This window comes from Microbacterium sp. A93 (genome assembly GCF_051842835.1).
In genome coordinates this window covers 173,014-229,482 of the sequence record NZ_JBPXMT010000010.1, presented here as the reverse complement: position 1 = coordinate 229,482, position 56,469 = coordinate 173,014, and the positions used below count along the sequence as shown (strand labels likewise).

The following is a 56,469-nucleotide window of genomic DNA, read 5'->3' as shown; positions in this document are numbered from 1 at the left end:
TGGCAGCCACGCCGATCCCCGACCCCGCCTTCCGTGACTGCCTCACCACCGCCGCAGCCTCCGCCGGCGTGACCCTCGCGAACCTGGAAGGCGCCAGCTGCGATGCTGCCGACGGCACCATCCGCGACCTGACCGGCGCCGAGCAGCTGACCAGCCTCGAAGCGCTGTTCCTGGACGGCCACCAGGTCAGCGACCTCTCCCCACTCTCGGGACTGCCGCAGCTGCACCGCCTGGAGGTGCCGGACAACTCCGTGCGGGACCTGGCGCCCCTGGCCGGCATGACGCAGTTGACCAACCTCAACCTGTCCGGCAACGACATCCGAGACGTCGGGCCGCTGGAGGATCTGACGGACCTCGTCTTCTTGACACTCGACGGCAATGCGATCGAGGACGTGGAGCCGCTGGCCGGATTGTCCAAGCTCAGCTTTCTCGGTCTGGCTCAGAACCAGATCACCTATGCGGGCTACCTGTCCTCACTGTCCCAGGCCAACCTCGCCCTCAACCTCGAAGGCCAGCACACGCAAGTGGACATCGACCACGCCGGAGTGACCCACCTTCCCCAGGTCCGGGACAGCGCAAGGGTGCCGGTCTACCCGGTCACCTGTGGCGGCCCCGCCGGAGACTGCTTACACGCTGTGGAACGGAACGGGGCCGCCGGTGGGGCCTCCCTCGACGTGGATCAGCCGGGCACCTACGTGCTCACCTATCAGGGCGATGACTACGACCACTACTCCCTGACCCTCACCGTCCAGGACCAGGAGGGAGAGGAATTCCCGGACGTACCGTCCACGCACCCGTTCCACGGGGAGATCAGCTGGCTCGCGGCCGAGGGCATCAGCATCGGGTACGCCGATGGCACGTTCCGCCCCAACCGGGACGTCACCCGCGGCGAGATGGTGACCTTCCTCTACCGGTTGGCCGGCAGCCCCGCGCACGTCCCCCCGGTGGAATCCCCCTTCACGGATGTGAGCACCACCAGCCCGGACTACACGGCGATCACCTGGGCGGCGCAGCAGGAGATCACCACCGGCTTCACGGACGGGACCTTCGGCCGGAGCGCCCACACCACGAGGGGGCAGATGGCGGCGTTCATCTACCGTTTCGACGGCAGCCCGGCGTTCACGCCACCGGCCACCTCCCCATTCGAGGACGTGGGCGTGAGCGCGACCTTCTACCGGCCCATCACCTGGCTGGTCTCCGAGGGCATCACCCGCGGTTACGCCAACGGCCTGTACGGCATGAACGACCAGGTCACCCGCGGACAGATGGCGGCGTTCCTCTACCGGCTGTGCCACTGACCGCCCATCGGTGCCAGACTGGGGGCATGGACGCCTCCCTGCCCCCAGTCTCCGAACGGATCGTGACCGCCGAGCGCACCGTGCGCGCGCCGGCGTCGGAGATCTTCGCCTTGATCGCGGACCCGGCCCGCCAACCCGAGTGGGACGGCAATGACAACCTGGCCGAGGCCGCCGCCGGACAGCGCGTCACCGCCGTGGGGGACGTGTTCACCATGGCTCTGACCAATGGTCAGGCCCGGGAGAACCGGGTCGTGGAGTTCGAGGCGGACCGGCTCATCGCCTGGCTGCCGGCACCGGTGGGGGAGGAGCCGCGCGGCCACCTCTGGCGCTGGGAGCTGGTGCCGGGTCCGCAGGGCACCACCCTGGTCCGCCACACCTATGACTGGACCCGGCTCACGGACGAGTCCCGCTTCGCCCGGGCCGGCTGGAACACCCCGGAGCGCCTGATGGGCTCGATCGACCGCCTCGCGGTGCTCGCCGAGTCCGGGCGGTAGTCGCGGTGGCCGGTGCCGGGGACGAAGGCCTGCGCGCCCTGCTGGCGGACCTGGAATCAGACACCTCGATCATCGAGGACACGGTGGCCGAGCTGCGGGCCACCATCCCGGGCTACGAGGACATCCCCGCCGACTCCGTGCGCGCCTCGGCCCGGCGCAACCTGGCCCTGAGCATCCGGACCCTCCGGGACGGCCGGGCGCCGGACCCCGAACAGATCGAGGAGCCCGGCACCCTGATGGAGGAGCGGATGAGCCAGGGCGTGTCCATCGTCAGCGTGCTCGCCGGCTTCCGGCTGTCCATGTCCGTGATCCTGCGCCACCTGCTGGACCTGGCCCCACGCCATGGCCTGCCCCCGGAACGGGCCCTGGACTTCAGCACCCTGCTGTGGGCCCTCGGTGATGCCTTCACCACGCAGTCCGTGGTGGTCCACCGGGACCGTTCGATCTCCCAGGCCGTGGCCGATTCCGCCCGGCGCACCCACTGGATCCGGGACGCCGTGATCGGCGGGCTGGACCGCACCGCCCTGCTGGCGGGGGCGGGGACGTATGACCTCCCCCTGGACCGGCCGGTCCGCGCCGTGCGCGCCACGGTGGCCCCGGACGCCGCGGGAGAAGCGGCAGACACGGGCGGTTCGGGCGATCCTGCGGAACGGCTGCAGCAGTGGGCCGAGCAGGCCGGGGTCAGGCTGCTGACCGCGCCGCGCGGTGAGGGCGCCGTGGGGATCCTGATGGACGACGTCGGCCCGGCGGCCCCCGCGCCCGGGCTCACCATCGCGCTGGGCTCGGCGGTCCGCCTGACGGAGGTGGGGGAGTCCTTCACGGTGTCCACCCGCGTCCTGGAGGCCGCCCACCGGGTGGGCTGGACCGGTGTGGTGGACGTGGACGCGCTGTCCTGGCGGATGGGCATCCAGTCCAGCCCGGAGACCACCCGGCTGCTGCTGGACAAGCACGTGGCCCCCGTGTTGGAGGAGGGCCCCTTCGGCGAGCTGGTGCTCGAGGCCCTCGGGGCCTATCTGGGCCACGGGCTGAACATCCCGAACGCCGCTGCCTCGATCCCCGTGCACGTGAACACCCTGCGCTACCGCCTGAAGCGGTACCGCGAACTCACCGGGGGCAACGTCCATGACCTCGAGACGCTCATCGAGGCCTCGTGGGCTCTGACCGCGCACCGGGCTTCGTCGCCAGCTACGAAAGAGCCGCCCCGGCGTTGAAGGCGTGGACGTAGCCTGAATCACTTTTCAGGTCCATGCTGGTAGAAGTCGCCTCGGCGTGGTCGTGATGTACGTCACGTGCCACCTGACATCCTGGGGCGGGCCCGCACCCTGCGGGCCACGGTCCCGCACCGGCCGTTCCACCCACACATCCGAGAGGTACCACCCATGCTTCTGGGGATCATCGGGATCATCCTGTCCCTCACTCTGCTGATCACGCTGGCCTACCGCGGTATGCCCGTGATCATCGCGGCCCCCATCGCCGCCGTCGTCGCCGTGCTCTTCTCCGGAGCGCCCATCCTGGCGTCCTACACGGAGATCTTCATGCCGGCCATGGCCGGCTACGTCGGCAGCTACTTCCCCATCTTCCTGCTGGGGGCGATCTTCGGGCTGTTGATGACCGTCACCGGTTATGCCGAGTCCATCGCCCGCACCGTGACCGGTTGGATCGGAGCCCGCAACGCCATCCTGGCCACCGTGTTGACCTCGGCTCTGATGACCTACGGCGGCATCAGCCTCTTCGTGGTCGCCTTCGTCATGTTCCCGCTGGCCCGGGAGCTGTTCCGGGTGGCCGACATCCCGAAGCGCCTGATCCCCGGCACCATCGCGCTGGGCATCTTCACCTTCACGATGACCGCCCTGCCGGGTACGCCTCAGGTGCAGAACCTCATCCCCGGACAGTTCTTCGGCACCGGGCCGTTTGCGGCCCCACTGCTGGGCATCATCGGTGCGCTGATGATCTTCGGCGGCGGCTGGGCCTGGCTCGAGCACCGCCGGCGTGCGCTCCACGCCAAGGGCGAGACCTTCGAGGGCCACCCCGGCACCCCGGCCGATGGCCGCTCCGGCATCCGTGCCGCCTCGTACACCGGGACCCGTTCGGCCGCCAAGCGCGGCACCGGCCCCGGCGCCGTACTGCGCGAGGAGGACCGCACCGAGGAGGACTTCACCCAGGACCAGGCGCCGGTCGAGACCGAGGACAACGCCCACTCCGTCAACGCCATGCTGGCCCCGCGCAACTCGGTGGAGCCCTTCATCCCGCTGCTGATGGTGTTCGCCGTCAACTTCGTCTGCACCCTGCTGATCTTCCCCGCCCTGAACTGGTCCTACCTCTCGGAGGAGAAGTTCGGCGGGATCGACATGGACACCAGGTCGGGCGTCTGGGCCGTGATCCTGGGCCTGCTGGTGGCCGTCCTGGTGATCGTCGCCTTCAACATCCGCGAGTTCGCCGCCCTGCGGAAGGGCTTCGCTGAAGGCGTCAGGGGCTCCATGCTGCCGATCTTCTCGGTCGGTTCCGAGGTCGGCTACGGCGCGGTGGTGGCCTCCGTGGCGGCCTTCGCGGTCATCCGCGATTCCGTGTTCAACCTGGGCGGCGGGGCGCTGGTCACCTCCGTGCTCTCCACCTCCGTCACCGCCGCCATCACGGGGTCCTCCTCCGGCGGCATGACCATCGCCCTGAACGCCTTCGGCAGCGAGCTGAACCAGATGGCGATGGACGAGGGACAGAGCCTGGAGATCATGCACCGGCTGACCGCCATGGCGGCCGGCGGCCTGGACACCCTGCCGCACTCGGGCGCCGTGGTCACCCTGCTGATCGTCTGTGGCCTGACCCACCGCCAGTCCTACAAGGACATCGGCATGGTCACCCTGGTGGTCCCCGTGATCACCGTCGCGGTCCTCGTCGCCGCCGTGTCCCTGTTCGGAGCCTTCTGAACCTTCTGAACCTTCTAAACCTTCTGAACCTTCGGGCCGAGGCGGATGCCTCACCTAGGCTGAAGAACCCACATAACCTACTGAGGAGTATCCACAGTGACCCACCCCGCAACCACCCCCGCAGGCTCCGCAGCGTCCGCCGGTAGCACCGGCTCCGCCCAGGACGCCGTCATCGTCGGCGGAGCGCGGACACCCTTCACCCGGCTGCTGTCCCAGCAGGCCTCCCTGACCGCCATGGACCTGGGGGCGCACGCCATCCGGCACGCCCTGGAGCGCTCCGGGGTGGACGCCGGTGACGTCGACTCGGTCATCATGGGCCAGGTGGTCCAGGCCGGCCAGGGACAGAACCCCGCCCGGCAGTCTGCCCTGGCGGCCGGCATCGGCTGGGACGTCCCGGCGGTGACCGTCAACAAGGTCTGCCTGTCCGGCCTGACCGCCGTGATCGATGCCGCGCGGCTGATCCGCCTGGGTGAGGCCACCGTGGTGGTGGCCGGCGGCCAGGAGTCCATGACGAACGCACCGCACCTGCTGCCGGACTCGCGCAAAGGCCACAAGTACGGACCGGTCACGATGATCGACTCGGTCGCCTATGACGGACTCACGGACGCCCTGAGCAAGGAGTCCATGGGGGACCTGACCGAGGACGGCAATACCGAGCGGCAGATCGACCGCGCCGCCCAGGACACCCCCGCCGCCGCATCCCACCAGCGGGCCGCCGCGGCGCAGGCCGCCGGGGTGTTCGAGGCGGAGATCGCCCCGATCTCGATCCCGCAGCGCAAGGGCGAGCCGATCGTCCTCTCTGCCGATGAGGGGGTCCGCCCGGACACCACCGTGGAATCCCTCGGGACGCTGCGCCCGGCCTTCAGCAAGGACGGCACCATCACCGCCGGCAACTCCTCGCCCATCTCCGATGGCGGTGCGGCGCTCGTGGTGACGTCGCGGGCCTTCGCCGAGGAGCGGGGCCTGAACATCCTGGCCACCGTGGGCGCGGCCGGTCAGGTCGCCGGTCCGGACGACTCCTCGCTGCACTCCAAGCCCGCCAACGCCATCAAGGCGGCGGTGGCCAAGGGCGGCTGGACCGTGCAGGAGCTGGACTTCATCGAGATCAACGAGGCCTTCGGCGCCGTTCTGGTCCAGTCCCTCAAGGACCTGGACTACCCCGCCGAGAAGACCAACATCCACGGCGGCGCCATCGCCCTGGGACATCCGATCGGGGCCTCCGGCGCGCGGCTCGCCCTGACGGCCGCGTTGGAGCTGTCCCGGCGGGGTGGCGGCAAGGCCGCCGTCAGCCTCTGCGGCGGGGGTGGCCAGGGCGAGGCCCTGCTGCTGAGCCTCTAGTACCGTCCGAAGAGTATCCGCTCCACCTCACCCCTGAAAGGCAGGCACCGTCGTGACTGACGCACCCTCTGAGCAGGACCGGCCCCAGCAGGCGGCCTCGATCTTCCGGGATGGCCATCTGGCCGGCCGCACCGCCGTGGTGACCGGTGGGGCCTCCGGCATCGGCGCGGCCTGCGTGCGCGCCCTGGCCGGCGCCGGTGCCACGGTGACCGTGGCGGATCTCAACGCCGAGGCCGCCGAGGCCCTGGCCACCGAGGTGGGGGGCACCGCCTGGGTCGCGGACCTGGCGGACACCCAGGCCCTGGAGGATCTGACGCTGGATGCGGACATCCTGGTGAACAACGCCGGGATCCAGCGGGTGACACCCATCCACGAGTTCGACCCGCAGGCGTGGCGCTTCATCCACCGGCTGATGCTCGAATCCCCGTTCCTGCTGACCCGGGCCGTGCTGCCGGGCATGTACGAGCGGGGCTTCGGCCGGATCATCAACCTCTCCTCCGCGCACGGACTGCGGGCCTCGGCCTTCAAGAGCGCCTACGTCTCCGCCAAGCACGGTCTCGAGGGGCTGTCCAAGGTGACCGCACTGGAGGGTGGGGCCCACGGGGTCACCTCCAACTGCATCAATCCCGGGTACGTGAGGACCGCCCTCGTGGAGAAGCAGATCGCGGACCAGGCCACCACGCACGGGATCTCGGAGGACGAGGTGCTGGAGAAGATCATGCTCACGCATTCGGCGGTCAAGCGCCTGGCCGAGCCGGAGGAGGTCGCCGCGCTGGTGCTGTGGCTGGCCTCGGACGTCTCCGGCATGGTCACCGGCGCCTCCTACACGATGGATGGCGGCTGGACCGCCCAGTGATCGTCCCCTGACCAGTGGAACACCCCAGGAAGAGAGTAGGTACACCATGAGTTTGGACAAAACGGTGGCATCGGTGGCGCAGGCCGTCGAGGACATCCCGGACGGCGCCTCGCTGGCGGTGGGCGGCTTCGGCCTGTCCGGCAACCCCATCCAGCTGATCGAGGCACTGAAGGAGCAGGGCGCGAAGGATCTGTCCATCGTGTCCAACAACTGTGGCGTGGACGGCTGGGGTCTGGGCATCCTGCTCGGCGCCGGCCGCATCTCCAAGATGACCTCGTCCTACGTGGGGGAGAACAAGGAGTTCGCCCGGCAGTACCTCGAGGGCGAGCTGGAGGTCGAGCTGGTGCCGCAGGGCACCCTGGCGGAGAAGCTGCGGGCCGGGGGCGCCGGCATCCCCGCGTTCTACACGCGTTCCGGCGTCGGCACGCAGGTGGCGGACGGCGGGCTGCCGATGAGGTACAACGCGGACGGCACGGTGGCCAAGGCCTCCGAGCCCAAGGACGTCCGGTCCTTCACCCTGGGCCACGCCGGCCAGAAGGACTATGCGCTGGAGGAGTCCATCGTGACGGACTACGCCCTGGTGCATGCGGCCATGGGGGACCGGCACGGCAACCTCGTCTTCAACAAGGCCACCCGCCAGTTCGCCCCGCCGGCGGCCATGTCCGCCACCGTGTGCATCGCCCAGGTGGAGAAGCTCGTGGAACCGGGGGAGATCGACCCGGACCACGTGCACCTGCCGGGGGTCTACGTGCACCGGATCGTCGAGGTCGGACCGGACATCGAGAAGCCGATCGAGAAGCGCACCGTGCGCGCCGCAGCCGAAGGCGAGGAGACCCGATGAGCTGGACCCGTGATGAGATGGCGGCCCGTGCCGCCCAGGAGTTGCCGGACGGGGCCTACGTCAACCTGGGGATCGGGATGCCCACGCTGATCCCGAACCACATCCCCGAGTCCCGCACCGTGGTGCTGCAGTCGGAGAACGGCATCCTCGGGGTGGGGCCCTACCCGCTGGACGCGGACGTGGACCCGGACCTGATCAACGCCGGCAAGGAGACCGTGACGGTCCGCCCGGGCGCCTCCTTCTTCGACTCGGCCTCCTCCTTCGGGATGATCCGGGGCGGCAAGATCGATGTGGCGGTCCTGGGTGGGATGCAGGTGGCCGAGAACGGTGACCTCGCCAACTGGATGGTCCCCGGCAAGATGGTCAAGGGCATGGGTGGTGCCATGGATCTGGTCCACGGCGCCGGCGTGGTGATCGTGCTCATGGACCACAACGCCAAGGACGGCTCGCCGAAGATCCTCACCGAATGCGACCTGCCGCTCACCGGCCAGGGCGTGGTGGACCGGATCATCACGGACAAGGCCGTCATCAACGTGGACAAGCCCGCCGACGGCTCCGCCCCGCGGCTGGTGCTCGTGGAGACCGCTCCCGGCCTCAGCGAGGACGAGGTCCGCGCCGCGACGGGTGCCACCCTGCACTAGGGTCACCGCTTCACCGCCATACCTTCCGGACCGGTACGACGCCGGCCGGTGGGCTTCCGAGGCCCGATCACCGCAGCGCGGTGGTCGGGCCTCGCTGCGTCTCTGACCTCGGGCGATGCACAGAAGTGGCACAGACATGAAAGGTGATTCAGGAATTTTCCGGGAAACACTTGACGGTGGTGTGATCCGTCACACATACTCGATCCAGAACCTGAATCGCCTTTCAGATCACCCCCGAGACACCGCACCCGACGTCGCAACTTCGCAACAGACTTCGCAACAGACTTCGTAACAGTCTTCGTAACAGTCTTCGTAACAGTCTTCGTCACAAGCACCGCACCATTGGTCCCATGGAAAGGCCCACCGTCGTGAAAAACCACGCCAAGATCCTCACCGCAGGCCTGCTGGCCACCGGCTTGACCCTCACCGCCTGCGCCCCCACCGAGGGCACCTCCACCGGCGACGGTGAGGACGGCGGGGCGGCCCCCGAGTCCGTCAACGTCGGCATCGTGTACTCCAAGACCGGCCCCCTGGCCGCCTACGGCGAGGAGTACTACGCCGGGCTGCAGGCCGGCGTCGCCTACGCCACGGACGGCACCGGCGCCGTCGGCGAGACCGAGATCAACCTGACCTATCATGACGACGGCGGCGATCCGGACAAGGGCGTCTCCATCGCCAAGGAGCTAATCGGCAAGGAGTACTCCATCCTCGCCGGCACCACCGTCTCCGGCATCGCCCTGAAGCTCGCCGAGCAGGCCGAGCAGAACCAGGTGCTGTACATCTCCGGCCCTGCCGCCACGGATGCGGTCACCGGCATCAACGACTACACCTTCCGCTCCGGGCGCCAGTCCGTGCAGGACGTGGCCACGGCCGGCCAGTTCGTGGAGGACCTCGACGGCGCCGACGTCATGGTCTTCGGCCAGGACAACGCCTTCGGCCAGGGCAATGTCGCGGCCGTGGACGCCGTCCTGGGCGCCGAGGGAGCCGAGGTGGATCAGATCCTGGTCCCCGAGGACGTCACCGAGTTCACCCCGTTCGCCCGCCAGATCGTCGAGGCGGACCCGGACCTGGTCTTCGTGGCCTGGGCCGGAGCCAACGCCGGGTCCATGTGGCAGGCGCTCGACCAGCAGGGCGCCTTCGACGCCGCCCCGATCGTGACCGGCCTGGCCAACAAGGCCACCTACAGCGCCTACGGTGCCGCCGGCGAGAAGATCTCCTTCCTCTCCCACTACTTCCCGGGGGCCGGACAGAACGATGTCGAGGACTTCATGATCGAGCACGTCGAGGAGGCCGGTGCCGAGCCCGATCTCTTCACCCCGGACGGCTTCGTGGCCGGGCAGATGATCGTCCGCGCCATTGAGGAGGGCGGCGGCACCGACGTGGACTCCATGATCGCCTCCCTCGAGGGCTGGGAGTTCGAAGGCCCCAAGGGCACCACCACGGTGCGCGCCGAGGACCACGCCCTGATCCAGGACATGTACCAGGCGGAACTGGTCCAGGACGGCTCCGAGTGGACCGCCGAGCTGATCGACACCGTCCCGGCCGAGGACGCCGCTCCTCCCGTAGCCGAGCAGTGATGCCGGTGGCCAGCACTCCAGCGACCGTGACGGGTACGGCCCTGAGCTTCCAGGGCATCGGCCTGCAGATCGGCGGAGCCCGGATCCTGGAGGACATCGATCTCGAGGTGGCCTCGGGCGAGATGATCGGGGTGATCGGCCCCAACGGTGCCGGCAAGACCACGCTGTTCAACCTGGTCTCCGGACTGATGCGCCCCACCGAGGGGCGGATCTGGATGAACGGAAAGGACATCACCGACCTCGCCGTCGACCGCCGGGCCAAGGCCGGGCTGGGTCGCACGTTCCAGACGTCCTCGCTGTTCCCGGGCTTGAGCGTGAAGGAGAACGTCCGGCTGGCGGCCCAGGCCGCCATGGGGGGCTCGCTGTCCCTGTTCCGCTTCCCGCGGGCCACGGACGCGGCCACCGGGCGCGCCATGGAATGCCTGGAGCAGGTGGGGCTGACCCACCGGCTGGAGGCCGCTGCCGGGGGGCTGTCCCACGGGGACAAGCGCAAGGTCGAGATCGCCATGATCCTGGCCACCGATCCCGAGGTCGTGCTGCTGGACGAGCCGATGGCCGGGGTCGGCTCCGGGGACGTGCCCGGACTGGTGGAGATCATCCGGCGCATCCACCTCGAGTCCGGACGCACCCTGATGATGGTGGAACACCACATGGAGGTGGTCCTCGGGCTCGTGGACCGGGTGGCCGTGATGCATCGCGGCACCCTGCTGGCGGTGGACGAGCCCGCGGCCATCATGGCCAACAGCGAGGTCCAGTCCGCCTACCTCGGACAGACTGACCCGGCTGAACAGACTGACCGGGCTGAACAGACTGAACAGACGGGACAGGTGGCATGAGCTCCATACTCTCCGTGCGCAACCTGCAGGCCTCGATCAACGGCCAGCAGGTGGTGGAGGACGTCACGTTCGACGTCCCGGCCCAGGGCATCACCGCCCTGCTGGGCCGCAACGGCGTCGGCAAGACCTCCTCGATCAAGGCCATTCTCGGGCTGATCCACCGTGATGCCGGCACCGTGAGCCTCGAGGGACAGGACATCACCGCCCTGGCCACCCACCGGATCGTCCAGCGCGGGGTCGGTTACGTGCCGGAGGACCGGGAGGTCTTCGCCGGGTTGTCCGTGGCGGAGAACCTCCGGCTGTCCGAACGGGACGAGAACCCGCGGCGCGAGCTCGTGGAATCCCTGTTCCCGGACCTGGTCAAGCGGGCGCAGCAGCCGGCGGGCACCCTCTCCGGAGGCCAGCAGCAGATGGTGTCCCTGGCCCGCGCCCTGATGAATCAGAACCGCGTGCTGCTGGTGGATGAACCCACCAAAGGCCTGGCGCCCAAGATCGTCGGCGAGGTGGCCGAGGCGCTGGCCGAGGCCGCCCGCACCGTCCCCATCCTGCTCGTGGAGCAGAACCTCGCGGTGGTCCGCCAGCTGGCCGCCGGGGCCATCGTCCTCTCGGACGGGCACGTGGTGCACACCACGGAGTCCGCCACCGCGTTCCTGGACGATGAGGCACTGGTCACCCAGTACCTCGGCGTGGGAACCAGCACCGAGACCAGGACCGAGACCAGTACCCAGACCAGTACCCAGACCACCGCAGAGGGGGCCCACCCATGAGCACCATCGTGTTGCTGCTGATCACCGGACTCGGCCTCGGCGCCGTGTACTTCCTCGTGGCCTCCGGGCTGTCCCTGATCTACGGGCTGATGGGGGTGCTGAACTTCGCCCACGGTGCCTTCCTCACCCTGGGCGCACTCATCGGCTGGGAGACCGCCCGCCTGATGGGGGCCGGCTCCTGGGGCGGCTTCGCGCTCTCCCTGCTCGTCGGCTGCCTCGTGGGCGCGCTGCTCGCGGCGGCCACGGAGTTCATCCTCATCAGACCGCTGTATGAACGGCACATCGAGCAGGTCCTGGTGACGGTGGGGCTCAACCTCGCGGCCATCGCCCTGTTCGAGGGCATCTGGGGCACGGACCCCGTGTTCATCCAGGGGCCCACGTGGATGGGCATGACCACGGAGATCCTCGGGGCCCAGATCTCCAACCACCTGTTCATCACGATCCCGATCGCGGGCCTCGTGCTGCTCGGGCTGGTGATGTTCCTGAAGAAGACCCGCTACGGCATGATCATCCGGGCCGGCGTGGAGAACCGTTCCATGGTCACCGCCCTGGGCATCGACGTCCGCCGGGCTTTCACCCTGGTGTTCACCATCGGTGGCGCGGTGGCCGGACTGGGTGGCGTGCTCGCCAGCCACTTCTTCGGCTACGTCTCCCCGATGCTCGGCGGCTCCCTGCTGATCTTCGCGTTCATCGTCACGGTGATCGGCGGGCTGGGTTCCCTGGCCGGCGCAGCCGTGGCGGCCGTGGTGGTCGGCGTGCTGCAGCAGTTCGCCAACTTCTACTGGGGCGTCGGCGACTTCGTGGTCGTCATCCTCCTGGCCGTGGTCCTGCTGACCCGGCCCTCCGGACTGATGGGACGAAAGGTGGCCACGGCATGAGCGCGTCCACGGAAGAATCGACCAGCACCGGCTCCACCGGCACCGGATCGACCAGCACCTCCCTGAAGGACCGGCTGCAGGCCTCCCTGACCCCGCCGCCCCGGGACGGCGGCTCGCAGCCCGGGGCCGGCGGCCAGCGGCCGGGGCGCCGATTCCTGAAACCGGCCCTGGCCGTCGTCGGGCTGGTGTTCCTGGCCGTGCTGCCGTTGTTGAACATCCAGGTGCCCGGCATCCTGCCCACCGCCACCTACCAGCCCGGCGCCCTGCAGCTGATGGCCGTGTGCCTGCTGATGGGCGCGGCCGCGCTGACCTACCACATGCTGATCGGGGTGGCCGGGCTGCTGTCCTTCGGCCATGCCCTCTATGTGGGGGCCGGGGCGTACCTGCTGGGCATCCTGCTCGAACGCACCGGGATGGGCCTGATCCCCGCCATGATCCTCACCGTGGTGCTCGTGGTGCTGCTGGCCGGGCTCACCGGCTCGGTGGCCCTGCGGGTCTCCGGCATCCCCTTCGCCATGGTCACCCTCGCGTTCGCCCAGGCCGGCTCCGTGCTGGTCCGCCGCAACCCGGGCAGTGCCACCGGCGGCGAGGAGGGACTGAGCCTGAACACGGAGCACGTCCCGGCGTTCCTGGTGGGTGTCTCCAACACCCGGAACCTGTACTGGCTGGCGCTGCTGGTGCTCGTGCTCGTCTTCGCGGTGGTCGCCTGGATCCAGAACTCCCGCGCCGGGCGGCTCGCCGAGGCCGTCCGGGAGAACGAGAACCGCGTGCGGGTGCTGGGCCTGAAGCCCTATGTGGCCAAGCTGCTGGTCTTCGTGGTCGGCGGCACCCTGGCCGCCTGCGTGGGCATGGTGCACCTGCTGCTGCAGTCCGGGGCCGTGCCCAAGACCGTCTCCGCGGACTTCACCATCTCCCTGCTGGTCATGGTGGTGCTGGGCGGCGTGGGCTCGCGCTGGGGCGCGGTGCTGGGCGGGGTGCTCTACACCCTGCTGGACCAACGGCTGAGCGTGCTGGCCCAGTCCGAGGCGATCCAGGCGCTGCCCGGGATCCTGCGCGTGCCGCTGTCCGAGCCGCTGTTCCTGCTCGGCACGCTCTTCGTGCTCGTGGTGTTGTTCATGCCCGGAGGTCTCGCCGGCTTCGTGCGGCGGGTGGGTGCCCGCTACGGTGGACGCACCAACCGGAAGAAGGACCCCGTGGACCTGCTGGAGCAGTCGGGATGAGCGCCGCGCAGACCATGAGTGCCCCGAGGAGCGGCGGGCTGCACACCTTGGGCCGGTGGACCGCCGACCGCGCGGTGGCCACCCCGTACCGCACGGCCATCCTGGATGCGGGGGTCGCGATGACCTACCGCGAGCTGGAGACCCGGGCGGCCCGGCTGGCCGAGCGGTTCGTGGCCGCCGGCTACCGGCCGGGGGAGCGGATCGCCACGCTGAGCGGCAACAGCGCCGACCACGTGGTGCTGTTCTTCGCCTGCGCGAAGTCCGGGCTCGTGCTGACACCCCTGTCCTGGCGGCTGCGTCCGGCGGAGGTGGCCACCCAGCTGAGCACCGCGGATCCCGTCCTGTTGATGGTCGAGGAGGACTTCGGGTCCCTGGCGGCGGAGGCCTGCGCCCTGATGCCGTTGCCCCCGCCCCGGGCCCTGCCCGGTGTGGACGGGATCGAGACCGAGGTCCCGACGCCGGCCCGCCTGCCCTCCGCCGCCGCGCCCGGTCCCAGCCGCGAGACCCTTCACCCCGCCTCGCGCGACTCCGGCCCGCAACAGCCCGGCCCGCAACAGCCCGGCCCGCGGCGGGAGCCGGGCAGCCCCGTCCGGGACGATGACCCCGTCCTGATGCCGTTCACCTCCGGCACGGAGGGGCGGTCCAAGGCCGCGGTCCTCACCCATGCGAATTGCTTCTGGAACAACCTGGCGCTGTCCCGCACCCTCGAGATCACCTCGTCCGACGTGGTGCTGGCCGTGTTGCCCCAATTCCATACCGGGGGCTGGAACATCCAGCCGCTGCTGGCCTGGTGGACCGGTGCCACCGTGGTGATGGAACGGACCTTCGACGCGGGCCGGGTGCTCGCGTTGATCGCGGACCGACGGATCACCACCCTGATGGCCGTGCCCGCCCAGTACCTGATGCTGGCCGAACACCCGCAGTTCGCCGCCACGGATCTGTCCAGCCTCCGCCTGGCCGTGGTCGGAGGGGCCTCCATGCCGCCGGCACTGTTGCGCGTCTGGCACGCCCGCGGGGTGGCCCTGGTCCAGGGCTACGGCCTGACCGAGGCCGGTCCCAACGTGCTGTCCCTGCCCGCCGAGGACGCCACCGAGCGGGTCGGCTGGATGGGCCGGCCCTACCCGCACGTGGAGGTGGCGGTGGCGGACCCGGTCACCGGGGCCCTACTGGACGGCCCCGCCACGGGGGAACTGCTGGTCGCCGGACCCAGCGTCTTCGCCGGATACTTCCGGGACCCGGTGTCCACGGACCGGGCGCTGGCCGGTGGCTGGCTGCACACGGGCGACCTGGTCGAACGGGATGCCGAGGGGTACTTCCGGATCGTCGACCGGCTGAAGGACATCTTCGTCTCGGGCGGGGAGAACGTGGTCCCCGCCGAGGTGGAGGACGTCCTGGTGAGCCATCCCGCGGTGGCCGCGGCCGCCGTCGTGGGGGTGGCGGATGAACGCTGGGGGGAGAGCGGTCATGCCTACGTGGTGTTGCGCCGTGGCGTCCCCGTGGACGAGACCACACTGCGCGAACACTGTGCCGAGCGGCTGGCCGGCTTCAAGCGGCCCGCCCACTACACCTTCGTGACCGAGCTGCCCCGGACCGGTCTCGAGAAGATCGCGCGCTCCCGGCTGCGGACCACCCGTCCCGTGCCGAGCCGGGCCGCCACCCCCACCACCGCAGTTGCGGCCCCTGAGAGGACCCATCATGGCCATTGAGCCGCTCCACCCGGACACGGACATCGACGCGGCGGACGTCAGCGCCCCGACGACCACGCGGGGCACGGTGCTGACCGCCCGCGGACTGCGCACGCGGCGCCGGCTGCTGGACGCCGCCGAGAAGATCTTCGCGGAGCTGGGTTACCCGGCCGCCTCGATCGTCAAGATCACCGAGCAGGCCGGTTGCGGGCTCGGGACCTTCTACCTCTACTTCGAGGGCAAGCAGGAGATCTTCAACGAGGTCGTGGTGGATCTCAACCGCCGGGTCCGCCGCGCCATGACCGACGCCTCCCGGGCCGAGACCGGCCGGATCGCCTCGGAGCGCGCCGGCTTCCGGGCCTTCTTCCGCTTCACCGCGGAGCACCCGGCGTTGTACCGGATCGTCCGCCAGGCCGAGTTCGCCTCCCCGGACGCGCTGCGGCTGCACTATGCCAAGATCGTGGACGGTTACGCGCAGGGGCTCGAACAGGGGCAGGAGACCGGTGAGGTGCACCGGATGGATCCCGAGGTGGTGGCCTGGGCCCTGATGGGAATCGGTGAGATCATCGGGATGCGCTGGGTGCTCTGGCCCCAGGAGGAGGACTCCGCGGGGCAGCCCGGACAGGCCGGATCTGACGGGCAGACCGGACCTGACGGGCAGACTGGACAGCCCGCTGCGGACATCCCGGACCACGTCTTCGACACCATGATGGAGTTCATCGAGCGGGCCCTGGCCCCCGTGGACAGAACAGGATGCGACCATGACCACCGCTGAACTGGCTGCGCTGAAGGAACTGCACCGGCACACCACGGTGGGCTCCGGGTACCGGCAGGAGAGCGTGGCCGTGCCGGGCGGCCGCATGACGGTCGGGGTGTGGGGCCCCACGGACCCCGCGGCGCCCACCGTCCTGGCCGTGCACGGGGTCTCGGCCTCCCACCGCAGCTTCGGCCTGCTGGCCGAACAGCTGCCAGAGGTCCGCATCCTGGCTCCGGACCTGCGCGGTCGCGGCCGTTCCAACCACCTCCCGGGACCGTTCGGGATGAGATCCCATGCGGCCGACATGGCTGCGGTGATCGGCGAACTGGCCGCCGGACCCGTCACCGTCATCGGCCATTCGATGGGCGCGTTCGTGACCTTGGTGCTCGCCCACCTGCACCCGGATCAGGTCTCTTCCGTGGTCCTGGTGGACGGCGGCATCCCCCTGAAGGTCCCGGCCGGGCTGGGAGCGGACGAGATCGTCCAGGCGGTGCTCGGGCCGGTGGCCGAACGGCTGGCCATGCGCTTCGGCTCCGTGGACGAGTACCGGGGTTTCTGGCAGGTCCACCCCGCCCTCGGCATGGCCTGGGAACAGGGCCCGGGCGCAGATCCGGGCATGCGTCCGCTGTTGGAGGACTACATCGCCTATGACTTGGAGCCGGGCGGCCCGGAGGATCCGCCGGGCACCCTACGCGCGGCGACCCGGTATGAGGCGATGGCCCAGGACACCCAGGAGTTGCAGGCGGACGGCTCCCTGCTGGCGGCCCTCGAGGCCTTGGCGGTACCCGCCACCCTGCTGTGGTCCGCCCGAGGGCTCTTCAACGAACAGCCGGGGCTGTACACGGCCGAATACCTGACCGCCTGGCGCCAGCGGGTACCGGCCCTCGCGGCCCAGCTGAGAAGCGTGCAGATCCCGCGGACGAACCACTACACGATCGTCATGTCCGCGGCAGGGGCCGCGGCCGTGGCGGAGGTGGTCCGGGGGGACCGGGACTGAACCGCCGGCGGGGGCAGGGGTGCCGGCGGTGACACACCGGCGCCCTCCGGCCCGAGGTCCCACCGCTGTTATCTCATCGTGACTACGGTGGACTCCGCGAGCACCGAGTCTTCCCCCTACCATCCCCCTGGTGCCGCAGGACGAGCCTGTCCGGGGGCGAGTATGGAACATGATCCGGTTCGAGCAGGTCACCAAGGTCTATGACCGCCGTTCCCGTCCTGCGTTGCAGGACGTCACGGTGGAGTTCGAGCGTGGAGAATTCGTCTTCCTGGTGGGGGCATCCGGTTCCGGGAAGTCCACCTTCATCCGCCTCATGCTGCGGGAGGAACGCGCCAGTCAGGGTGCGGTCTACGTGGTGGGCCGGAACGTGGCCCGGCTACCCGCCTGGCGGGTTCCGAGGTTGCGCCGGGGGATCGGCGTGGTCTTCCAGGACTTCCGCCTGCTGCCCAACAAGACCGTCTACGCCAACGTGGCCTTCGCCATGCAGGTCCTCGGCAAGGGCAGGGCACAGATCCGCAAGGACGTTCCCGAGGTCCTGGAGACCGTAGGCCTTCAGGGCAAGGAGAAACGCCTGCCGCACGAGCTCTCCGGTGGCGAGCAGCAGCGCGTGGCGATCGCCCGCGCCATCGTGAACCGGCCGGACATCCTGCTGGCGGACGAGCCGACCGGAAACCTCGATCCGGAGACCTCGTTGGGCATCATGTCCGTGCTGGACAAGATCAACCAGAACGGCACCACCGTGGTCATGGCCACGCATGACGACGACATCGTCAACCAGATGCGCCGACGCGTGGTGGAGCTGAGCGACGGCGCGATCATCCGCGACGAGACCGAGGGCGGGTACCGCACCGATCCCTCCCGTACCGAAGCTGCTGGGACCGAAGCAGTCGGAACCGATGCTCCCGGTACTGACGCTCCCGGTACCGAAACAGTCGGGACCGACGCTCCCGGCGCCGAGGAGGCCTCGGCATGAGATTCGCCTTCGTCCTCGGGGAGACGTTCTCCGGCATCCGCCGCAACCTGTCCATGGTGGTCTCGGTGATCCTGGTGACCTTCATCTCCCTGACCTTCGTGGGCACCGCCGGGCTGCTCCAGCTGCAGATCAACCAGATGAAGGGGTACTGGTATGACCGGGTGGAGGTGGCGATCTTCCTGTGCACGGACACCTCGACCACCACCTCCTGCGCCTCCGGCCCTGTCACGGACGGGCAGCGGGAATCCATCCAGGGCCTGCTGGACTCCTCCACGGCCGCGCCCTACATCAAGAGCTACGAGCACGAGTCCCAGGAACAGGCCCTGGAGATCTTCCAGGAGCAGTTCAAGAACTCCGCCATGTCGGGAACCGTCACGGCGGAGCAGCTGCCGGAGTCCTTCCGGGTGGCCCTCGTGGATCCCGAGCAGTACGAGGTCGTCAACGAGCTGTTCTCGGCGATGCCGGGGGTGGAGGTCGTGTCTGACCAGCGCGAACTGCTCGAACAGATCTTCTCGCTGATGAACATGGCCTCCGTCATCGCCTTCTCCGTGGCCGTGGTGATGCTGGTCTGCGCGGTGCTACTGATCGCCACCACCATCCGGCTCTCGGCCTTCTCCCGGCGCCGCGAGACCGGGATCATGCGGTTGGTCGGCGCCTCGAAGACCATGATCCAGCTGCCCTTCCTGCTGGAGGGCGTCATCGCGGCCCTGATCGGTGCCGTGCTGGCGAGCCTGACCACCTGGGCGATCGCCGAGTTCTTCATCGGTGACTGGCTCACGGGACAGTACCCGGGGACCGGGTTCATCGCCGGTCCGGACGCCCTCATCCTGATCCCGCTCCTGCTGGGAGTGGCGGTCCTGCTGGCCGCGCTTTCGTCGATCCTCACCCTGAGGCGTTATCTTAAGGTGTGATACCCATGGGACACGTGTGACAATTGTGACCTAAAGTTTGCTGTATTGAGACCTGACTATTCGCCCTGACCACTCGCATCGCTCCCAGCCCCGGAGGCCCATCGTGACCCGACGCCGACTCTCTCGCGCCATCCTCGGCGCCGGCCTGGTGACACTGATGACCCTGTCCATGGGCGGCACCGCCGTGGCACAGGACTCGGTCGACGACCTGCAACGGCAGATCGAGCAGGCCGAGCGCAACCAGTCGGAGATCGACCGGGAGATCGGGAACCTCGGGGGAGAGCAGTCTGAGTTGAAGGGCCGCCAGGGCGATCTGGACGCGTCCCTCGAGGGACTCGACGAGGGCATCGCCGAGAAGGTCCGGGAGCTGAATGGGCTGCAGGACCAGATGCCGGGGGCGCAGGCGGCGCTCTCCGCCGCGGAGGGACGCGTCTCGGCGGCCACCGCCGAGGTGGCATCCCTGAATGAGCGGGTCCGCCAGGCGGAGTCGAGCCGCTCGGAGATCGTGGCCGAGATCGCCGCGAGCGAGCAGGAACTGGACACCGCCGCCACCGAGATCGGGCAGATCGCCAACCAGGCCTACAAGCAGGGCGGGGTCTCCTCGGACCTGGCCTTCATCCTGGGGCTGAGCGATTCGTCGTTGCCGGATGCCATGGGACTGGCCAACCAGGCCCTGCGCATCCAGGACAGCCGCATCTCCTCGGTCTCCCAGTCGAAGTCCACCGACGTCAATGCCGAGGTGCGTCTGGCCGCCGTCGAGGAGGAGATCCGGGACCTGCGGGCCCAGGCCGAACAGGCCCTTCAGCGGGAGGAGCAGGCCCGCAACGAGGCGGCCGATGCCAAGCAGGAGCTGGACGAGATGGTCTCCACGACCTCCCGGCTGACGGACGAGCTGAAGGCCGAACGCCCCAAGATCCAGGCCCAGATCGACGCCAACCGGGCGGCGCAGGACCAGGTCAACGAACAGATCGCCGAACGCCAGCGGGCGCTGACGGCTGAGGCCTCGAAGACCTCGGACCTGCAGGAGCAGCACCGCGAGGCCGTCGCCGAGGCCGAGCGCAAGCGGCGCGCCGCCGAGGAGGCGGCCCGCAAGGCCCGTCAGGCTGCAGCGCAGGCCGACCGGGAGGCTGCCCGCAAGGCCCAGGAGGCTTCCGAGAAGGCGAATCGGGAGGCGGAGGTCGCGGAGGAACGGGCCGACACGGCCCAGAAGGCCGCCAGCCCGTCCAACAGCTCCGGCGGCTGGGGGCTTCAGTGGCCTCTGAACACCTACATCACCTCCGGGTTCGGATGGCGCCCGACCCCGTCCGGCACCTTCGACTACGGCGGTGCTGGCGGGTACGTGCACACCGGGATGGATTTCGGCGGCGGCTGCGGCCTGCCGGTCCGGGCGGCGGCGGACGGCGAGGTCTGGAACGCCGACTGGGCCGTGTGGACCTCCGGCAACCGCGTGGTCGTCTCCCATGGGGTCGTCAAGGGCCGTGCCCTGGCCACCAAGTACCACCATCTGACCCGGTCCATCGTCTCGCCGGGGCAGGACGTGCAGCGCGGCCAGGTCATCGGGTACACGGGCACCACCGGCAACTCCACGGGCTGTCACCTGCACTTCGAGACCATCCTGGACGGCCGCGCGGTCAATCCGGCCGGTCTCCTCTAGGGGCGTCGGCAGGGGTCGTCGACCCGGGCTCCGGCCGCGGCCCGGAGGAGGTCGCAGCGCCGACCGGACGGCGCGGGTAGACTAGTCAGTCCGTGTCATGGGACAGGAGAGGAGTGATCGTGGCCAAGAAATCAGCCGGCAAGACCGGTAGCAAGAAGACGCCGGACGGCCGGCAGGTCATCGCGACCAATCGCAAGGCCCGGCACAATTACCTCATCCTGGACACCTATGAGGCCGGGATCTCCCTGATGGGCACCGAGGTCAAGTCCCTGCGGGAGGGACACGCCTCCCTGGTGGAGGGCTTCGCCGTGTTCTACGGTGACGAGCTCTTCCTGGAGCAGGTCTACATCCCGGAGTACCTCAACGGTTCCTGGACCAACCACTCGGCGCGGCGCCGACGGAAGCTGTTGCTACACCGCCAGGAGCTGACGAAGATCTCGCGCCAGATCTCGGAGGCCGGGCACACGATCGTCCCGTTGCAGCTGTATTTCCGGGATGGCCGTGTCAAGGTGGAGATCGCGGTGGCCCAGGGCAAGCGGGACTATGACAAGCGCCATGCGCTGCGGGAGAAGCAGGACAACCGCGAGGCCCAGCGGGCCATGCGGCTCCGCAACCGCGGTGCGGCCTGACCGGACGGCGGGGCAGTGCCTGACGGCCGAGCCAGGCGGCTTGGCCGGACCGGCGGACCCGCTGGAATACCCGGGGCAGTGGATGCGTTACACTGGACAGTCCGGGTCAGGTGGAGATCTCAGAGACGTTCCGCAGGAACCGGATGATGGACGGTTGTTTGTCAACTGAATACGGGGATGATCGGTTTCGACGATGTGAGTCGCGACAGGGGAAGCGGGCCGAGGATGCAGAGTCATCTCGTCAACGCTCTCTGCAAACCAACAAGTGCCGAATCTAAGCGCACTGACTTCGCTCTCGCTGCCTGAGCAGTGAACAAGTCCGTCAACCCGGGGATGCTATCGCCCCGGACCTTGACGTCAACTAGATAGCCACTGTTCACCACCCTCGCCGGGGGTCGTGGTGGAGACTTTAATCCGGCTGGGCCCGGGTTGGCTGCCTGTGTGTAGGACAGTCAGGGCCGAGTAACACCCAGTGCACACTGCGCCCGGAGAAGACCTGGCAACACTGCATCGGACGCGGGTTCAATTCCCGCCATCTCCACCATCCCACGGCGAAGGCCCCGGGACACCAGCCATGGTGTCCCGGGGCCTTCGCCGTGTCCGGGGTCATTTAGCCGGGACTTCCCTAGGCTCAAGTCCAGGTAGTTGAGGTTCGGGATCGGCCAAGGTACCGAGGCCGCCGGCGATTCTCATCCGGCTCTAAGATGGCCGCACCTCGTGTTCGGCCACGTTATTCGTGTGGGCAATGCGCAGGTCCTCGGCGAATCGCAGCACCTCGTGCTGCCGGGTATCTAGCCAGGCCATCAGTTTCATCTGTTGAGGTTTTGCTGGCATCTTCTGCTGCGCTGACCATCAGATCCTCCAGATTCCGTACCGCCGGATGGGTGGCTGGGCGGCTTGAGGCCATGGTGCGTGATGCGCAGACTCGGTTGGCTCCGCCGCATGCGTTGGTGTTGGAGCACGTGGAATACCCTGATCCCGGCGCTGATCCTGAGGCACTGGGTGCCCGCGCGGCGGGCACGCGTGCCAGGCGGGTTCGACTGTAGTCGGGCACTCGGGCACTCGGGCACTCGGACACCCGGGTGCTCGGTCACCGGGACACTCGGGTGTCCGGAGCGGGGCTGGCGGGATTCCTGCGAGGTGCTCATCGTTGGCGCCAATAGTGGTTGCGTTGTGGTTGTCTTCGTGGGTCTAGGTAGGGCGCGGGGATGAACCACGGGCTGCCGGTTCTCATGTCGATGTCCCAGGCGCCTGAATGCACGGCGTGATGGTGGTGGACACAGAGCAGTACTCCGTTCTCGACGGAGGTGGGCCCTCCGTGTTCCCAGTGCTCTACGTGGTGGGCTTCGCACCACGGGGCGGGGATCCAGCAGCCGGGGGCGGTGCAGCCGCCGTCGCGTGTGGCGATCGCCTGGCGTAGCCGGGTGGGGAAGAGTCGTTGGGCCCGTCCGATGTCGAGGACCTGGCCCTCAGCGCCGAGGACCACTGGAAGGATCTCTGAGTCGCAGGCCAGGGTCCGGATGATGTTCGGGTGGATCGTGCCGGTGAAGGCAGCCGAGGATTCGAATTGGCTGAGGTCCTCTGCCGTGAGGGCGCCGGTCTTTTCCAGATCGCCGAGCAGGGTGTGGAAGTCGATGGTCACGGCGACTTGGGGGCGTTGACCGCCGGTGGAGGGCAACTGGTCTGACTCGATCAGGGCCAGGCCTCCGGCGATGCACGCGATCAGGCCGTCCAACTGCTGTTGATTCCGTGAGCGGGGGTCAAGGGCCGGCACGACGGTGAACTCGCCACAGTCGTCGGAGAGCACTTCTGCCATCAGCTGCCCCTCGATTCCCTCGGTTCCCTGGGCGGGCCTACGGTGCTGGGCTCGGGGGTTCGTGGCGGCTCCGGCAATGGTCTCGAGGTATTCGTTCTGGGCGTCGTCGACGGCCAGTAGCCAGTGGTGCAGGCCGTTGCGTTTGCCCTTGCGGATCATTCCCTGGATCTGCGGGAGGTCGGCGTCGTGTGGTTCGGCGCCGTCTGGGTCCACGGTGGCTTCGAACCATTTGAGCCAGTGGTTGCTCACCTTGCGCAGGGTGCCCGGGTCCACGGAGAGGGCTTGTGAGACCAGTCGTTGCTCGCCGTCGTCCAGTAGGGTGCCGGCGGCTTGCGGGTCAGCGCCGATCCGGCGGGCCATCTGGCGGGCTGTGTCGATGGCTTGGGTGATGACGTCCACGGCAGCGCGGTCTACCGCGCCTTGCTGGACTGATTCGGACAGCAGGGGAAGCAGGGGAGGGAGGGTGTCTCCGGATAGGGTTTGGGTTGGGCGGAGTGTGGAGGCCCAGCGGATGCGTCGGCGGGCTTCGGTGGCGTCGATGCGCAGGGCGAGTTTGAGGTAGTCGGTGGCGTCACGGAAGGCGGTCTTGCCCGCGGGCAGGCCCAGGAGTCGTTGGCGTTCTGAGGGGTTCTCGTAGGCTTCCACGGCGTGGCCGGTCAGGGACGTCTGGGCTGCCGTGATGCAGCGTCCGACGTTCTCGAGGACCTGTTGCAGCGTGGGCAGGGTGAAATCGGCGGCGTCAGTGGAGTCCACGGCATCTGCAGCGTCTATGGCACCAGCAGCGTCCTGAGTTTCTGTCTCGTCCGGTCGGGTGGCGAGCATGGCGCCCCAGTCCTTGGACGGGTCCGCGAGGTCGCAGGGGGAGGGGGAGAAGTCCAGGGGAACCACCTCGCGCAGTGCATCCGGGGCCGCGAGGCGATCCGTCACGGCCCGGGTGGTCGCGTGTAGCAGTGTCATGAGCTGCTCGAGCGGGAGTTCCCCCAGGGGCAGTCTGGCGTCATGGGGCTGGTCTGATGCTTCGCCGAGATCCATGCCGCCCTCCTCCACCTATCTTCACCAATGGGAACAAGTGTTCGAATACCTCCATTCGATCACGGGGCTCGGGTAGAAGGAAGGGCCTGCGGAGATCTGTGGATGACACGCCAGGGATTGGTCACCTGTGGAGGAATGGACCGGCCGTATGAGGATCCTTGGGGCGATTCGTGGGGCAGACCTCGTACAGCGGAGAGACCGACCTTCAGGGCCAATGCGGGTAGTTAATAGTTAAGGGCTCGGTCCCGGGGTCAAAGACCTGCGTCGGCGTATTGTCGGCGGATGTGCGAGCGGAGGGCTGGTAAAGCGGTATCGACCAGGATCACCATCAGAACCCGGCCGGGCCGGCCCAGGATATGTGGGCGGTGCTGGTTCTATACCAAGCGCTGAGTGTGCACGACCGACACCGTGTCCACCGTGTCCGGCACTGATCCGGAGCGGGGCAACGACACCTACGCCGCCATGACCGCCAGGGATCTACTCATCAGCTCCCGGAGCGCCCGCAGCGCCCGGAGCGCCCGGAGCGCCCGCAGCGCCCGGCGCGTCCGGCGCGTCACAGACGACACCGGTGACCTCGTCGGCGAGATCGGCCGAGATGTGCTCGGCGGACTCAACCCGCCCGCAGGCCCAGAGTGCCTCCCTGCCAGGTGACATCCCCGCCGGGTGACATCCCTGCCGGGGTGACATCACTGCTGTCCCGGTGGAGCAGACACCCATCCGATCCGACCCGCCACAGCCCAGACGATCACCGCGATCGCCACCACCGGACCGGAAGCGACGACACGCCGACGATTGACCAATTAATCCGAACCTGGCCTGACGGGCCGTTCCCCAGCACGAAAGTCAGGCCGCCGAACGGACTCCCACGACCAGTGGTAGGCCACCCGGTCTGTCCTTTCGACGCTCCCCGGCGCGCAGAGGCACCGGATCGCTAGACTATGGGATCATGCCTGCAACCACCGGCCCCGCCCTGACCGCCGTCCTGATGTTCCTGCTCGAACTGGGCCTGCTCGGCGCCGCGGGGTTCTGGGGGCTGACGGCGTTCTCCAGCCCGTGGGCGGCCGTGGTGGCCGTGGTGTTGGTCGCCGCCGTGTGGGGTCTCGTGCTCTCCCCGAAGGCCCCGGCCCGCCCACGCTGGCCGTGGCATGCCGTGGCCGGGCACGTGCTGTTCCTACTCGGCGCGGTGGTGCTGTTCGCAGTGGGCCAGCCGCTGCTCGGGGGGATCTACCTCGTCCTCATCGCGGTGTCGGTCGTCCTGACGGTGCTGTACCGGGACCGACTGGAGTCCGAGTCGAACAAGGCGCAGGATGAACGTCGCCAGGCCCGGGACGGGGCAGTGCGCCCTTCCGGTCGGCGGGCCGCCGGACGCTGAGCCCGGCTCAGGACCAGCCGGCCCCCACGGCGAGTCCCAGGCTCACGGCCAGCAGGCCGGCTGCCAGATGGGCGGCCCAGGAGCCGGCGGCGGCCGCGAACCGGCCGGACAGTGCATCCCGTGCCGTGGACACGGACACCGTGGAGAACGTGGTGAGTGCACCGGCCACGCCGGTCAGCCAGATCTCCCGGGCCACCGCGGAGTCCGGCCCGGACAACAACCCCGCGGCCAGACCGGCCACGAGGGAACCCAGGGCGTTGGCCAGCAGGATCCCCCGTGACGGCAGATAGTGGTCCGCCAGCAGCCGCAGGACCGCCCCGGTGGCCCCTGCCAGGGCCAGATACACGATGATCATGGGGCGTTCCCCTCCGTGCGGGGCGCAGTACGGAATCCGCCCAGATGGAGGCCCGCCGCGGCGGCCATGGTACCCAGGGCTGCGCCCGCCGCCAGGGCCAGTAGGGTGCCGGCCAGTCCCGCCACCAGCAGCCAGCCACCGGGGGAGCCGGTCTGGATGAAATCCCCCAACCCCATGGCCGGTGCCGCGGAGGCGGCCAGGACCACCGCGGAGAGTGAGGTGTAGGCGCCCAGCACGCCGGTGGAGAGCCCTGCCGTGAGCCAGCGTGGGAGTCGGCTCCGTGAGCCGGCTCCGGTGAGTACCCCGAGCAGGAAGGACCCGCTGAGGTTCACGAGTCCCAGGGTGATCCACTGGGCCACTGGGGTAGCGGATTCCGGTGCCGGGGCCACCAGGGCCCAGCGCAACAGGGTGCCGATGGCCCCTCCGGCTGCCACGGCGCCCACCACGGCCCAGCCGGGATGCCCACGGTGCCGCAGGGCCGGACCGGGCGGCAGGGGGTCAGACGGGTCGGGCATCAGGCCTGCTGCTGGCCGATCAGGTCTGGGTTGAGGGACTCCAAGGCCTCCGGATGCAGCAGCCCGTTGGTGGCCAGTGCATTACCGCCGAACGGCCCGTCCTCGCCCTCCAGGGAGGTGAAGCGCCCGCCGGCCTCCATGACGATCGGCACCAGCGCCGCCATGTCATAGAGCTCCAGCTCGGGTTCACAGGCGAGGTCCACGGCGCCCTCGGCCACCATCATGTAGGACCAGAAGTCACCGTAGGCCCGGGTGCGCCACACGGTGGAGGTCAGTTCCAGGAACTCGCGGATGTTGCCGCGCTCCCGCCACCCCTCCAGAGAGGAGTAGGAGAGCGAGGCGTCCTCGATCCGGGAGACGTTGGAGACGTGGATGCGGGTGGCCGAGGCCAGGGACTTGCCCATGTAGGCGCCCGTGCCCTTGGCGGCCCACCACCGGCGGTTCAGGGCTGGGGCGGAGACGACGCCGACCACCGGCTCGCCGTCGTCGATCAGGGCGATGAGGGTGGCCCACACCGGCACGCCGCGGACGAAGTTCTTGGTCCCGTCGATCGGGTCCACCACCCACCGCCGGGGACCGTGGCCGGATTCGCCGAACTCCTCGCCCAGGACGGCATCCCGTGGACGGGCCCGGGACAGGTTGCCGCGGATGAGCTCCTCGGCGCCGCGGTCCACGTCCGTCACGGGGCTCAGGTCTGGCTTCGTGTCGACCGTGAAGTCCTGCGCCTTGAAGCGGGCCATGGTCTGGGAGTCCACCGAGTCGGCCATGATGTGGGCGAGTCGAAGGTCATCCGTGTAGTTCTTGGGCGCATCGGTCATGGAGGCCACGCTACCTTCCACCGGTCAGCAGGCGACGCAATGACGCCAGCCGCTCGGCACCGGACGGTCCGGCCCGCCCCGTGGCCACCCAGCCGTCCAGGGCACACCCCGGCTCGTCCTGCGCATGGGAGCATCCCCGGGGGCAGTCGGCCAGTGCGGGGGCGAGGTCTTCGAACGCCTCCACCACCCGGTTCCGGTCCACCAGGCCCAGGCCGAAGGAGCGGATCCCGGGGGTGTCCACGAGCCAGGAACCCGGGCTGCCCGGCAGTGGGATGGCCAGCGCGGAGGAGGAGGTGTGCCGTCCGCGGCCGGTGACGGCGTTGACGTGGCCGGTGGCCCGCGCCGTGCCGGCCAGGGCGTTGAGCAGCGTGGACTTCCCGACGCCGGACGGGCCCACGAGCACGGAGATGTGGCCTTCCAGCCGGGTCCGGAGGCCGGCCAGCAGGGCGGGGTCAAGTTCGGCGTCGGGCTCAGCAGGATCAGCCTCAGCGGAGTCGGGACCCGCAGCACCGGACTCATCGGCTGCGTCAGCTGCGTCAGCTGCGTCAGCCGCACGAGCCGCACCAGTGGGGGCTTCTCGCGCCGAGCGCGAGGTGAGCACCTCCAGGTCGAGGTGCCGGTAGTGGGCCAGGAGTCCCGACGGGTCCCGCAGGTCCGTCTTGGTGATGCACAGCACTGGTTCGATGCCGGCGTCGTAGGAGGCCACCAGGGCCCGGTCGATGAAGCCGGTGCGGGGCTCGGGGTTGGCGGCGGCCACCATGATGACCAGGGTGTCCACGTTGGCGACCACCACGCGTTCGTAGGCGTCCGAATCGTCGGCGGAGCGCCGGAGCACGGTGGAACGCTCCTCGATCCGCACGATCCGGGCCAGCGTGCCCTCCCGGCCGGACAGGTCCCCGACCACGCCCACCAGATCCCCCGTCACCACCGGGTTGCGGCGCAGCTCCCTGGCGCGCATGGCGGTGATGTCCCGGTCCTCGTGCTCGGCGCTGTCCCCGGAACCCGCCGACGAGGCGCTGCCGTCGAGATGGACGGTGTACCGCCCCCGGTCCACGGTCACCACCCGGCCGATCACCGCGTCATCATGTTCGGGTCGTTCCTTGGTGCGCGGGCGTGAGCCCCCCTTGGTGGGCCGTGACCGGATGTCGGACTCGTCCCATCGTTTCGGGTCGAACCGGCGGCCGGGGCGGCTCATGTACCCGAACCGTTGACCAGCTCGGTCCACATCTGCGGGAAGTCCGGCATGGTCTTGGCCGTGGTGGCGATGTCCCGCACCGACACGTCCGGGATGGTCAGGCCCACCACGGCGGCGAAGGTCGCCATCCGGTGGTCCTCGTAGGTCTCCAGGGTGGCGCCGTGCAGGGGACCGGAGCCGTCCGGAGCGCCCGCGGTGCCGGGGAACGCGAGGAAGTCGGGACCCTCCTCGACCGTCCCCCCGAGGCGTCCGGTCTCGGTCGTCAGGGCCGTCAGCCGGTCTGTCTCATGACCGCGGAGGTGCCCGATCCCGGTCAGTTGTCCCGGACCGTCGGCCAGCAGGCACAGGGCCGCCGCGGTGGGCGCCAGCTCGGCGGTGCCGTGGATCTCGCCGGGCCCCGTGATCCGGGGGCGGCCGTCCTCACCGAGAGACCCGGTGACCGTCAGGGTGCCGGTGGATCCGCCGTCCGCCGCGGCGGGGGAGAAGTCCACGGTGGCGCCGAACGCCGGCAGGATGGTCCGCCACCGGTCGCCGATCTGGGTGGTCTGAGCCGGCCAGTCCGGGACGGACACCGTGCCTCCGGTGGCGACGGCAACCGCCAGGAACGGCCCGGCGTTGGACAGGTCCGGCTCCACCGCTGTGTCCAGGGCGCGGATCGGGCCGGGCGCGACCCTCCACTGACCGGGTACGGAGTCATCCACCTCCACACCGCAGCGGCGCAGCACCGCGACCGTCATCCCGATGTGCTCGGGGCTGGGCACCGAGGCCCCGGTGTGGACCAGGTGCAGTCCCCGGTGGAAGCGGGGGGCCACCAGCAACAGGGCGGAGACGAACTGGCTGGAGCCCGAGGCGTCGACCTCGATCCGGCCTCCCTCGACACCTCCCTCGACACCACCCTCGACACCGCCCTCGGCACCGCCCGCCATGCCGCTGGCCACGCGGCCCGGGGTGCCCGCCCCGTGGACGGTGAAGGGCAGGGTGCCGGCGCCGGTCCCCGGCCCGTCCACCCGGACACCGAGCGCGGCCAGGCCGTCCAGGATGGGGCCCATGGGGCGGACGAGGGCGGCCTCGTCGCCGGTGAAGTGCACGGGCCCGGAGGCCAGCGCGGCCAGCGGCGGGACGAAGCGCATGACGGTGCCGGCCAGCCCGCAGTCGATGGTGAGGCCGCCTGCGGGGGTCCGGGGGCCGTCGTCGGGCACGGGGACGACCTCCACCGTGCCCGGGGCGACCTCGGTGATCGAGGCGCCGAGCGCGGTGAGTGCCTGGATCATCAGACGGGAGTCGCGGCTGTCCAGGACGCCGCGCAGGCGGCTGGGACCATCGGCCAGGGCGGCGAGCACGAGGTAGCGGTTGGTGAGCGATTTGGATCCGGGGACGCGCACGGTGCCGTGGACGGGACCGGTCGGCCGGGGCGCGGGCCAGGGATCTGCAGGGTGGGTCATCACCCTGCCCAGATTACCGGGCCGTGGAATAACGACGCGGAACGGGTTGCTATACCCGGCACAGCAGTCCAGCGACACCCGGGATACGACGGGCGAGAGGAAGGTCCCCATGGCCCCGACCGGCGTGGCCCTGGCCGAGCGGCCGCGTGTGAGGCAACGGGCCGTAGACTGGTGGGCGATGGATACCAACGACACCGCCCCGGGCCCCGCGGCGCATGACACGCCGGACGTGGATCTGGCCACGGAGTCGGAAAGCGCCCGGCGCGAGCGCTTCGAGCGTGACGCGCTGGAGTACGTGGACCAGCTGTACTCCGCGGCCATGCGCATGACCCGCAATCCGCAGGATGCCGAAGACCTCGTCCAAGAGGCCTACACCAAGGCGTACTCGTCCTTCCACCAGTACCGGCCCGGGACCAACCTGAAGGCCTGGCTGTACCGGATCCTGACGAACACGTACATCAACCTGTACCGGAAGCGCCAGCGCCAGCCCCTCCAGGCCGCCACGGACACGGTGGAGGACTGGCAGATGTTCAAGGCCGCCGAACACACCTCGTCCGGCCTGCGCTCGGCGGAGACCGAGGCGCTGGACCATCTCCCGGACTCGGACGTCAAGAACGCCCTGCAGGCCATCCCGGAGGAGTTCCGGCTGGCCGTGTACTTCGCGGACGTGGAGGGCTTCGCCTACAAGGAGATCGCCGGGATCCTCGAGATCCCGATCGGCACGGTGATGAGCCGGCTGCACCGCGGCCGCAAGCTGTTGCGCGGGTTGCTGACCGACTATGCACGCGAACGCGGCATCGGCCCGAAACAGACCACCGGCCAGGCCGGCACCAAGCAGGAAGACCAGGAGGCGGGGAACAGATGAGTGAGGACTGCCAGAAGATCGGCGACTGCGCGGACACCCGTATCCAGCGCCTGTACGAGTACCTGGACGGCGCCCTGACGCATGGTGACCTCGAGGAGGTCAAGGGCCACCTCGAGGAGTGCACCGAGTGTGCCGGCGAGTACGACCTCGAGTGCATCATCCGCTCCGTGGTCAAGCGCAGCTGCACCGAGAAGGCCCCGAGCACCCTCAAGGTCAGCATCATGGCGCGCATCAGCCAGATCAAGATGGAGGCCGGCCACTAGTCCGGCCGGTCGGCCCGGAGTGCGGGCCAGAACGCAACAGACCCCGCCGGGGCGGACGGTTCAACCGTCCCGATCGGCGGGGTCTGGTGGTTTTGCTGCTCCCGGTGCGCATCAGGGGAGCCGATAGGGCCTTAGGAGTTGGGCCGCTTACCGTGGTTGGCACTGCCCTTGCGGCGGTCCTTACGCTTGCGTCCACGCTTGCTCATCGCGGTTCCTTCCGGTGATTCGACGCCGTCACTGATCCGTGACAGCACCATCCAGTTTCTCACACGTGGGTGGGGTGTTCCCAACCGGTGCCGGTGTCGGTGCCGGTGTCTGCCCGTCCCGTCCGGATCAGGGACGGGTCAGAGATGGGTCAGGCCGTGGGCTCCGGCAGGTTCAGCCACTGATACCAGCCGCGGTGCAGGACGAGCCAGGCCATCAGTCCGTACCCGGCCTGGCCGGGCAGGCCCTGACCCGCCGCCAGGTCGTTGCGCCACTGTTCGTGGTTGACCAGCGGGGTGAAGGTGTCCACGTAGTAGTGGTGGCGGCGGTCCGCCACGTCCATGTACGCGGTGTTCAACTCCTGCAGGCGGGCATTGCGTTCCCCGTCCAGGGAGGGCACCGGGCCCACCACGAGGGTGGCGATGTCCAGCTGGGCCGCGCGGTCCAGGACGTTGGCCAGGTTCAGCCGGGCCCGGGCGGTGGAGGCCTCACGGTCCAGATCGGTGTCCGAGAGCCCGATCACCAGCCGGTTCTCCGTCGTCTCGCCGTACCGCAGCGCCGTCTCGGCCTGCCAGCGCTGGGACAGCGCCTCCGTGCCCTCACCCGGACGGGCCAGGACGTAGCTCTCCAGCTGGACCCCGGGGGCCGAGGTCTTGGCCAGCACTCGGCCGAGCCAGCCCAGCGCGCGGGGGTCGCCCACGCCGGCCAGGAGCTCATTGCCGACGGAGGCGATGCGGATCCGACGAATCTCCACTGTGTACCTTTCGATGGGGTGCCCGTCACTGTAGCAACGCGGCGGGAGCACCCGGCCCGGCCACCAAGGGGCGGCCGGGCCGGGTGCCGGACTGCGATCAGGGTGCTCTCAGCGGCCGAAGGCCTCATCGAACAGGATGGACGCCTCGTGGTCGTGGCGGACCTTGGAGCCGGCCGAGGTGGAGGCGGAGGCCGGGCGTGAGACCAGGTTCACGCTGCGGTCCAGGACCGGCAGCAGGTTCAGGGCCATGAACGGCCACGGCCCCTGGTTTGCCGGCTCGTCCTGCACCCAGGACACCGAGGCGTTGGGGTACTTGGCCAGCTCCGCGGCGATCTCCTCCGCGGGCAGCGGGTACAGCTGCTCCACGCGGATGATCGCGGTCTTGGTGTCCCCGTCCTTCTGCCGACGCGCCACCAGGTCGTAGTACAGCCGGCCGGAGACCAGCAGCACCTTGTCCACGGACTGGCCGATCTCCTGGTCCGGGATGACCGCCTGGAAGCGGCCCTGGGTGAAGTCCTCCACCGGAGAGGCCGCCGCCTTCAGGCGCAGCAGCTGCTTCGGGGTGAAGATGATCAACGGGCGGCGTGGGCGGGCATAGGCCTGCTCCCGCAGCAGGTGGAAGTGGTTCGCACCGTTCGAGGGGTTGGCCACCCGCATGTTGTCCTGCGCACACATCTGCAGGAACCGCTCGATCCGGGCGGAGGAGTGGTCCGGGCCCTGACCCTCGTAACCGTGCGGCAGCAGCAGCACGAGGGAGGAGCTCTGGCCCCACTTCTGCTCGGAGGAGGAGAGGAACTCGTCGATCACGGTCTGCGCGCCGTTGACGAAGTCACCGAACTGGGCCTCCCAGAGCACCAGGGCGTCCGAGCGCTCCACGGAGTATCCGTAGTCGAAGCCCATGGCCGCGTACTCGCTGAGCAGCGAGTCGTACACCCAGAACTTGGCCTGGTCGGAGGAGAGGTTCCTGATCGGCGTCCACTCATCGTCCGTGACCCGGTCATGGAAGACGGCATGGCGCTGGACGAAGGTGCCGCGGCGGGAGTCCTGACCGGAGAGCCGGACCGGGACACCCTCCATCAACAGCGAGCCGAAGGCGGCCAGCTCGGCAAAGCCCCAGTCGATGTCCCCGTTGACGGCCATCTTGGCGCGCCGCTCCAGCAGGGCCTTCAGCTTCGGATGGACGGTGAAGTCCTCCGGGATCTCCAGGTGGGCCTGGCCGATCCGCTGTAGCGTCTCCTCCGAGATCCGGGTGCCGTCCGGGGCCTGCGGGGTGGGATCCTCGCTGTCCGTGGTCCTCTCCAGGCCGGAGCCGATCACGGGAATCGGCGAGGTCTGCGCGTCGTGGGTCTCCGCGAACACCCGCTCCAGGCGCTGCTGGTAGTCCTTCAGCGCCGAATCGGCCTCGTCCTGGGTGATGTCACCACGGCCGACGAGGTTCTCGACGTACAGTTTGCGCACCGAGCGCTTCTGCTCGATCAGGTTGTACATGCGCGGCTGCGTCATCGAGGGATCGTCACCCTCGTTGTGCCCGCGGCGGCGGTAGCAGATCATGTCGATGACGACGTCCTTGTTGAACCGCTGCCGGTACTGGTAGGCCAGCTGGGCCACCCGGACCACGGACTCGGGATCGTCCCCGTTGACATGGAAGACGGGGGCCTGGATGGTCTTGGCCACGTCCGTGGCGTAGACGGAGGACCGGGCAGAGGACGGCGGGGTGGTGAACCCGACCTGGTTGTTGACCACCACGTGGATGGTGCCACCCGTGCGGTAGCCGCGCAGCTGGGACAGGTTCAGGGTCTCCGCGACCACGCCCTGACCCGCGAAGGCCGCGTCGCCGTGCACCAGGATGGGCAGCACGGAGTAGGAGTTCACGGAGTCCCCACCCCGGTCCAGCCGGTCCTGCTTGGCGCGGACCACGCCCTCCAGGACCGGATCGACGGCCTCCAGGTGGGAGGGGTTGGCGGCGAGGTAGACCTTGGTGCGGTTGCCCCGGTCGGAGATGAAGGTGCCCTCGGTGCCGAGGTGGTACTTCACGTCACCGGAGCCCTCCACGGAGCCTGGGATCGCGGTGCCCTCGAACTCGCGGAACACCTGGGCATAGGTCTTCCCCGCGATGTTGGTCAGGACATTCAGGCGACCGCGGTGGGCCATGCCGATCGCGACCTCGTCCATGCCGTCGTCCGCAGCCCCGGAGAGCACGCCGTCCAGCAGGGCGATCAGCGATTCGCCGCCCTCGAGGGAGAACCGCTTCTGGCCGACGAACTTGGTCTGCAGGAAGGTCTCGAACGCCTCAGCCGCGTTGAGGCGGCCCAGGATGCGCAGCTGCTCCTCGCGGTTCGGCTTGGCGTAGGGGTGCTCCAGCTCGTCCTGGAACCACTTGCGCTCCGCCGGATCCTGGATGTGCATGTACTCCACGCCGGTGTTGCGGCAGTACGCGTCCCGCAGGACCCCGAGGATGTTGCGCAGCGGCAGCATCGGCTGACCGCCGAATCCCCCCGTGGGCCACTCGCGGTCCAGGTCCCAGAGCGTCAGCCCGTGCTCCAGGATGTCCAGGTCCGGGTGCTTGCGCATGGTGTATTCGAGCGGATCCACGTCCGCGATCAGGTGTCCGCGGACGCGGAAGGCGTGGATCATCTGCTGGATGCGGGCGACCTTGTTGATCTGGTCTTCCGGATTGACCTGCACGTCCGGGCGCCACTGCACCGGCTCATAGGGGATACGCAGGGACTCGAAGATCTCCTCGTAGAAGCCCTGCTCGCCTAGCAGCAGGCCGTGGATGATCTTGAGGAACTCGCCGGAGGCGGCGCCCTGGATCACGCGGTGGTCATACGTGGAGGTCAGCGTGATCGTCTTCGAGACGGCCAGGCGGTTGAGCGTCTTCTCGGACGCACCCTGGAACTCGGCCGGGTAGTTCAGGGCGCCGACGCCGACGATGGCGGCCTGTCCCTCGGACAGCCGGGGCACCGAGTGCACGGTGCCGATGCCGCCCGGGTTGGTCAGGGAGACCGTGGTGTTCGCGTAGTCGTCCAGACCCAGCTTGTTGTCCCGGGCGCGGGCGACGAGGTCCTCGTAGGCGCGCCAGAACTCGATGAAGTTCAGGGACTCGGCGGCCTTGACGTTCGGGACCACGAGCGTGCGCGAACCGTCCTTCTGCGGCAGGTCGATGGCCAGGCCGAAGTTCACGTGTGGCGGCTGGACCACGGAGGGCTTGCCGTCCACCTCGCGGTACAGCACGTTCATGGCCGGATACTGGGCCAGGGCTCGGATCAGGGCGTAGCCGATGATGTGGGTGAAGGAGACCTTGCCGCCGCGGCTGCGCTTGAGGTGGTTGTTGATGACCACGCGGTTGTCGATGAGCAGCTTGGCCGGCACGTCACGCACCGTGGTGGCGGTGGGCATGGACAGGGAGGCGTCCATGTTCTTGGCCACCGCGCGCGCCATGCCGCGCAACGGCGTGACCTTGTCCTCGAGGGGCTCGGTGGCCCCCTTCTTCTTGGACTTCTCCGGTTCGGAGGGCACCGGGGACGTGGCCGGGGCGCCGGACTTCTTCACGGCGGGGGATGCGGAGGCGGCGGAGGGTGCCGCGCCCTGCGCCTGTTCCGCCTGCTGTGCCGGCTTGGCCGGCTGGGCCTGCGGTGTGGACTTCCGAGCTGGCTGGGCGGCGGGGCGCTTGCCGGCGTCCTCAGGTGCGGCCTTCACGGCCGGGGCGGCACCGGGCCGGGATGCGCCGGCTGCTGCTGACGCGGGAGTTGCTTCCAGCCGTTCGAAGATCTGGACCCACTTGGAATCCACGGAAGACTTGTCCGCCTTGTACTTGTCGTAGATTTCCGCGACGAGCCATTCGTTTCCGGGGAATTCCGCGGAAAGCCGGTCGGACGTGAGTTCTGGCACGGTGGTAACGCCTCTTCCGTAGTCTGTGTAGTTCACCGGCGAATGCATCCCTGCTGCGCGCCCCGCTCCGGTCCGGTCTCTCGGCGCGCCTCGCCCAAGCATAGTGATACTTCGCCGCCAGGTTCCAACGCCCACGCGGATTTTCCGCCAGGGGCACAGGCCGGAGGCCGGGGAGCACCCTGGGAGGCAGCGACGTGTCCGGGCCGTGGGACGATGAGGACATGGATTTCCTCACGGCGCCCACCACCGACCTGACCTATGCGGATGTCTTCCTGGTCCCGGCGAAGTCGGAGGTCATCAGCCGGATGGACGTGGACATCTCGGCCGATGACGCCACCGGGGCCACCATCCCGCTGGTGGCCGCCAACATGACCGCCGTCACCGGACGCCGCATGGTCGAGACCATGGCTCGGCGCGGCGGGCTGGGCATCCTGCCCCAGGACGTCCCCCTGGAGGTCATCGAGCAGGTGGCGCGCTGGGTCAAGGAGCGGCACCCGGTGTTCGAGACCCCGCTGAAGGTGCAGCCCACGGACACCGTCCTGGACGTGCTGCACCTGCTGGGCAAGCGCAACCACCCGGCGGCGTCCGTGGTGGCGCCGGATGGGACGTTCGCGGGGATCGTGCGCGCCCAGGACTGCGAGGGTGTTGACCGCTTCTCCGCCGTGGCCTCTGTGCTGCGTCAGCCCGCGCTGACCTTCCAGGCCGATCGGTTCCCCTCGCTGCAGGAGGCCTTCGTGCAGATGGACTCCGCCGGGGTGTCCTATGCCCCCGTGCTCTCCGGGACCGAGCTGGTGGGCGTGCTGACGCCCACGGGGGCGCTGCGCTCCGGGATGTCCGCCCCCGCGCTGGATGGTGCGGGCCGGCTCCGGCTGGGGGCCGCCGTCGGGATCAACGGAGACGTGGCCGGCCGGGCCGCCGCCCTGGTGGAGTACGGGGCGGACGTGCTCGTGGTGGACACCGCCCACGGCCATCAGCAGAAGATGCTGGACGCCCTGGCCGCTGTGAAGGCGCTGGACCTGCCGGTGCCCGTGGTCGCCGGCAACGTGGTCGCCGCCGCCGGCGTCCGTGAGTTGGTGGCGGCCGGTGCGGACATCATCAAGGTCGGTGTGGGTCCGGGAGCCATGTGCACCACCCGCATGATGACGGCCGTGGGACGGCCCCAGTTCTCGGCAGTCCTGGACTGTGCGGCGGCTGCCCGGGACCTGGGCGCGCATGTCTGGGCCGACGGCGGCGTCCGCTACCCGAGGGATGTGGCCCTGGCGTTGGCGGCCGGGGCGAGCCAGGTCATGATCGGCTCATGGTTCGCGGGCACCGTCGAGTCGCCCGGGGACCTGGTGGTGGATGCCGATGGCCGCCAGTACAAGGAGAGCTTCGGGATGGCCTCCTCCCGGGCCGTGCAGAACCGCACGAGGACCGAGGACGCCTACACGAGGGCCCGCAAGGCCATGTTCGAGGAGGGTATCTCCACCTCGAGGATGTACCTGGACCCCCAGCGCCCCTCCGTGGAGGACCTGCTGGACATGATCACGGCCGGCGTACGGTCCTCCATGTCCTATGCCGGCGCCGCGGACCTGGCGCAGTTCCGCGAGCGGGCCGTGGTGGGCGTGCAGTCCGCGGCCGGATACGAGGAGGGACGCCCCGTCCGACAGTCGTGGTGAGGACCGGTGAGAGCACGGTGGAGTCTTTCCGTATACTGGGACCACTATGGACAGACACCGATCTGGTGCCCCCACCCGCCGCCACGGATCCACGCAGGATGCCGCCGCGGCCGGAACGGAGCCCTCTAGTACGTGCCCGCTGAACGACCGCGCTGAATCCGGCACCCCGGGCGGTGGGTGCTGACGTGGAATGGCTCCTGCTCGCCGTAGGCCTGCTCTTGGTCTTCGGCACCGGGTTCTTCGTGGCGGTCGAGTTCTCGATGATCGCCCTGGACGTCCCCACCGTCCAGCGGCTCGTGGATGACGGTGACCGCGGCGCGGCCCCCTTGCTCCGCTGCCTCAAATCCCTCTCCACCCAGCTCTCGGCCTGCCAGCTGGGCATCACCCTGACCACCCTGCTGACGGGCTACCTGATGGAGCCCTCCCTCGGGGCGCTGCTCGCCGGGCCGCTGGCCGGCCTCGGCCTGGATGAGGCGACGACGGCGACCGTCTCGATCGTGGTGGCGATGACGGTGGCCACCCTGGCGTCGATGCTGATCGGTGAGCTGATCCCGAAGAACCTCTCGATTGCCCGGTCCATGCAGATCGGCCGCGCTCTGGCCCGGCCGATGCTCGGGTTCTCCCTGGTCTTCCGGCCGGTGATCTTCGTCCTCAACGGCTTCTCCAACCGGGTGTTGCACCTGTTCGGCATGGAGGCCACGGAGGAGATCTCGGGCTCGCGCACCCCGGAGGAGTTGTCCTCCCTGATCCGCCGCTCGGCGGAGATGGGCACCCTGGACGCGAAGACGGCCGCCTTCGTGGATCGGACGCTGCGGTTCTCGGACCGTACCGCCGCTGACGTCATGACACCCAGGATCCGGATGGAGTCCCTGGAGGCGGATGAGTCCCTGGAGTCGGTGATCGAGACCGCCCGCCGGACGGGTTACTCGAGGTTCCCCGTGATCGGGGACTCCCCGGACGACGTCCGCGGGGTGCTGCACGTCAAGAAGGCGGTGGCCGTTCCCCGCGCCAAGCGCCCCGAGCTGGTGGCAGCCACCATCATGACCGACGTCGGCCGGGTCCCGGCGACCGTGCACCTGGACCAGTTGCTGGGCGAGCTGCGCGCGGCCAGCCTCCAGGTCGCCATGGTGGTGGACGAGTACGGCGGGACCGCCGGGATGGTCACCCTCGAGGACCTCGTGGAGGAGATCGTCGGCGAGGTCTCCGACGAGCACGACCGCGTCACCCCCGGGGTGCTGCAGACCGCCTCCGGGAAGTGGTTCTTCCCGGGCCTGATGCGACCCGATGAGATCGGGGCTCAGATCACCACGCTCAAGGTGCCTGAGGACGGGGCCTATGACACGGTGGGCGGTTACATCATGGCCCGGCTCGGCCGCGTGGCGGAGCCCGGGGACCTGCTCGAGGTGGACGGCGGCACGCTCGTGGTCGAGCGCATGGACGGGCGCCGGGTGGACCGGGTCAAGTTCGAGCCGGCCCGCACCGTCGGGGAGTCGCAGGATGAACGGCAGCGAGACCGCAAGAACCAGGAGGCCGCGCGATGAGTGATGACGTCATGGGCATCGTGTGGCTGGTCCTGCTGCTGATCGCCAACGCCTTCTTCGTGGGCGGTGAGTTCGCCGTGATGGGTGCCCGGCGCAGCCAGATCGAGCCCAAGGCCGAGGGTGGCTCGGGCCGTGCCAAGACGGCCCTGTTCGCCATGGAGCACGTCAGCCAGATGCTGGCCGTCTGTCAGCTCGGCATCACGGTCTGTTCCCTGTTGATCCTCAACGTCTCCGAGCCGGCCCTCCACCATCTGCTGGTCACCCCGTTGGAGGCCGTGGGGATCCCGACGGCGGTCGCGGACGTCACGGCGTTCGTCATCGCCCTGTTGGTGGTGACCTTCCTGCACGTCACCTTCGGCGAGATGGTCCCGAAGAACGCGGCGGTCTCGATGGCGGACAAGGCCGTGCTGTTGCTGGCCACCCCGTTGGTCTGGTTGAACAAGGTCCTGCACCCGGTGATCCTGGCGCTGAACTGGGCGGCCAACGTGGTGCTGCGGGCCTTCAAGGTGGAACCGCGGGACGAGGTCAACTCGACCTACACCCTCGAGGAGGTCCAGTCCATTGTGGCGGAGTCCACCCGGACCGGTCTCGTGGACGACGGCTCGGGGCTGATCTCCGGCGCGCTGGAGTTCTCCGACTACGCGGCCGAGGCCGTCATGGTGCCGATCGCCGATGTGGTGACGTTGCCGGCGGACGTGGCCCCCAAGGCGTTCGAGAAGGCGGTGGGACGGACCGGGTTCTCCCGCTTCGTACTGGAGGACGCCGACGGCTCCTACACGGGCTATCTCCACCTGAAGGACGTCATGACCGTGCCGGGGGAACGGTACCGGGAGCCGGTCCCCGTGACGAAGGTCCGTTCGATGGCCAACGTGGCGGTCTCCGATGAGATCGAGGATGCCCTCAGTCTCATGCAGCGCACCGGGTCCCACGTGGCCCGCGTCATCTCGGCCGAGGGGGAGATGGTGGGGGTGCTGTTCCTCGAGGACGTGCTGGAGGTCCTCGTGGGGGAGATCCATGACGCGACGCAGTCCAGCAACCCCGTGAAGCTGCGGACGCCGGGCCGCTGACCGCTCCACCCCGGGATGGTTATTGCTAACGGTTCTCAATATGATACATTGGCTCCCGTTCGTCATGGCCACCCGTCATAGTGCGTTCACAGCCCGTTCGCCCGCGTAGATCCGCCTGGAAGGCACCCCATGGACCGTTCCGCCCGCCTCGTCACCGCACGCCGACGCAGCCTGCCCCTGGTGGGTCTGGTCGCCGCCGCGGCCCTGGTCCTGACGGGGTGCTCCGCCCAGGAGGGCGCCTCGGGCGGTGGGGACGCTGGCGGGCGTGGCGCGGACGACCCGGTGGCCGTGGCCACCACCACGCAGCTGGGCAGCGTCCTGGACCAGGTGACCACGTGCGCCGGTGCCTCCTCCGCCACGATCATGGGTCCGGGAGACGACCCGCACGACTTCTCGGCCTCCTCCCGGCAGGTCGCGCAGCTCGCGACCGCGGAGCTGGTGGTCTCCAACGGACTCGGGCTGGAGGCGGGCCTGCGGACGGCGCTGGACAACGCGAGAGCCGATGGGGCCCGGCTGCTGGAGGTGGCGCCGGCCGTGGATCCCCTGCCCTTCGGCGCCCACGAGGAGGACCACGCAGCCGAAGGGCACGGTGCGCACGACGGGCATGACGGGCATGAACATGAGGGCCTGGATCCGCACTTCTGGATGGATGTCGCCCGGATGGGGCAGGCCGCGGAACTGATCGGGGACGAGCTGGCCGAGGCGACCGGTGAGCAGCAGTACGCGGACTGTGGCACCGAGGCCGCCGGGGAACTCGAGGCCGTGGACGCGGAGGTGCGCCAGATCCTGGAGGCGATCCCCGCGGAGCGCCGGACCCTCGTGACGGATCATGAGGCCTACGCCTATTTCGCCGCGGCCTACGGCTTCGAGGTCGGCGGCGTGGTCATCCCGGGGGGCTCCACGGATGCCGAACCGTCCTCCGGGGAGATGGCTGCCCTGGTCGCACAGATGGAGCGCGAGGGTGCGGACGCCCTCGTGACCGGGGCCGGGGGCGGGAACAAGCTCATGCAGGCGCTCTCGGCCGAGACCGGGGGAGAGGTGCCGGTGGTCGAGATCTACGAGGGGGGCATCGGACCCGAGGGATCGGGCGCGGAGACCTATGCCGTGGCCATGGTCCTCAACGCCCGCACCCTGGCCGAGGCACTCTCGTGATCGGGCTGGAGTGGGTGATCGAACCCTTCGCCCTGGGATTCCAGCAACGGGCCCTGGTCGGCGGCCTGGTGGCCGCCCTGATGTGCTCCGTGGTCGGGGTGTGGCTGGTGCTGCGCGGGATGAGCTTCTTCGGCGATGCCTTCGTGCACGGTGTCATCCCCGGGATCGCCGCCGCCGTCCTCTTCGGGTTCTCGCCCTACCTGGGCGCCGCCATCGCGGCCGCCGTCATGGTCGGGGGGATGCAACTGGTCTACCGCACCACCACGCTGAAGGAGGACACCTCGATCGGTCTGCTGTTCGTCGGCATGATGGCCCTCGGCGTGGTGATGATCTCGACCTCCGACTCGTATACGGGGTCTCTGACGGCCATCCTCTTCGGCGACACCCTGGGCGTCAGCTGGGACGACATCCGCGTGCAGGCGGTCATGGCCGCGGCCGTGGTGCTCTTCGCCGTGGTGCTCTACCGGCCTCTCATGGCCTTGTCCTTCTCCCCGTCGAAGGCCCGTTCGCTCGGGATGCACCCCCAGCTCACCCACGGCCTGCTGCTGGTGCTCATCGCCACCGCCGTGATCGGCAGCTTCCAGGCCGTGGGGACCCTGCTCGTGTTCGGCCTGCTGGTGGGGCCGCCGGCGACCGCCGCGCTGGTCTCCCGTACGGTGCCCCAGATGTTCGCGTGGTCCCTGTCCATCGCGGCCTTCTCGGTGTGGTGCGGGCTCACGCTCAGCTACTACGCCGGGACGGCGGGATCCGCCACCATGTCCCTGGTGCCGATCGTGTTGTTCTTCCTCGTACTGACCGTGCGGGAGACCGTGCACCGTCTCCGGGCCTCCAGTGGCCGGCTGCGCAGGCGGCCGACAGGCCCGAGAGAACCGACAGAACCGACGGAGCCCCCGGCGCCCGCCGAGGCGACCGAGCAGGTGTCCGCATGAGCGCCGGCACGACCCGCGCGGGCACGACCCGCGCCGGCACGATTCGAGACAGCAGTGCGCACACCGGCGCTGCCCGCGATGAAAATACCCGCGACGGCCTTGGCGGGGCCGTCCTCGTGGAGGCCCGAGACCTCGTGCTCGCGCACGGCCGCCAGATCGCGCTGGAATCCTCCTCGTTCCGGGTGCCGCTCGGTGGGGTCACCGCGGTGATCGGCCCCAACGGGTCCGGCAAATCCACGCTCCTGCAGGCGATCGCGGGAGTCTTGGAGCCGGCGTCGGGCACCCTGACGGTACTGGGCGGCACGGTGCGGGAGAACCGCCAGCGGATCTCCTACGTGATGCAGTCCGTGGTGTTCCCCGTGGGAACGCCGATGACGGTGCGGGACGTGGTGCGCATGGGCCGGTACCCGTCGGCCGGCTGGCTGCGCCCCTTCTCCCGGGCAGACCGCGCCGCGGTCGCGGAGGCCATGGCGCAGATGAAGGTCCAGGACCTGGCCGGCCGTCACCTCGACGAGCTCTCGGGCGGCCAACGCCAGCGGGTCTACGTGGCCCAGGGGCTGGCGCAAGGCCACGAGGTGCTGATGCTGGACGAACCCATGACGGGATTGGACATCACCTCGGCGCGGACGATCGACCGCATCATCCACGCGGAGACCGAGCACGGGCATTCCGTGGTGCTGACCACCCACGATCTGGACGAGGCCCGTGCGGCCGACCACGTGATCCTGGTTCACGGCCGGGTGGTGGCCTCCGGGCCGCCGGAGGAGGTCATGACCAGGGCCAACCTGGAAGCCGTCTACGGCCTGGGATCCCTGCACGGCCCCGCCCCGTCAGACGGGGAGCCGGGGGAGGACGTCCCGCTGCTGGTGGACCCGGACTGCACGGTCGAGGTGGTTCAGGAACGAGAGCAGTCGGGGCAGATCCCGTAGATCTCCACGGTGTGCTCCACCTCGGTGAAGGCATGCTCCTGGGCTGTCCGGGCGGCCCAGGCCTCCACGGCCGGGGCCATGATCTCCACCGCCCGGCCGCAGCGCCGGCACATGAGGTGGTGGTGGTGGGTCTGGGCCTCGCAGCGGCGGAACAGCGATTCGCCGTCGTCCGGGTTGAGCACGTCCACGAGCCCCTCCTGCTGCTGCTGCTGCAGGATGCGGTACACGGTGGCCAGCGAGACCTGTTCGCCCCGCTCCTGAAGGAGGGTGAAGAGTTCGCGGGCGCTGACGAAGTCCTCGCGCTCGTCCAGGACCCGGTTCACGGCAGTCTTCTGCCGGGTGGAGCGGCTTTTCACGGGTCCGATATTCATCGCCTCGAGACTACCAGCGGCGGCCTGCCGATGAGCGTGGACGGCCGGGCCTCCGGTCGTTGATCAGGGGCCTGACGTGGAGGCACCGTCCGGGATAGGGTGGTCCGGTGCCTACTGAGATGACTGTGACCAAGTTCGGACATGCCTGCATCCGGCTGGAGAAGTCCGGGCGGCGCCTGGTGATCGATCCCGGGTCCTTCACCGATGTCCCCACGGCCCTCGAGGGGTCCGAACACATCCTCGTGACCCACGAGCACGCCGACCACCTGGACGAGGGGCCCGTTCTGGAGTACCTCGCCGCGCAGCCCGCCGTGACGGTGCGGGCGCCCGCGGTCCCGGCGGCCCGTCTGGCCGAGGCGGCCGTGGCTGCCGGCCTGGACGCCGCGCGGATCATCGCCGCCGGTCCCGGGGAGCAGTTCGAGGTGGCCGGCTTCGCGGTCCGCACCGTGGGTGGCCAGCATGCCCTGATCCACCCGCAGATCCCCGTGGTCGCCAACACCGGGTACATCCTCGACGACCTCGTCTACCACCCGGGGGACAGCTACATCGTCCCGCCCGGTCCGGTACCGGACACCGTGCTGGTGCCCCTGAGCGCACCGTGGAGCAAGCTCTCGGAGACGCTGGACTTCATCGTCGCCGTGCGGGCCCGGCAGGTGATCCCGGTGCATGATGGTCTGCTCAACGGCCGTGGGCTGCCGATGTACCGCCGGCACGCCGGCACCTTCGCCGAGCGCTACGGTTCCACGCTGACGGTGTTGGAGGAGGGGGAGTCCACGTGGATCGGTTGAACGGCAGGACCCCCCGGCGCCCCGTGCTCGTGGACGTGGCGGTGCTCGCCGCCTGGCAGGGACGGGCCGCGGGTCCCGTAGCCGCAGACCTGACCGCCGTAGACCTGACCACCGCGGACCCGACCGCGGCGGACCCGACTGTTGCCGGGACGCCTGAGCCGGCACCCGGTTTCGTGCCCGCGGACCCCACACCGGACGCGGAGACCCTGAAGGTCCTCGACGTCCGGTGGACCGCGCTGGGGGCCGGCAACGGCCACGCCGAGTACCTGCGCGGACACATCCCCGGGGCGGTGTACGTCAGCATGAACAGCCAACTGGCCGGCCACGACGGCCCCCGTCAGGGGCGGCACCCGCTGCCGGACCCCGCCCGCTTCGGGGACACCGTCCGCATGCTCGGGCTCAATGACGGAGACACGGTGGTGGTCTACGACGATGCCCACGGCACCTCCGCGGCACGGGCGTGGTGGCTGTTGCGGCACGCGGGGATCGACTCGGTCTACCTGCTCGACGGCGGGCTGTCCGCCTGGCGGGACGCCAACCTGCCGCTGCAGGCCGGCGATGTCATCCCCCGGCCCGGGACCGCGCGGACCACGTGGGGTCAGATGCCGGTGCTGGACCAGGAGGGCGCCGCGGCCCTGCCCTCGCAGGGCCTGTTGCTGGATGCCCGGGCCGCGGAACGCTACCGGGGGGAGGTCGAGCCGCTGGACCCGCAGGCCGGGCACATCCCCGGGGCCGTCAACGCGCCGACCCTGGACAACGTGGACCAGACCGGCCATTTCCGGCCGGCCGAGGAACTCCACGAGAGGTTCCGGCAGCTGGGAGCGCACCGGGCCGGCGCCGTGGGCGCCTACTGCGGCTCCGGCGTGAGCGCCGCACACGAGATCGCCGCGCTCCAGGTCGCGGGCATCCCGGCGGCCCTGTTCCCGGGCTCGTGGTCGGCGTGGTCGAACACCCCCGGCCGGCCCGTCGCCACCGGGGAACGGCCGTGACACCCGCACCGCGTGGACCGATGCCGGTCCCGCGGGGCAAGATCGAGGCAGCACTCGCCCAGGACCAGACATCCCAGGACCCGCCAGGAGGACACACCATGACCACCGTTTTCACCCGCATCATCACCGGGGAGCTGCCCGGCCGCTTCGTCTGGAAGGACGAGACGTGCGTGGCGTTTTTGTCCATCGGGCCGCTGACCCACGGCCACACCCTGGTGGTGCCGCGCGCCGAGGTCGACAAGTGGACCGAGGCCGAACCCGCGCTCGTGTCGCATCTGATCCAGGTGGCCCAGGCCATCGGCACGGTCCAGGTCGAGGCCTTCGACGCCCAGCGTGCCGGGTTGATGGTGGCCGGCTACGAGGTACCGCACCTGCACGTGCACGTCTGGCCGTCCAACTCGCTGGAGGACTTCGATCTGGACCAGGTGGACAACCACCCGGAACCGGCCGACCTCGATGAGGCCGCCGAGAAGATCCGCGCGGGCCTCCGGGTGGCCGGACACACGGAGTTCGTGCCCGAGGACTGACCAGAGGGCCCGAGGACTGACCAGGACCGGCAACGGCGGCCGGGCTACAGCGCCGCCTTCAGGGCTTGGCGGACACGTTTCTCGGAGACGGAGACGGCCGTGCCCAGGTCCTGGGCGAAGTAACTGATCCTCAACTCCTCGATCAGCCACCGCACCCCGTCCAGGGCGGGCGGGGTCGCCCGGCCGGCGGGGAGCTGCTGGACGGCGGCGTCGAAGGCGTCCTCCAGCTGCTGGACCACGGCCATGTCCCGGGAGTCCCGCTGGACCTGACCGCCCGCCCTCAACTTCTCGATCCGCCGCTGCATGCCCTGCAGGTAGCGCGGTAGGTGCTGCAGGTGCGCCCAGCCCGTGGCGGCGATGAACCCCGGGAACACGAGCTGTCCCAGCTGGGCCTTGATGTCGTTCAGGGCCGGGGCCATGGCCAGGGAGACCGAGCCTTTGAGCTCCTTCCGGACCTGCGTGGCGCTGCCGAGCACCTGCGCCACCAGCGCCGTGACGGAGAAGACGGTCTCGATCAGCTCGGCCCGTACCGTGGTGAACAGGGCGCGGAACTCCGCCTCCGTGAACGGCAGGGATTCCGGCACCAGGCGGTCCACGGCCGCCCGGGTGCAGTCCGCGATCACCTCATCCACCGAGCCATGCGGGTTCTGCGTGAACGTCAGCTTCTCCCGCTGATCCAGGTGGTCCAGGACGTAACGCCGCGGGCTGGGGACCAGCGCCAACAGCAGGTTCACGACGCCGGCCCGGTGCGCGGCCTGTTGGTCCGCCTCGGTGCGGAACACGCTCAACCCCGCGGCCGGGGCGCCGTCCGCCCCGGTCTCGGCGATCAGCGCGGGGAAGCCGGTGATCTGCTGGGTGCCGGACCCCGTGCGGACCGTCGTGTCGATCTTGCGCGGGATGTCCCCGACGGTCCAGTCGCTCAGGCCGTGCCGCTCGTCGAACGCCGCGAGAGCCGGGGAGCCGGCGGGTGAGCCGGCGGCCGGGTGGGCACCCGGGGTGAGGGTCCCGGGGGAGGGGGCGCCGCCGTCGTGCCTCTGCTGGTCCTGTCTGTGACTGTCTCCTGGACTGTGACTGTCTCCGGGTCGGCTGTCCTGCGAGGCCCGGGCCAGGGAATCGGCGATCGCCGAGCGGTTGGCCCCGGCGAGCCGGTCCTGCAAGGCGGCCAGGTCCTGCCCGGCGCCGATGATGGCGCCACGGGCATCCTCCACGCGGTAGTCCGGCACCAGGTGCGCGGGGACGGCCGACAGGTCCCAGGAGCCCGGCGGGATCAGCACGCCCTTCATCCGGCGCAGGGCCAGCTCGAGGGAGGGCAGCAGCTGGTCCGTGGCCGGGTCGGCCTCCTGCGCCAACCGATCGACGGCGGCACGCGCCACGTCCGGGGCCGGCACGAAGTTCTTCCGCACCGCCTTGGGCAGCGACCGGATCAGGGCGGTCACCAACTCCACGCGCAACCCCGGCACGAGCCATCGGAACCGCTCCGGGTCCATCTGGTTCAGCATCAGCACCGGGATCGTGACGGTGATGCCATCGGATTCCCCGGCACCGGCCGCCGGGTTGTAGTCATAGGAGAGCGTCAGGTCGATCCCGCCGCCCGCGGTGGGGTGGTGGAACACGGTGGGGAACTGGTCCGTGTCCAACTCCCCGGTGTCCACGGCCAGCAGGGACTGAGGGTCGAAGTCGAGCAGGTCCGGGTTCTTCTGCCGCGTCTTCTTCCACCAGGAGTCGAAGTGACGTTCGGAGACCACGGTGGCCGGAAGCCGGGCATCGTAGAAGTCGAAGAGGTCCTGGTCGGAGACGCGCAGGTCCCGGCGCCGCAGCCGCGTCTCGAGGTCTTCCACCTCGGCCAGCGCGCGGCGGTTGCGGGCGAAGAAGTGGTGCCGGGTCTTCCAGTCGCCCTCCACCAGGGCATGACGGATGAACAGCTCGCGGGAGCCGACCGGGTCGATCCGCCAGAACTGTACCGACCGGTCCGGGATGAGGGTCAGGCCGAAGAGGGTGACCTTCTCGCGGGCCACCACCGAGCCGGATCGCTGCGACCAGTGGGGCTCGTTGTAGGTCCGCTTGGCCAGTGTCCCGGCGGCGTCCACGGCCCACAACGGATCGATCTTCGCCACCATCCGCGCCCACAGCCGGGAGGTCTCCACCAGCTCGGCGGCCATCACGAAGGCGTGGCGCTTCTTGAACAGCGCCGAGCCGGGGAACACCGCGAACCGGGTGTTGCGCGCACCCTGATAGTCGCGCCGGCGCTCATCCCAGGCGCCGAGGTGGGAGAGCAGGCCCGTCAGCAGGGAGCGGTGGACCGGCTCGTGCTGGCCCACCGGGTCCACCGGTCCGGCGGACACCGAGATGCCCAGGGGCTTGGCCAGCTGGCGCAGCTGCTGCACCAGGTCCTGCCACTCCCGCACCCGCAGGTAGTTGATGTACTCGGAGCGGCACATCCGGCGGAACTGGTTCCCGGAGAGTTCCTTCTGCTGTTCACGCAGATAGGCCCACAGGTTCAACAGGGAGGAGAAGTCCGAGTTCTCGTCCTTGAACCGGGCGTGCATCTCGTCCGCCCGGGCCCGCTGTTCGGTGGGGCGTTCGCGCGGGTCCTGGATCGTCAGGGCCGCCGCCAGGACCATGACCTCCCGCACGCAGCCGCGCTCCCCGGCCTCCACGATCATCCGGCCCAGGCGGGGGTCCACGGGCAGCCGGGCCAGCTTCCGCCCGACCGGGGTGATGGTGCCCTGGGGGTGGTGACGACCCCGCTCATCCGGGCGGCCCGAGTTCAGCGCGCCGAACTCGGTGAGCAGGTTCGCACCGTCGGTGACCTGCCGGGAATCCGGCGGCTGCAGGAAGGGGAAGTCGCCGACGTCGGCCGGGGTGCGGGCCACACCCATGGAGCACATCTGCAGGATGACGGCCGCGAGGTTGGTGCGCAGGATCTCGGGGTCCGTGAACTCCGGGCGGGAGGCGAAGTCCTCTTCCGAGTACAGCCGGATCGCGATCCCGTCCGAGGTCCGCCCGGAGCGGCCCGAGCGCTGGTTGGCGCTGGCCTGGCTGATGCGCTCGATCGGCAGGCGCTGCACCTTGGTGCGGTGCGAGTACCGGGAGATGCGTGCCGTGCCCGTGTCGATGACGTATTTGATCCCCGGCACGGTCAAGGAGGTCTCGGCCACGTTGGTGGCCAGCACGATGCGCCGCTTCCGTCCCGGGGAGAAGACCCGGTGCTGTTCGGCCATGGACAGCCGGCCGTACAGCGGCAGGATCTCCGCGTTGCCCAGCCGCAGGTTGGCCGCGACGCGCGGGGCCAGCGCCTCGGCCGCGTCCCGGATCTCGCGCTCGCCGGAGAAGAACACCAGGATGTCCCCGTCCGGCTCGCGGGAGAGCTCGTCCACGGCGTCGCAGACGGCGTCCACGGGGTCCCGGGCGTCCTCGCTGTCAGCCTCCTGGGCGGCGCCGTCGTCGTCGGGATCGTCGGGATCGCCGCCGGGGCGCGGGGTTTCCAGCGGCCGGTAGCGGATCTCGACCGGGTAGGTGCGGCCGGAGACCTCGATGATGGGGGCGGGCTCGGGCGGGGCACCCTCGGGCTGTGAGGCCGCCGTGGCCGGCTGTGCGAAGTGTGCCGCGAAGGACTGCGGGTCGATGGTGGCCGAGGTGATGATGACGCGCAGGTCCGGGCGCTGCGGGACGAGCCGCTTGAGGAAACCCAGGAGGAAGTCGATGTTGAGGCTGCGCTCATGGGCCTCGTCGATGATGATCGCCGCGTACCGGCTCAGCGTCGGATCATGCTGGATCTCGGCGAGCAGGATGCCGTCCGTCATGACCTTGAGCCGGGTCTCGGCCGAGGTCTGGGAGGTGAACCGGACCTGGTAGCCGACGTCCGCGCCGATCTCGGTGCCCATCTCCTGGGCGATGCGTTCGGCCACCGAGCGGGCGGCGATGCGACGGGGCTGCGTGTGCCCGATCATCTTCCCGGCGTCCAGGACACCGTCCTGCGCCAACTCGAGGAGCATCTTGGGCAGCTGGGTGGTCTTGCCCGAACCCGTCTCGCCGGCCACGATCACGACCTGGTGGTCCCGGATGGTGTCCATGATGGTGCCCCGCTCGGCGGACACCGGCAGGTTCGGCGGGTACTCCAGGCGGAGGGGGGAGCGGAGCGGGGAGACGGGGGCGGCGGAGGCGTCGGACATGGCACCGGCCAGTCTACGGGGATCACCGGAACCGCCCCCCCGGCTTCGAGGGCGGGCGGGCCTCCGAGAGGCGGATCGGACCAGAACGGACGGGAACCGCCCTCGGAGGCCTGCAGCGTGGACGAATCCGGCCCGGAACCCCGTGGTGACGCACGTCACGTCCAGAATCTGCGGGCCGTTTGGGCTGGAGGCGCGGCACGGCTCCCGTGTGGCGGCCGACACGTCTATCGTGGGATACCGTCGTACTCCGGATCATCCCCGCACCGGCGCATCCGCGTCTGGCCGGGGTACGCGGTGGTGAAAGGACCTACATCATGCTCGCCAGTCAGAGAACCCGTACCCGACTGCGCGGTGGGGCCATCCTGGCCGTGACCGCACTCGCCCTGACCGCCTGTGGCGGCACCGACGGTGGAAACGACGAGGCCGGCTCCGGCGGCGACGGCGGCGACACCGCCTCCGAGTCCTACACCATCGGCGTCTCGCAGCTGGTCTCCCACGCCTCCCTGGACGCGGCCCTGGAGGGCTTCGAAGCCGGGATCGAGGAGTCCGGACTGGACATCACCCTGGACGTCCAGAACGCCCAGGGCGACCAGGCCACGGCCAACACGATCGCCGGCACCTTCGCCTCGGGCGACTACGACCTCGTGCTGGCCATCGCGACCCCGGCCGCCCAGGCCGCAGCCCAGGCCGTCACGAACGTCCCGGTCCTGTTCACCGCCGTCACCGATCCGGTCAGTGCCAAGCTCGTCGAGTCCAATGAGGCCCCCGGAGGCAACGTCACGGGCACCTCGGACGCCAACCCGGTCCTGGAGCAGTTGACCCTGCTGACCGAGCTGGACCCGGAGGCCAAGCGGGTCGGCATCGTGTACTCCTCCGGCGAGGCCAACTCCGAGGTCCAGGTGGAGTGGGCCAAGGAAGCCGCTGAGGAGCTCGGCCTGGAGATCGTCGAGGCCACCGTCTCCAACTCCTCGGAGGTGCAGCAGGCCGCCAGCTCACTGTCTGAGGTCGACGCCATCTACGTGCCCACGGACAACGCCGTGGTGACCGCCCTGGAGACCCTGATCGGGGTGGCCCAGGAGCGCCAGATCCCGCTGATCCCCGCCGAGGGTGACTCCGTGGCGCGTGGCGGAGTGGCCACCTACGGCCTCAGCTATGACAAGCTCGGAGCCCAGACCGCCGAGATGGCCATCCGCCTCCTGACCGAAGGCGCCGACCCGGCCACCATGCCGGTCGAGACGCTGTCCGAGCCGGAGCTGTACGTGAACCCCGGGGCCGCCGAGTCCATGGGGGTCGAGATCCCGCAGTCGGTCCTCGATGAGGCCGACCACGTGGTGGGCGGGGAGTAGTCGGACACCCATGACCACTGCCATCGAACTGGGCGTGATCTACGCGATCATGGCCCTCGGGGTCTACGTGACCTTCCGCATCCTGGACTTCCCGGACCTGACGGTGGACGGCTCGTTCACCACGGGGGCTGCAGTCGCCGCCATCTCGATCTCCAACGGGGTCGACCCGTATCTGACGTTCCTGATGGCGTTCGTTGCGGGGTTCCTGGCGGGGGTCATCACCGGACTGCTGCACACCAAGGGGCGCATCAACGGGCTGCTGGCGGGCATCCTGACCCAGATCGCGCTCTACTCGGTCAACCTGCGCATCATGGCCGGGCCCAACATCCCCCTGCTGGGGGAGGAGACCGCCATCACCCCGCTCAAGACCGCCGGACTGATGGGCGGCTGGGGATCCATCGGCATCTTCGCCGCCCTGGCGATCCTGTTGGGCCTGGCCCTGGTGTGGTTCCTGCACACCGACCTCGGCCTGGCCCTGCAGGCCACGGGGGACAACGAGAAGATGATCCGCTCCTACGGGGTGAACACGGACTATCAGAAGATCCTGGGCCTGGCGCTGTCGAACGGACTCGTCGGCCTCTGCGGCGCCGTGGTGGCCCAGTACCAGGGCTTCGCGGACATCGGCATGGGCATCGGCCTGATCATCGCCGGGCTGGCGTCCGTCATCGTCGGCCAGGCCATCCTCGGCACGCGCACCATCCTGGTGGCCGTGATGGCCGTCATCCTCGGCTCGGTGCTCTACCGGGTGGCCATCCAGCTGGCCCTCATGGCCGGGCTGGACCCGAATGACATGAAGCTCATCTCGGCCGTGCTGGTCGTCATCGCCCTGGTCGTGCCCCAGCTGCCGTTCTTCCGGCGCCGGAAGGCGCTGACCAGCCGGGCGGACCCGGACAGTGCCGCTGCCGCGGGTGCCGAGGCACCGGCGCTGTCGTCCGCCGCCGAATCCACGAGCGGAGGGACCCGCTGATGCTGACCCTGAGCCAGGTCGACAAGACCTTCTTCCCGGGAACCGTCAACGAGCGCCGCGCCCTGCGGGGCATCGACCTGCACCTGGCCGAGGGTGACTTCGTCACGGTCATCGGCTCCAACGGTGCCGGCAAGTCCACGGTGCTCAACGTCATCTCCGGTGAGCTGTCGCCGGACACCGGCACCCTCACGGTGGACGGCCGCAACGTCACCAGACTCCCGGACCACCGGCGGGCGGCCCTCGTGGGCCGCGTCTTCCAGGACCCGATGGCGGGCACCGCCCCGCACCTGTCCATCGAGGAGAACATGGCGATCGCGGACCGGCGCGGGGCCTCCCGGCTGTTCGCCCGCGGGGTGACCGCCGCCAAGCGCCGGCGCTTCGCCGCGGAGCTGGCCGTGCTGGAACTGGGCCTGGAGAACCGCCTCAAGGCCAAGGTCGGACTGCTCTCCGGCGGCCAGCGGCAGGCCCTCAGCCTGCTGATGGCCACGTTCTCGGATCCACGGATCCTGTTGCTGGACGAGCACACCGCCGCCCTCGACCCCCAGCGGGCCGAACTCGTGACCCGCCTGACCGAACAGATCGTCACAGACCGGAGACTGACCACCCTGATGGTCACCCACAACATGGAGCAGGCGCTGCGCGTGGGCAACCGCCTGGTCATGATGCATGACGGCCGGATCATCCTGGACCTGGATGAGCAGCAGAAGCGCGGCAAGACGGTGCGCGATCTGCTGGGGGAGTTCGAGAAGATCAAGGGCGCCACTCTGGACGACAAGACCCTGCTGCAGTAGGGCACGTCGGCTGGTACTCTTCGGCGCCCCGTGGAAGGGTGACGACATCCCACTCGCAGACGCACCCTGATGAGGATCCCATGGATACGACCTTCAAACTCATAGCCATCCTGCTGTACTTCGCGGCCATGCTGGCCATCGGGTTCTATGCCTCCCGGAAGAACAAGGACCTGGACGACTACATGCTGGCGGGCCGCAAACTGCCGCCCTTCGTCGCGGCCCTGTCCGCCGGCGCCTCGGACATGTCCGGCTGGTTGCTGCTGGGCCTGCCGGGCGCCATCTACGCCGTCGGCCTGGTCGAGGCCTGGATCGCGGTCGGCCTGACCGTGGGCGCTTGGCTGAACTGGAAGTTCATCGCCCCGCGGCTGCGGGCCTACACGGAGGTCTCCCGGAACTCCATCACCATCCCCTCGTTCCTCGAGAACCGGTTCCGGGACAACAGCCACCTGCTGCGGATCGTGGCCGGGGCGATCGTGCTGGTCTACTTCACCTTCTACGTGTCCTCCGGCATGGTGGCCGGCGGAAAGTTCTTCGAGTCCTCCTTCGGCTCCACCTACCTGGCCGGCATGCTCCTGGTGGCCGGGGTCACCCTGGTCTACACCCTGTTCGGCGGCTTCCTCGGCGCCTCCCTGACGGATGTGGCCCAGGGCCTGCTCATGCTCGCGGCCCTGATCGCGGTCCCGGTGGTGGCGCTCATCAACATCGGCGGCTGGGGCGAGATGGTCGACGGCATCCGGGCCGCCGACGCCGCCCTGGGCGAGGGTGGGGACCGGCTGTCCTTCTTCGCGAACGCCACCTGGGTCGGCATCGTCTCCGCGCTGGCCTGGGGACTGGGGTATTTCGGCCAGCCGCACATCATCGTCCGCTTCATGGCGCTGCGATCCGCCAAGGACGCCGTGGCGGGCCGCCGCATCGGGGTGGCCTGGATGGCCCTGTGCGCCCTCGGCGCCGTCATGACGGCCCTGGTGGGCATCGCCTACTTCCACGCGCATCCCGAGCTCACCATCGACGACCCCGAGACCGTGTTCCTGCTGCTCGCCCAGATCCTGTTCCACCCCTTCGTGGCCGGACTGGTGCTCGCCGCGGTACTGGCGGCCGTCATGTCCACGATCTCCTCGCAGCTCATCGTCTGCTCCTCCGCCCTCGTGGAGGACCTCTACAAGCTCTTCGGCCGCAAGGCCAGCGCCCGGACGGAACTGTGGCTCGGCCGCGGCGGCGTCGTCCTGGTGGCCGTCATCTCGATCCTCATCGCGCTCGATCCCGAGGCGAGCGTCCTGGAGCTCGTGGCCTTCGCCTGGGCCGGTTTCGGGGCCTCCTTCGGGCCGATCGTGATCCTCGCGCTGTTCTGGAAGGGGTTCAACAACTGGGGCGCGTTGTCCTCGCTCGTGGTGGGGGCCGTGATCGTGTTCTGGTGGGGCAACATGCCGGAGGAGGCCTGGGGTGGCGCCTTCGAGATGTACGAGATCATTCCCGGCTTCATCCTCGCCGCGATCGTGGGGATCATCGTCTCGCTGTCGACGCAGCGCCCGAGGGACTCGGCTGCCGCGGAGGTCACCGCCGAGATCAGCGCCGAGTTCGACGAGGCCGTGGCCGTGGCGAAGGGCAAGGAGTACGTGGCGCCGGTCAGGTGACCGGCCGGTCCTTCCGGTAGCCGCGCAGGGCCGCGTCCTGCCGCATCCCCAGGGAGAGGTACAGCTGGTGGGCCGGAGTCCGGGACTCCCGGACCGTCAGGTGGACCTGTTGGGGTGAGCCTGCCGCCAGCAGGGCACGGACCAGTTCAACGACCAGCCGCCGGCCCAGCCCCTGCCGGCGGGCGGCCGGGGCCACCGCGGTGAAGTCCACGTAGGCCTGCCCATCGTCCTGCAGCGTGCCCGCCGCGTACCCGAGCAAAGTCCCCTGCACCCCGGTGGTGTCCTCCGCCACCACGGTGAGGTGCGCGGACACCAGCTGCGCGGCCGTCGCGTAGGCCGCGCCGAATTCCGCGGTGTGCAGCGGTTCGAGGGGCCCGACGTCGGCCGGCACCATCCGCCGGATGCGCACCCCGGGTGCCGGGCCGGCGTCGGGAACCGCCCAGCTGCGGGCCTGGGCGGCGGTGGCCACCAGGGCGAAGTTCACCTCGGTGGCCCTGAAGCCGAGCCGGTCCGCGAGGGAGGCCATGGCCGTGTTCGCCACGTGCCCGCACATCTCCAGATGGGCGATGTCCGCGGGGAGCTGACGGGCGGCCGCCTCCACGAGGGCGGCACCGTGCCGGGCCACCGCGCCGGGCGCGCCCCAGGGGCCGTGGATCCAGGCCATCGAGGGCTCGGTGTCCCAGTCGACCGTGCAGGCGGCCAGAATCTCGCCACCGTCCTCGCCGCCGTTCTCGCCGCCAGACCGGACCGCCCGCCAACCGGTCAGCCACGGGTGGTCCAGGCCGTCCAGCTCGGCCTCGATCCCCGCGGGGTCCTCGCCCAGGAAGGCGGTCGAGGTCGCCGGGTCCTGTTGGCAGGCGATGATGAACGCCAGCGCCCGCTGTCGATCGGCAGGGTCCCGGTGGGTGGGGTGTTCGGTCATGGACTGATGGTCTGCCCTACGCTGGCCGGATGGAAGAGCTGACGGAACACCTCTGGGGATCCGATGTGCCCGGGCAGCCGTGGCTCCGCTTCGACGCCGGGGGCCGGCTGTACGGATCCGACGGGTGCAATCGGCTCATGGGGCAGTGGACGCTGACGGGGGACCGGATCGAGTTCGGCCGCCTGGTCTCCACCATGATGTTCTGCCGGGACGTGGACACCTGGCTGTTCGGGGCCGCCCGGGCCCGGTGGGTCCGGGGACCGGCCGGCGGACGGCTCGAGGTCAGCAACGCCGCCGGTGAGGTGATCGGAGCGCTCGAGCGCTCCGGTGCCGGCCCCCGGTGAAGATCTCGGGATGGCGGGGATTCAGGAGATGGTGCCCCCGGCAGGAATCGAACCTGCGGCCTTCTGCGCCGGAGGCAGACGCTCTATCCCCTGAGCTACGGAGGCGGGGGTCCGGTGATCGGCGTGCCGATCGGACTGTGCCACCCTACCGCATCGGTGCCCGTGGCGAAAACCCGGTGGGGTGACGGCTGGGGCCCGCCGGAACATTAGACTGTTGCGGGTGACCCCCGAAGACCTTTCCACAGCCCTGACCACGTGCCTGCAGGATGCCGTCGACGCCGGCGAGATCTCGGTTCAGGTGCCCACCACCCTGAAGGTGGAACGCCCCAAGAACCGCGAGCACGGCGACTGGGCCACCAATGCGGCCATGCAACTGGCCAAGCAGGCGTCCCTGGCCCCACGGGACCTGGCCGCACTGCTGGCCGAACGCCTGCGCCGAGTCCCCGGTATCGCCGGGGTGGACATCGCCGGGCCCGGATTCCTGAACATCACCCTGGATGCCGCGGCCGCCGGTGAGCTGGCCCGCACCGTGGTGGAGGCCGGTGCCGGC

At 69.6% G+C, this 56,469-nt stretch carries 52 protein-coding genes, 1 tRNA gene and 1 other RNA gene (2 of these 54 cut by a window edge); 40 read left to right on the top strand and 14 right to left on the bottom strand.

Annotated elements, in window-relative coordinates:
* The 21 genes from ACSU1G_RS23930 to ssrA all read left to right on the top strand — a co-directional run.
* Nucleotides 1-1,298 carry the 3' portion of an S-layer homology domain-containing protein gene (locus ACSU1G_RS23930; protein ID WP_439282520.1) on the top strand. Its footprint begins 82 nt before the window's first position, so 1,298 of the gene's 1,380 nt are visible here — the last part of the coding sequence; the start codon falls outside the window, past its left edge; it ends in the stop codon at nt 1,296-1,298.
* A gap of 26 nt (nt 1,299-1,324) precedes the next feature.
* Nucleotides 1,325-1,792, top strand: coding sequence for an SRPBCC family protein (locus ACSU1G_RS23925; protein WP_439282519.1), 468 nt, complete (start codon nt 1,325-1,327; stop codon nt 1,790-1,792).
* Between the two features lie 5 nt (nt 1,793-1,797).
* Nucleotides 1,798-3,003: a PucR family transcriptional regulator gene (locus ACSU1G_RS23920; RefSeq protein ID WP_439282518.1), complete on the top strand. Its 1,206-nt coding sequence runs from the start codon at nt 1,798-1,800 to the stop codon at nt 3,001-3,003.
* Nucleotides 3,004-3,171: 168 nt separating this feature from the next.
* Nucleotides 3,172-4,713, top strand: a complete 1,542-nt coding sequence (locus ACSU1G_RS23915) for a GntP family permease (protein ID WP_439282517.1) — start codon at nt 3,172-3,174, stop codon at nt 4,711-4,713.
* Nucleotides 4,714-4,884: 171 nt separating this feature from the next.
* Nucleotides 4,885-6,051: an acetyl-CoA C-acetyltransferase gene (locus ACSU1G_RS23910; protein WP_439282669.1), complete on the top strand. Its 1,167-nt coding sequence runs from the start codon at nt 4,885-4,887 to the stop codon at nt 6,049-6,051.
* Between the two features lie 100 nt (nt 6,052-6,151).
* The gene (locus ACSU1G_RS23905; RefSeq protein WP_439282668.1) at nt 6,152-6,907 is read left to right on the top strand and encodes a 3-hydroxybutyrate dehydrogenase; all 756 of its coding nucleotides are present in this window, start codon (nt 6,152-6,154) and stop codon (nt 6,905-6,907) included.
* A 46-nt stretch (nt 6,908-6,953) separates the two neighbouring features.
* The gene (locus ACSU1G_RS23900) at nt 6,954-7,748 is read left to right on the top strand and encodes a CoA transferase subunit A (protein WP_439282516.1); all 795 of its coding nucleotides are present in this window, start codon (nt 6,954-6,956) and stop codon (nt 7,746-7,748) included.
* Nucleotides 7,745-8,389 (top strand): 3-oxoacid CoA-transferase subunit B, encoded by a 645-nt coding sequence (locus ACSU1G_RS23895; RefSeq protein ID WP_439282515.1) that lies wholly within the window; start codon nt 7,745-7,747, stop codon nt 8,387-8,389. The genes ACSU1G_RS23900 and ACSU1G_RS23895 overlap by 4 nt, the downstream gene beginning before the upstream one ends.
* 350 nt (nt 8,390-8,739) lie before the next feature.
* Entirely contained in the window at nt 8,740-9,966 is a 1,227-nt protein-coding gene (locus ACSU1G_RS23890; RefSeq protein WP_439282514.1) for a substrate-binding domain-containing protein, read from the top strand.
* Entirely contained in the window at nt 9,966-10,802 is an 837-nt protein-coding gene (locus ACSU1G_RS23885) for an ABC transporter ATP-binding protein (RefSeq protein ID WP_439282513.1), read from the top strand. The genes ACSU1G_RS23890 and ACSU1G_RS23885 overlap by 1 nt, the downstream gene beginning before the upstream one ends.
* Nucleotides 10,799-11,569: an ABC transporter ATP-binding protein gene (locus tag ACSU1G_RS23880; protein ID WP_439282512.1), complete on the top strand. Its 771-nt coding sequence runs from the start codon at nt 10,799-10,801 to the stop codon at nt 11,567-11,569. Before ACSU1G_RS23885 ends, ACSU1G_RS23880 begins: the two co-directional genes overlap by 4 nt.
* Entirely contained in the window at nt 11,566-12,447 is an 882-nt protein-coding gene (locus ACSU1G_RS23875; protein ID WP_439282511.1) for a branched-chain amino acid ABC transporter permease, read from the top strand. The genes ACSU1G_RS23880 and ACSU1G_RS23875 overlap by 4 nt, the downstream gene beginning before the upstream one ends.
* Nucleotides 12,444-13,667, top strand: a complete 1,224-nt coding sequence (locus ACSU1G_RS23870) for a branched-chain amino acid ABC transporter permease (protein WP_439282510.1) — start codon at nt 12,444-12,446, stop codon at nt 13,665-13,667. The genes ACSU1G_RS23875 and ACSU1G_RS23870 overlap by 4 nt, the downstream gene beginning before the upstream one ends.
* Nucleotides 13,664-15,373, top strand: coding sequence for a class I adenylate-forming enzyme family protein (locus ACSU1G_RS23865; RefSeq protein WP_439282509.1), 1,710 nt, complete (start codon nt 13,664-13,666; stop codon nt 15,371-15,373). Before ACSU1G_RS23870 ends, ACSU1G_RS23865 begins: the two co-directional genes overlap by 4 nt.
* On the top strand, nt 15,363-16,127 hold the full coding sequence (locus tag ACSU1G_RS23860) for a TetR/AcrR family transcriptional regulator (protein WP_439282508.1): 765 nt from the start codon (nt 15,363-15,365) through the stop codon (nt 16,125-16,127). The genes ACSU1G_RS23865 and ACSU1G_RS23860 overlap by 11 nt, the downstream gene beginning before the upstream one ends.
* On the top strand, nt 16,114-17,106 hold the full coding sequence (locus ACSU1G_RS23855; protein ID WP_439282507.1) for an alpha/beta fold hydrolase: 993 nt from the start codon (nt 16,114-16,116) through the stop codon (nt 17,104-17,106). The genes ACSU1G_RS23860 and ACSU1G_RS23855 overlap by 14 nt, the downstream gene beginning before the upstream one ends.
* Nucleotides 17,107-17,275: 169 nt before the next feature.
* Nucleotides 17,276-18,079, top strand: coding sequence for a cell division ATP-binding protein FtsE (gene ftsE, locus ACSU1G_RS23850; protein ID WP_439282667.1), 804 nt, complete (start codon nt 17,276-17,278; stop codon nt 18,077-18,079).
* Entirely contained in the window at nt 18,076-18,990 is a 915-nt protein-coding gene (gene ftsX, locus ACSU1G_RS23845) for a permease-like cell division protein FtsX (protein ID WP_439282506.1), read from the top strand. Before ftsE ends, ftsX begins: the two co-directional genes overlap by 4 nt.
* Nucleotides 18,991-19,093: 103 nt before the next feature.
* The gene (locus ACSU1G_RS23840) at nt 19,094-20,644 is read left to right on the top strand and encodes a peptidoglycan DD-metalloendopeptidase family protein (RefSeq protein WP_439282505.1); all 1,551 of its coding nucleotides are present in this window, start codon (nt 19,094-19,096) and stop codon (nt 20,642-20,644) included.
* A gap of 119 nt (nt 20,645-20,763) precedes the next feature.
* Entirely contained in the window at nt 20,764-21,273 is a 510-nt protein-coding gene (gene smpB / locus ACSU1G_RS23835; RefSeq protein ID WP_439282504.1) for an SsrA-binding protein SmpB, read from the top strand.
* 173 nt (nt 21,274-21,446) lie between these two features.
* Nucleotides 21,447-21,817, top strand: a transfer-messenger RNA (tmRNA) gene (gene ssrA / locus ACSU1G_RS23830).
* Nucleotides 21,818-21,972: 155 nt separating this feature from the next.
* Here the strand turns inward: ssrA and ACSU1G_RS23825 are convergent.
* Nucleotides 21,973-22,107: an IS66 family transposase gene (locus tag ACSU1G_RS23825; protein ID WP_439282503.1), complete on the bottom strand. Its 135-nt coding sequence runs from the start codon at nt 22,105-22,107 to the stop codon at nt 21,973-21,975.
* A gap of 310 nt (nt 22,108-22,417) precedes the next feature.
* Nucleotides 22,418-24,121, bottom strand: a complete 1,704-nt coding sequence (locus ACSU1G_RS23820; RefSeq protein ID WP_439282502.1) for a DUF222 domain-containing protein — start codon at nt 24,119-24,121, stop codon at nt 22,418-22,420.
* A 390-nt stretch (nt 24,122-24,511) separates the two neighbouring features.
* Here ACSU1G_RS23820 and ACSU1G_RS23815 point away from each other — a divergent pair, with 390 nt between their 5' ends.
* Nucleotides 24,512-24,772, top strand: coding sequence for a hypothetical protein (locus ACSU1G_RS23815; protein ID WP_439282501.1), 261 nt, complete (start codon nt 24,512-24,514; stop codon nt 24,770-24,772).
* A gap of 295 nt (nt 24,773-25,067) precedes the next feature.
* On the top strand, nt 25,068-25,493 hold the full coding sequence (locus tag ACSU1G_RS23810) for a DUF2568 domain-containing protein (protein ID WP_439282500.1): 426 nt from the start codon (nt 25,068-25,070) through the stop codon (nt 25,491-25,493).
* A 7-nt stretch (nt 25,494-25,500) separates the two neighbouring features.
* On the opposite strand, the gene ACSU1G_RS23805 is transcribed toward ACSU1G_RS23810, so the two are convergent.
* The 5 genes from ACSU1G_RS23805 to ACSU1G_RS23785 are packed head-to-tail and all read right to left on the bottom strand — an operon-like array spanning nt 25,501 to nt 29,818.
* Nucleotides 25,501-25,848, bottom strand: a complete 348-nt coding sequence (locus ACSU1G_RS23805; protein WP_439282499.1) for a fluoride efflux transporter FluC — start codon at nt 25,846-25,848, stop codon at nt 25,501-25,503.
* Entirely contained in the window at nt 25,845-26,363 is a 519-nt protein-coding gene (locus ACSU1G_RS23800; RefSeq protein WP_439282498.1) for a fluoride efflux transporter FluC, read from the bottom strand. Before ACSU1G_RS23800 ends, ACSU1G_RS23805 begins: the two co-directional genes overlap by 4 nt.
* Nucleotides 26,363-27,181, bottom strand: coding sequence for a histidinol-phosphatase (hisN, locus tag ACSU1G_RS23795; RefSeq protein ID WP_439282497.1), 819 nt, complete (start codon nt 27,179-27,181; stop codon nt 26,363-26,365). Before hisN ends, ACSU1G_RS23800 begins: the two co-directional genes overlap by 1 nt.
* A 10-nt stretch (nt 27,182-27,191) precedes the next feature.
* Nucleotides 27,192-28,376, bottom strand: coding sequence for a ribosome small subunit-dependent GTPase A (gene rsgA, locus ACSU1G_RS23790; RefSeq protein ID WP_439282496.1), 1,185 nt, complete (start codon nt 28,374-28,376; stop codon nt 27,192-27,194).
* Nucleotides 28,373-29,818 carry a 3-phosphoshikimate 1-carboxyvinyltransferase gene (locus tag ACSU1G_RS23785; RefSeq protein ID WP_439282495.1) on the bottom strand — a complete coding sequence of 482 codons (1,446 nt, stop codon included), beginning with the start codon at nt 29,816-29,818 and terminating at the stop codon, nt 28,373-28,375. Before ACSU1G_RS23785 ends, rsgA begins: the two co-directional genes overlap by 4 nt.
* Before the next feature lie 178 nt (nt 29,819-29,996).
* On the opposite strand from ACSU1G_RS23785, the gene ACSU1G_RS23780 reads away from it, so the two are divergent.
* The gene (locus ACSU1G_RS23780) at nt 29,997-30,683 is read left to right on the top strand and encodes a sigma-70 family RNA polymerase sigma factor (RefSeq protein ID WP_439282666.1); all 687 of its coding nucleotides are present in this window, start codon (nt 29,997-29,999) and stop codon (nt 30,681-30,683) included.
* Entirely contained in the window at nt 30,680-30,946 is a 267-nt protein-coding gene (gene rsrA / locus ACSU1G_RS23775; RefSeq protein WP_439282494.1) for a mycothiol system anti-sigma-R factor, read from the top strand. Before ACSU1G_RS23780 ends, rsrA begins: the two co-directional genes overlap by 4 nt.
* A 131-nt stretch (nt 30,947-31,077) precedes the next feature.
* Here rsrA and ACSU1G_RS23770 read toward each other — a convergent pair whose 3' ends face one another.
* The 3 genes from ACSU1G_RS23770 to ACSU1G_RS23760 form a co-directional block, all read right to left on the bottom strand.
* The gene (locus tag ACSU1G_RS23770; protein ID WP_371300742.1) at nt 31,078-31,152 is read right to left on the bottom strand and encodes a 50S ribosomal protein bL37; all 75 of its coding nucleotides are present in this window, start codon (nt 31,150-31,152) and stop codon (nt 31,078-31,080) included.
* Nucleotides 31,153-31,301: 149 nt separating this feature from the next.
* Nucleotides 31,302-31,904, bottom strand: coding sequence for a GDSL-type esterase/lipase family protein (locus ACSU1G_RS23765; RefSeq protein WP_439282493.1), 603 nt, complete (start codon nt 31,902-31,904; stop codon nt 31,302-31,304).
* A gap of 108 nt (nt 31,905-32,012) precedes the next feature.
* Nucleotides 32,013-35,795, bottom strand: coding sequence for a multifunctional oxoglutarate decarboxylase/oxoglutarate dehydrogenase thiamine pyrophosphate-binding subunit/dihydrolipoyllysine-residue succinyltransferase subunit (locus tag ACSU1G_RS23760; RefSeq protein ID WP_439282492.1), 3,783 nt, complete (start codon nt 35,793-35,795; stop codon nt 32,013-32,015).
* A gap of 221 nt (nt 35,796-36,016) precedes the next feature.
* Here ACSU1G_RS23760 and ACSU1G_RS23755 point away from each other — a divergent pair, with 221 nt between their 5' ends.
* The 6 genes from ACSU1G_RS23755 (at nt 36,017) to ACSU1G_RS23730 (ending at nt 43,071) form a co-directional block, all read left to right on the top strand.
* Entirely contained in the window at nt 36,017-37,453 is a 1,437-nt protein-coding gene (locus tag ACSU1G_RS23755) for a GuaB1 family IMP dehydrogenase-related protein (protein ID WP_439282491.1), read from the top strand.
* A 185-nt stretch (nt 37,454-37,638) separates the two neighbouring features.
* Nucleotides 37,639-38,994, top strand: a complete 1,356-nt coding sequence (locus ACSU1G_RS23750; RefSeq protein WP_439282490.1) for a hemolysin family protein — start codon at nt 37,639-37,641, stop codon at nt 38,992-38,994.
* Nucleotides 38,991-40,061 carry a hemolysin family protein gene (locus tag ACSU1G_RS23745; protein ID WP_439282489.1) on the top strand — a complete coding sequence of 357 codons (1,071 nt, stop codon included), beginning with the start codon at nt 38,991-38,993 and terminating at the stop codon, nt 40,059-40,061. Before ACSU1G_RS23750 ends, ACSU1G_RS23745 begins: the two co-directional genes overlap by 4 nt.
* 129 nt (nt 40,062-40,190) lie before the next feature.
* Nucleotides 40,191-41,213 carry a metal ABC transporter solute-binding protein, Zn/Mn family gene (locus ACSU1G_RS23740; RefSeq protein WP_439282488.1) on the top strand — a complete coding sequence of 341 codons (1,023 nt, stop codon included), beginning with the start codon at nt 40,191-40,193 and terminating at the stop codon, nt 41,211-41,213.
* Complete coding sequence (locus ACSU1G_RS23735) at nt 41,210-42,142, top strand: metal ABC transporter permease (RefSeq protein WP_439282487.1); 933 nt, start codon at nt 41,210-41,212, stop codon at nt 42,140-42,142. The genes ACSU1G_RS23740 and ACSU1G_RS23735 overlap by 4 nt, the downstream gene beginning before the upstream one ends.
* Nucleotides 42,139-43,071 (top strand): metal ABC transporter ATP-binding protein, encoded by a 933-nt coding sequence (locus ACSU1G_RS23730; protein ID WP_439282486.1) that lies wholly within the window; start codon nt 42,139-42,141, stop codon nt 43,069-43,071. Before ACSU1G_RS23735 ends, ACSU1G_RS23730 begins: the two co-directional genes overlap by 4 nt.
* Here ACSU1G_RS23730 and ACSU1G_RS23725 read toward each other — a convergent pair.
* Nucleotides 43,038-43,442 (bottom strand): Fur family transcriptional regulator, encoded by a 405-nt coding sequence (locus ACSU1G_RS23725; RefSeq protein ID WP_439282485.1) that lies wholly within the window; start codon nt 43,440-43,442, stop codon nt 43,038-43,040. The two genes, ACSU1G_RS23730 and ACSU1G_RS23725, sit on opposite strands and share 34 nt — an antisense overlap.
* Before the next feature lie 107 nt (nt 43,443-43,549).
* Between ACSU1G_RS23725 and ACSU1G_RS23720 the strand changes: the two genes are divergently transcribed.
* The 3 genes from ACSU1G_RS23720 (at nt 43,550) to ACSU1G_RS23710 (ending at nt 45,746) form a co-directional block, all read left to right on the top strand.
* Complete coding sequence (locus ACSU1G_RS23720; protein WP_439282484.1) at nt 43,550-44,230, top strand: MBL fold metallo-hydrolase; 681 nt, start codon at nt 43,550-43,552, stop codon at nt 44,228-44,230.
* Complete coding sequence (locus tag ACSU1G_RS23715; protein WP_439282483.1) at nt 44,218-45,219, top strand: sulfurtransferase; 1,002 nt, start codon at nt 44,218-44,220, stop codon at nt 45,217-45,219. Before ACSU1G_RS23720 ends, ACSU1G_RS23715 begins: the two co-directional genes overlap by 13 nt.
* A gap of 98 nt (nt 45,220-45,317) precedes the next feature.
* Complete coding sequence (locus tag ACSU1G_RS23710; protein ID WP_439282482.1) at nt 45,318-45,746, top strand: HIT family protein; 429 nt, start codon at nt 45,318-45,320, stop codon at nt 45,744-45,746.
* Nucleotides 45,747-45,790: 44 nt separating this feature from the next.
* Here ACSU1G_RS23710 and hrpA read toward each other — a convergent pair whose 3' ends face one another.
* Nucleotides 45,791-49,918, bottom strand: a complete 4,128-nt coding sequence (gene hrpA / locus ACSU1G_RS23705; RefSeq protein ID WP_439282481.1) for an ATP-dependent RNA helicase HrpA — start codon at nt 49,916-49,918, stop codon at nt 45,791-45,793.
* Between the two features lie 314 nt (nt 49,919-50,232).
* Here hrpA and ACSU1G_RS23700 point away from each other — a divergent pair, with 314 nt between their 5' ends.
* The 4 genes from ACSU1G_RS23700 (at nt 50,233) to putP (ending at nt 54,653) form a co-directional block, all read left to right on the top strand.
* Nucleotides 50,233-51,264: an ABC transporter substrate-binding protein gene (locus ACSU1G_RS23700; RefSeq protein WP_439282480.1), complete on the top strand. Its 1,032-nt coding sequence runs from the start codon at nt 50,233-50,235 to the stop codon at nt 51,262-51,264.
* A gap of 10 nt (nt 51,265-51,274) precedes the next feature.
* Nucleotides 51,275-52,231, top strand: coding sequence for an ABC transporter permease (locus tag ACSU1G_RS23695; protein ID WP_439282479.1), 957 nt, complete (start codon nt 51,275-51,277; stop codon nt 52,229-52,231).
* Nucleotides 52,231-53,022, top strand: coding sequence for an ABC transporter ATP-binding protein (locus ACSU1G_RS23690; protein WP_439282478.1), 792 nt, complete (start codon nt 52,231-52,233; stop codon nt 53,020-53,022). Before ACSU1G_RS23695 ends, ACSU1G_RS23690 begins: the two co-directional genes overlap by 1 nt.
* 80 nt (nt 53,023-53,102) lie before the next feature.
* Nucleotides 53,103-54,653, top strand: coding sequence for a sodium/proline symporter PutP (putP, locus tag ACSU1G_RS23685; RefSeq protein ID WP_439282477.1), 1,551 nt, complete (start codon nt 53,103-53,105; stop codon nt 54,651-54,653).
* On the opposite strand, the gene ACSU1G_RS23680 is transcribed toward putP, so the two are convergent.
* Entirely contained in the window at nt 54,646-55,575 is a 930-nt protein-coding gene (locus ACSU1G_RS23680) for a GNAT family N-acetyltransferase (protein ID WP_439282476.1), read from the bottom strand. The genes putP and ACSU1G_RS23680 overlap by 8 nt on opposite strands.
* Before the next feature lie 29 nt (nt 55,576-55,604).
* Between ACSU1G_RS23680 and ACSU1G_RS23675 the strand changes: the two genes are divergently transcribed.
* Nucleotides 55,605-55,919: an META domain-containing protein gene (locus ACSU1G_RS23675; RefSeq protein ID WP_439282475.1), complete on the top strand. Its 315-nt coding sequence runs from the start codon at nt 55,605-55,607 to the stop codon at nt 55,917-55,919.
* A 29-nt stretch (nt 55,920-55,948) separates the two neighbouring features.
* On the opposite strand, the gene ACSU1G_RS23670 is transcribed toward ACSU1G_RS23675, so the two are convergent.
* A tRNA-Arg gene (locus tag ACSU1G_RS23670) sits at nt 55,949-56,024 on the bottom strand.
* A 115-nt stretch (nt 56,025-56,139) separates the two neighbouring features.
* Between ACSU1G_RS23670 and argS the strand changes: the two genes are divergently transcribed.
* Nucleotides 56,140-56,469, top strand: partial view of an arginine--tRNA ligase gene (gene argS, locus ACSU1G_RS23665; RefSeq protein WP_439282474.1) — the beginning only. It continues 1,323 nt past the right edge of the window; 330 of the gene's 1,653 nt are visible here — the first part of the coding sequence; it begins with the start codon at nt 56,140-56,142; its stop codon lies beyond the right edge, outside the window.

Excerpts from the sequence above, each read along its gene's own strand:
- ftsX (WP_439282506.1), top strand. The coding sequence starts at position 18,076 with ATGAGATTCGCCTTCGTCCTCGGGGAGACGTTCTCCGGCATCCGCCGC.
- ACSU1G_RS23805 (WP_439282499.1), bottom strand. The coding sequence starts at position 25,848 with ATGATCATCGTGTATCTGGCCCTGGCAGGGGCCACCGGGGCGGTCCTG.
- ACSU1G_RS23865 (WP_439282509.1), top strand. The coding sequence starts at position 13,664 with ATGAGCGCCGCGCAGACCATGAGTGCCCCGAGGAGCGGCGGGCTGCAC.
- rsgA (WP_439282496.1), bottom strand. The coding sequence starts at position 28,376 with ATGAGCCGCCCCGGCCGCCGGTTCGACCCGAAACGATGGGACGAGTCC.
- ACSU1G_RS23710 (WP_439282482.1), top strand. The coding sequence starts at position 45,318 with ATGACCACCGTTTTCACCCGCATCATCACCGGGGAGCTGCCCGGCCGC.
- ACSU1G_RS23870 (WP_439282510.1), top strand. The coding sequence starts at position 12,444 with ATGAGCGCGTCCACGGAAGAATCGACCAGCACCGGCTCCACCGGCACC.
- ACSU1G_RS23925 (WP_439282519.1), top strand. The coding sequence starts at position 1,325 with ATGGACGCCTCCCTGCCCCCAGTCTCCGAACGGATCGTGACCGCCGAG.
- ACSU1G_RS23880 (WP_439282512.1), top strand. The coding sequence starts at position 10,799 with ATGAGCTCCATACTCTCCGTGCGCAACCTGCAGGCCTCGATCAACGGC.
- ACSU1G_RS23780 (WP_439282666.1), top strand. The coding sequence starts at position 29,997 with ATGGATACCAACGACACCGCCCCGGGCCCCGCGGCGCATGACACGCCG.
- ACSU1G_RS23680 (WP_439282476.1), bottom strand. The coding sequence starts at position 55,575 with ATGACCGAACACCCCACCCACCGGGACCCTGCCGATCGACAGCGGGCG.
- putP (WP_439282477.1), top strand. The coding sequence starts at position 53,103 with ATGGATACGACCTTCAAACTCATAGCCATCCTGCTGTACTTCGCGGCC.
- ACSU1G_RS23810 (WP_439282500.1), top strand. The coding sequence starts at position 25,068 with ATGCCTGCAACCACCGGCCCCGCCCTGACCGCCGTCCTGATGTTCCTG.
- ftsE (WP_439282667.1), top strand. The coding sequence starts at position 17,276 with ATGATCCGGTTCGAGCAGGTCACCAAGGTCTATGACCGCCGTTCCCGT.
- ACSU1G_RS23695 (WP_439282479.1), top strand. The coding sequence starts at position 51,275 with ATGACCACTGCCATCGAACTGGGCGTGATCTACGCGATCATGGCCCTC.
- ACSU1G_RS23900 (WP_439282516.1), top strand. The coding sequence starts at position 6,954 with ATGAGTTTGGACAAAACGGTGGCATCGGTGGCGCAGGCCGTCGAGGAC.
- ACSU1G_RS23740 (WP_439282488.1), top strand. The coding sequence starts at position 40,191 with ATGGACCGTTCCGCCCGCCTCGTCACCGCACGCCGACGCAGCCTGCCC.
- ACSU1G_RS23860 (WP_439282508.1), top strand. The coding sequence starts at position 15,363 with ATGGCCATTGAGCCGCTCCACCCGGACACGGACATCGACGCGGCGGAC.
- ACSU1G_RS23875 (WP_439282511.1), top strand. The coding sequence starts at position 11,566 with ATGAGCACCATCGTGTTGCTGCTGATCACCGGACTCGGCCTCGGCGCC.
- ACSU1G_RS23825 (WP_439282503.1), bottom strand. The coding sequence starts at position 22,107 with ATGCCAGCAAAACCTCAACAGATGAAACTGATGGCCTGGCTAGATACC.
- ACSU1G_RS23730 (WP_439282486.1), top strand. The coding sequence starts at position 42,139 with ATGAGCGCCGGCACGACCCGCGCGGGCACGACCCGCGCCGGCACGATT.
- ACSU1G_RS23800 (WP_439282498.1), bottom strand. The coding sequence starts at position 26,363 with ATGCCCGACCCGTCTGACCCCCTGCCGCCCGGTCCGGCCCTGCGGCAC.
- ACSU1G_RS23915 (WP_439282517.1), top strand. The coding sequence starts at position 3,172 with ATGCTTCTGGGGATCATCGGGATCATCCTGTCCCTCACTCTGCTGATC.
- ACSU1G_RS23785 (WP_439282495.1), bottom strand. The coding sequence starts at position 29,818 with ATGACCCACCCTGCAGATCCCTGGCCCGCGCCCCGGCCGACCGGTCCC.
- ACSU1G_RS23890 (WP_439282514.1), top strand. The coding sequence starts at position 8,740 with ATGGAAAGGCCCACCGTCGTGAAAAACCACGCCAAGATCCTCACCGCA.
- ACSU1G_RS23690 (WP_439282478.1), top strand. The coding sequence starts at position 52,231 with ATGCTGACCCTGAGCCAGGTCGACAAGACCTTCTTCCCGGGAACCGTC.
- ACSU1G_RS23895 (WP_439282515.1), top strand. The coding sequence starts at position 7,745 with ATGAGCTGGACCCGTGATGAGATGGCGGCCCGTGCCGCCCAGGAGTTG.
- ACSU1G_RS23885 (WP_439282513.1), top strand. The coding sequence starts at position 9,966 with ATGCCGGTGGCCAGCACTCCAGCGACCGTGACGGGTACGGCCCTGAGC.
- ACSU1G_RS23700 (WP_439282480.1), top strand. The coding sequence starts at position 50,233 with ATGCTCGCCAGTCAGAGAACCCGTACCCGACTGCGCGGTGGGGCCATC.
- hisN (WP_439282497.1), bottom strand. The coding sequence starts at position 27,181 with ATGACCGATGCGCCCAAGAACTACACGGATGACCTTCGACTCGCCCAC.
- ACSU1G_RS23820 (WP_439282502.1), bottom strand. The coding sequence starts at position 24,121 with ATGGATCTCGGCGAAGCATCAGACCAGCCCCATGACGCCAGACTGCCC.
- ACSU1G_RS23755 (WP_439282491.1), top strand. The coding sequence starts at position 36,017 with ATGGATTTCCTCACGGCGCCCACCACCGACCTGACCTATGCGGATGTC.
- rsrA (WP_439282494.1), top strand. The coding sequence starts at position 30,680 with ATGAGTGAGGACTGCCAGAAGATCGGCGACTGCGCGGACACCCGTATC.
- ACSU1G_RS23855 (WP_439282507.1), top strand. The coding sequence starts at position 16,114 with ATGACCACCGCTGAACTGGCTGCGCTGAAGGAACTGCACCGGCACACC.
- ACSU1G_RS23725 (WP_439282485.1), bottom strand. The coding sequence starts at position 43,442 with ATGAATATCGGACCCGTGAAAAGCCGCTCCACCCGGCAGAAGACTGCC.
- hrpA (WP_439282481.1), bottom strand. The coding sequence starts at position 49,918 with ATGTCCGACGCCTCCGCCGCCCCCGTCTCCCCGCTCCGCTCCCCCCTC.
- ACSU1G_RS23745 (WP_439282489.1), top strand. The coding sequence starts at position 38,991 with ATGAGTGATGACGTCATGGGCATCGTGTGGCTGGTCCTGCTGCTGATC.
- ACSU1G_RS23675 (WP_439282475.1), top strand. The coding sequence starts at position 55,605 with ATGGAAGAGCTGACGGAACACCTCTGGGGATCCGATGTGCCCGGGCAG.